This is a genomic window from Klebsiella sp. 10 (assembly GCF_018223925.1).
GTDB lineage: Bacteria > Pseudomonadota > Gammaproteobacteria > Enterobacterales > Enterobacteriaceae > Klebsiella > Klebsiella pneumoniae.
Genome location: NZ_JAGRRB010000001.1, coordinates 113,920 through 171,349, shown reverse-complemented (window position 1 = coordinate 171,349; position 57,430 = coordinate 113,920). Strand labels below are relative to the sequence as shown.

At 59.7% G+C, this 57,430-nt stretch carries 49 protein-coding genes, 2 tRNA genes and 4 other RNA genes (1 of these 55 cut by a window edge); 20 read left to right on the top strand and 35 right to left on the bottom strand.

Translation table 11 applies throughout. The annotated features are described in order from the left end of the window. Positions 1–464: the 5' portion of a patatin-like phospholipase RssA gene (gene rssA / locus KHQ26_RS00865; RefSeq protein WP_002910108.1), read on the bottom strand. 439 nt of this gene lie to the left of the window's left edge; only the first 464 of its 903 coding nucleotides appear in the window; it begins with the start codon at positions 462–464; the stop codon falls past the left edge of the window. A 112-nt stretch (positions 465–576) separates the two neighbouring features. Between rssA and KHQ26_RS00860 the strand changes: the two genes are divergently transcribed. The 8 genes from KHQ26_RS00860 (at position 577) to KHQ26_RS00825 (ending at position 3,013) form a co-directional block, all read left to right on the top strand. Continuing rightward, positions 577–1,035 carry a YchJ family protein gene (locus KHQ26_RS00860; protein WP_002910109.1) on the top strand — a complete coding sequence of 153 codons (459 nt, stop codon included), beginning with the start codon at positions 577–579 and terminating at the stop codon, positions 1,033–1,035. Between the two features lie 42 nt (positions 1,036–1,077). Then, positions 1,078–1,920: a formyltetrahydrofolate deformylase gene (purU, locus tag KHQ26_RS00855; RefSeq protein WP_004151854.1), complete on the top strand. Its 843-nt coding sequence runs from the start codon at positions 1,078–1,080 to the stop codon at positions 1,918–1,920. A gap of 159 nt (positions 1,921–2,079) precedes the next feature. Beyond that, positions 2,080–2,164 (top strand) — tRNA-Tyr (locus KHQ26_RS00850). A 43-nt stretch (positions 2,165–2,207) separates the two neighbouring features. Beyond that, positions 2,208–2,340, top strand: a non-coding RNA gene (locus tag KHQ26_RS00845) — RtT sRNA. A gap of 39 nt (positions 2,341–2,379) precedes the next feature. Beyond that, positions 2,380–2,464: transfer RNA gene (locus KHQ26_RS00840), tRNA-Tyr, on the top strand. Positions 2,465–2,508: 44 nt separating this feature from the next. After that, positions 2,509–2,641, top strand: a non-coding RNA gene (locus KHQ26_RS00835) — RtT sRNA. 43 nt (positions 2,642–2,684) lie between these two features. Continuing rightward, positions 2,685–2,838: non-coding RNA, RtT sRNA (locus KHQ26_RS00830), on the top strand. 43 nt (positions 2,839–2,881) lie between these two features. Continuing rightward, positions 2,882–3,013, top strand: a non-coding RNA gene (locus KHQ26_RS00825) — RtT sRNA. 114 nt (positions 3,014–3,127) lie between these two features. Here KHQ26_RS00825 and KHQ26_RS00820 read toward each other — a convergent pair. Beyond that, the gene (locus KHQ26_RS00820; RefSeq protein ID WP_004152249.1) at positions 3,128–3,571 is read right to left on the bottom strand and encodes an Lrp/AsnC family transcriptional regulator; all 444 of its coding nucleotides are present in this window, start codon (positions 3,569–3,571) and stop codon (positions 3,128–3,130) included. A 107-nt stretch (positions 3,572–3,678) separates the two neighbouring features. Here KHQ26_RS00820 and KHQ26_RS00815 point away from each other — a divergent pair, with 107 nt between their 5' ends. Then, the gene (locus KHQ26_RS00815) at positions 3,679–4,575 is read left to right on the top strand and encodes a DMT family transporter (protein WP_004211127.1); all 897 of its coding nucleotides are present in this window, start codon (positions 3,679–3,681) and stop codon (positions 4,573–4,575) included. Here KHQ26_RS00815 and narI read toward each other — a convergent pair. From narI to KHQ26_RS00785, 6 genes are all read right to left on the bottom strand, one after another. After that, on the bottom strand, positions 4,572–5,249 hold the full coding sequence (narI, locus tag KHQ26_RS00810) for a respiratory nitrate reductase subunit gamma (RefSeq protein WP_002910189.1): 678 nt from the start codon (positions 5,247–5,249) through the stop codon (positions 4,572–4,574). The two genes, KHQ26_RS00815 and narI, sit on opposite strands and share 4 nt — an antisense overlap. After that, positions 5,249–5,959 carry a nitrate reductase molybdenum cofactor assembly chaperone gene (narJ, locus tag KHQ26_RS00805; protein WP_002910191.1) on the bottom strand — a complete coding sequence of 237 codons (711 nt, stop codon included), beginning with the start codon at positions 5,957–5,959 and terminating at the stop codon, positions 5,249–5,251. Before narJ ends, narI begins: the two co-directional genes overlap by 1 nt. Next, the gene (narH, locus tag KHQ26_RS00800) at positions 5,956–7,491 is read right to left on the bottom strand and encodes a nitrate reductase subunit beta (RefSeq protein WP_002910193.1); all 1,536 of its coding nucleotides are present in this window, start codon (positions 7,489–7,491) and stop codon (positions 5,956–5,958) included. The genes narJ and narH overlap by 4 nt, the downstream gene beginning before the upstream one ends. Beyond that, positions 7,488–11,231 (bottom strand): nitrate reductase subunit alpha, encoded by a 3,744-nt coding sequence (locus KHQ26_RS00795; RefSeq protein WP_004189443.1) that lies wholly within the window; start codon positions 11,229–11,231, stop codon positions 7,488–7,490. The genes narH and KHQ26_RS00795 overlap by 4 nt, the downstream gene beginning before the upstream one ends. Positions 11,232–11,397: 166 nt before the next feature. Next, positions 11,398–11,511, bottom strand: a complete 114-nt coding sequence (locus KHQ26_RS00790) for a hypothetical protein (protein ID WP_032410842.1) — start codon at positions 11,509–11,511, stop codon at positions 11,398–11,400. A 125-nt stretch (positions 11,512–11,636) separates the two neighbouring features. Then, positions 11,637–13,025, bottom strand: a complete 1,389-nt coding sequence (locus KHQ26_RS00785; RefSeq protein WP_004175568.1) for a NarK family nitrate/nitrite MFS transporter — start codon at positions 13,023–13,025, stop codon at positions 11,637–11,639. A gap of 311 nt (positions 13,026–13,336) precedes the next feature. Between KHQ26_RS00785 and narX the strand changes: the two genes are divergently transcribed. Beyond that, positions 13,337–15,115 carry a nitrate/nitrite two-component system sensor histidine kinase NarX gene (gene narX / locus KHQ26_RS00780; RefSeq protein ID WP_004175566.1) on the top strand — a complete coding sequence of 593 codons (1,779 nt, stop codon included), beginning with the start codon at positions 13,337–13,339 and terminating at the stop codon, positions 15,113–15,115. A gap of 10 nt (positions 15,116–15,125) precedes the next feature. Beyond that, positions 15,126–15,776, top strand: a complete 651-nt coding sequence (gene narL, locus KHQ26_RS00775; RefSeq protein WP_002910198.1) for a two-component system response regulator NarL — start codon at positions 15,126–15,128, stop codon at positions 15,774–15,776. Here narL and KHQ26_RS00770 read toward each other — a convergent pair. The 7 genes from KHQ26_RS00770 to nasR all read right to left on the bottom strand — a co-directional run bounded on the left by KHQ26_RS00770 (position 15,773) and on the right by nasR (position 28,349). Beyond that, positions 15,773–17,155: a YchO/YchP family invasin gene (locus KHQ26_RS00770; RefSeq protein ID WP_020803639.1), complete on the bottom strand. Its 1,383-nt coding sequence runs from the start codon at positions 17,153–17,155 to the stop codon at positions 15,773–15,775. The genes narL and KHQ26_RS00770 overlap by 4 nt on opposite strands. Positions 17,156–17,306: 151 nt before the next feature. After that, positions 17,307–19,907 (bottom strand): nitrate reductase, encoded by a 2,601-nt coding sequence (locus KHQ26_RS00765; protein WP_004180384.1) that lies wholly within the window; start codon positions 19,905–19,907, stop codon positions 17,307–17,309. Then, positions 19,907–23,974, bottom strand: a complete 4,068-nt coding sequence (nirB, locus tag KHQ26_RS00760; RefSeq protein WP_020803637.1) for a nitrite reductase large subunit NirB — start codon at positions 23,972–23,974, stop codon at positions 19,907–19,909. The genes KHQ26_RS00765 and nirB overlap by 1 nt, the downstream gene beginning before the upstream one ends. Positions 23,975–23,984: 10 nt before the next feature. Then, the gene (locus tag KHQ26_RS00755; protein WP_211777832.1) at positions 23,985–24,773 is read right to left on the bottom strand and encodes an ABC transporter ATP-binding protein; all 789 of its coding nucleotides are present in this window, start codon (positions 24,771–24,773) and stop codon (positions 23,985–23,987) included. A gap of 9 nt (positions 24,774–24,782) precedes the next feature. Next, complete coding sequence (ntrB, locus tag KHQ26_RS00750) at positions 24,783–25,667, bottom strand: nitrate ABC transporter permease (RefSeq protein WP_004148772.1); 885 nt, start codon at positions 25,665–25,667, stop codon at positions 24,783–24,785. Between the two features lies 1 nt (position 25,668). After that, positions 25,669–26,925, bottom strand: a complete 1,257-nt coding sequence (locus KHQ26_RS00745) for a CmpA/NrtA family ABC transporter substrate-binding protein (RefSeq protein ID WP_020803638.1) — start codon at positions 26,923–26,925, stop codon at positions 25,669–25,671. A 242-nt stretch (positions 26,926–27,167) separates the two neighbouring features. Beyond that, the gene (nasR, locus tag KHQ26_RS00740) at positions 27,168–28,349 is read right to left on the bottom strand and encodes a nitrate regulatory protein NasR (RefSeq protein ID WP_020803636.1); all 1,182 of its coding nucleotides are present in this window, start codon (positions 28,347–28,349) and stop codon (positions 27,168–27,170) included. A 67-nt stretch (positions 28,350–28,416) separates the two neighbouring features. On the opposite strand from nasR, the gene KHQ26_RS00735 reads away from it, so the two are divergent. Both KHQ26_RS00735 and KHQ26_RS00730 read left to right on the top strand, forming a co-directional pair. Next, entirely contained in the window at positions 28,417–28,770 is a 354-nt protein-coding gene (locus tag KHQ26_RS00735) for a DsrE/DsrF/TusD sulfur relay family protein (RefSeq protein WP_002910380.1), read from the top strand. Positions 28,771–29,007: 237 nt separating this feature from the next. Further along, positions 29,008–29,250, top strand: a complete 243-nt coding sequence (locus KHQ26_RS00730; protein ID WP_002910387.1) for a DUF1883 domain-containing protein — start codon at positions 29,008–29,010, stop codon at positions 29,248–29,250. 217 nt (positions 29,251–29,467) lie between these two features. Here the strand turns inward: KHQ26_RS00730 and KHQ26_RS00725 are convergent, their stop codons facing one another. Together KHQ26_RS00725 and chaB are read right to left on the bottom strand one after the other, a co-directional pair. Further along, positions 29,468–30,148, bottom strand: a complete 681-nt coding sequence (locus KHQ26_RS00725; RefSeq protein WP_004152258.1) for a gamma-glutamylcyclotransferase — start codon at positions 30,146–30,148, stop codon at positions 29,468–29,470. A 136-nt stretch (positions 30,149–30,284) separates the two neighbouring features. Continuing rightward, complete coding sequence (gene chaB / locus KHQ26_RS00720; protein WP_002910389.1) at positions 30,285–30,515, bottom strand: putative cation transport regulator ChaB; 231 nt, start codon at positions 30,513–30,515, stop codon at positions 30,285–30,287. A 263-nt stretch (positions 30,516–30,778) separates the two neighbouring features. Between chaB and chaA the strand changes: the two genes are divergently transcribed. Further along, positions 30,779–31,879 carry a sodium-potassium/proton antiporter ChaA gene (gene chaA / locus KHQ26_RS00715; protein ID WP_002910392.1) on the top strand — a complete coding sequence of 367 codons (1,101 nt, stop codon included), beginning with the start codon at positions 30,779–30,781 and terminating at the stop codon, positions 31,877–31,879. Positions 31,880–31,965: 86 nt separating this feature from the next. Here the strand turns inward: chaA and kdsA are convergent, their stop codons facing one another. Genes kdsA through hemA form a run of 6 tightly spaced genes read right to left on the bottom strand, consistent with a single transcriptional unit; the run spans position 31,966 to position 37,297 of the window. Then, positions 31,966–32,820 carry a 3-deoxy-8-phosphooctulonate synthase gene (kdsA, locus tag KHQ26_RS00710; protein ID WP_002910393.1) on the bottom strand — a complete coding sequence of 285 codons (855 nt, stop codon included), beginning with the start codon at positions 32,818–32,820 and terminating at the stop codon, positions 31,966–31,968. Between the two features lie 39 nt (positions 32,821–32,859). After that, positions 32,860–33,672, bottom strand: coding sequence for an invasion regulator SirB1 (gene sirB1 / locus KHQ26_RS00705; RefSeq protein ID WP_002910395.1), 813 nt, complete (start codon positions 33,670–33,672; stop codon positions 32,860–32,862). A gap of 3 nt (positions 33,673–33,675) precedes the next feature. After that, positions 33,676–34,068: an invasion regulator SirB2 gene (gene sirB2 / locus KHQ26_RS00700; protein WP_020803635.1), complete on the bottom strand. Its 393-nt coding sequence runs from the start codon at positions 34,066–34,068 to the stop codon at positions 33,676–33,678. Further along, positions 34,068–34,916 carry a peptide chain release factor N(5)-glutamine methyltransferase gene (prmC, locus tag KHQ26_RS00695; protein WP_004184596.1) on the bottom strand — a complete coding sequence of 283 codons (849 nt, stop codon included), beginning with the start codon at positions 34,914–34,916 and terminating at the stop codon, positions 34,068–34,070. The genes sirB2 and prmC overlap by 1 nt, the downstream gene beginning before the upstream one ends. Continuing rightward, the gene (prfA, locus tag KHQ26_RS00690; RefSeq protein ID WP_002910403.1) at positions 34,916–35,998 is read right to left on the bottom strand and encodes a peptide chain release factor 1; all 1,083 of its coding nucleotides are present in this window, start codon (positions 35,996–35,998) and stop codon (positions 34,916–34,918) included. The genes prmC and prfA overlap by 1 nt, the downstream gene beginning before the upstream one ends. Before the next feature lie 42 nt (positions 35,999–36,040). Beyond that, the gene (gene hemA / locus KHQ26_RS00685) at positions 36,041–37,297 is read right to left on the bottom strand and encodes a glutamyl-tRNA reductase (protein ID WP_004891136.1); all 1,257 of its coding nucleotides are present in this window, start codon (positions 37,295–37,297) and stop codon (positions 36,041–36,043) included. 270 nt (positions 37,298–37,567) lie between these two features. Between hemA and lolB the strand changes: the two genes are divergently transcribed. The 4 genes from lolB (at position 37,568) to dauA (ending at position 41,962) form a co-directional block, all read left to right on the top strand. Beyond that, positions 37,568–38,179 (top strand): lipoprotein insertase outer membrane protein LolB, encoded by a 612-nt coding sequence (gene lolB / locus KHQ26_RS00680; RefSeq protein ID WP_002910405.1) that lies wholly within the window; start codon positions 37,568–37,570, stop codon positions 38,177–38,179. Further along, a complete protein-coding gene (gene ispE, locus KHQ26_RS00675) occupies positions 38,179–39,027 on the top strand; it encodes a 4-(cytidine 5'-diphospho)-2-C-methyl-D-erythritol kinase (RefSeq protein WP_014343188.1) in 849 nt (282 codons plus the stop codon). Before lolB ends, ispE begins: the two co-directional genes overlap by 1 nt. A 183-nt stretch (positions 39,028–39,210) precedes the next feature. Further along, entirely contained in the window at positions 39,211–40,158 is a 948-nt protein-coding gene (gene prs, locus KHQ26_RS00670; protein ID WP_002910407.1) for a ribose-phosphate diphosphokinase, read from the top strand. A gap of 124 nt (positions 40,159–40,282) precedes the next feature. Continuing rightward, positions 40,283–41,962, top strand: a complete 1,680-nt coding sequence (gene dauA, locus KHQ26_RS00665) for a C4-dicarboxylic acid transporter DauA (protein WP_004200291.1) — start codon at positions 40,283–40,285, stop codon at positions 41,960–41,962. Here dauA and KHQ26_RS00660 read toward each other — a convergent pair whose 3' ends face one another. Next, entirely contained in the window at positions 41,963–43,009 is a 1,047-nt protein-coding gene (locus KHQ26_RS00660) for a MerR family transcriptional regulator (protein ID WP_004175547.1), read from the bottom strand. 222 nt (positions 43,010–43,231) lie between these two features. Next, positions 43,232–43,507, bottom strand: coding sequence for a stress-induced protein YchH (gene ychH / locus KHQ26_RS00655; protein WP_002910437.1), 276 nt, complete (start codon positions 43,505–43,507; stop codon positions 43,232–43,234). Between the two features lie 272 nt (positions 43,508–43,779). On the opposite strand from ychH, the gene pth reads away from it, so the two are divergent. Next, positions 43,780–44,364 (top strand): aminoacyl-tRNA hydrolase, encoded by a 585-nt coding sequence (gene pth / locus KHQ26_RS00650; RefSeq protein WP_004180389.1) that lies wholly within the window; start codon positions 43,780–43,782, stop codon positions 44,362–44,364. A 117-nt stretch (positions 44,365–44,481) separates the two neighbouring features. Beyond that, the gene (ychF, locus tag KHQ26_RS00645; protein ID WP_016947194.1) at positions 44,482–45,573 is read left to right on the top strand and encodes a redox-regulated ATPase YchF; all 1,092 of its coding nucleotides are present in this window, start codon (positions 44,482–44,484) and stop codon (positions 45,571–45,573) included. A gap of 81 nt (positions 45,574–45,654) precedes the next feature. Here ychF and KHQ26_RS00640 read toward each other — a convergent pair whose 3' ends face one another. The 10 genes from KHQ26_RS00640 to KHQ26_RS00595 form a co-directional block, all read right to left on the bottom strand. Then, complete coding sequence (locus KHQ26_RS00640; RefSeq protein WP_004145442.1) at positions 45,655–45,984, bottom strand: DUF1869 domain-containing protein; 330 nt, start codon at positions 45,982–45,984, stop codon at positions 45,655–45,657. 83 nt (positions 45,985–46,067) lie between these two features. Then, positions 46,068–46,982: a sugar ABC transporter substrate-binding protein gene (locus KHQ26_RS00635; protein ID WP_002910453.1), complete on the bottom strand. Its 915-nt coding sequence runs from the start codon at positions 46,980–46,982 to the stop codon at positions 46,068–46,070. Between the two features lie 131 nt (positions 46,983–47,113). After that, entirely contained in the window at positions 47,114–48,565 is a 1,452-nt protein-coding gene (locus tag KHQ26_RS00630) for a VasL domain-containing protein (RefSeq protein WP_020805219.1), read from the bottom strand. Between the two features lie 19 nt (positions 48,566–48,584). Further along, positions 48,585–49,028 carry a type VI secretion system baseplate subunit TssE gene (tssE, locus tag KHQ26_RS00625; RefSeq protein WP_004152261.1) on the bottom strand — a complete coding sequence of 148 codons (444 nt, stop codon included), beginning with the start codon at positions 49,026–49,028 and terminating at the stop codon, positions 48,585–48,587. 2 nt (positions 49,029–49,030) lie between these two features. Beyond that, positions 49,031–49,567, bottom strand: coding sequence for a type VI secretion system lipoprotein TssJ (gene tssJ / locus KHQ26_RS00620; protein ID WP_029602816.1), 537 nt, complete (start codon positions 49,565–49,567; stop codon positions 49,031–49,033). Then, entirely contained in the window at positions 49,548–50,564 is a 1,017-nt protein-coding gene (tssG, locus tag KHQ26_RS00615; RefSeq protein WP_029497089.1) for a type VI secretion system baseplate subunit TssG, read from the bottom strand. The genes tssJ and tssG overlap by 20 nt, the downstream gene beginning before the upstream one ends. A 29-nt stretch (positions 50,565–50,593) precedes the next feature. Next, positions 50,594–52,357, bottom strand: coding sequence for a type VI secretion system baseplate subunit TssF (tssF, locus tag KHQ26_RS00610; protein ID WP_020805217.1), 1,764 nt, complete (start codon positions 52,355–52,357; stop codon positions 50,594–50,596). Positions 52,358–52,490: 133 nt separating this feature from the next. Continuing rightward, positions 52,491–55,901, bottom strand: coding sequence for an ImcF-related family protein (locus tag KHQ26_RS00605; protein WP_020805221.1), 3,411 nt, complete (start codon positions 55,899–55,901; stop codon positions 52,491–52,493). Further along, a complete protein-coding gene (locus KHQ26_RS00600) occupies positions 55,885–57,042 on the bottom strand; it encodes a hypothetical protein (RefSeq protein WP_020805218.1) in 1,158 nt (385 codons plus the stop codon). The genes KHQ26_RS00605 and KHQ26_RS00600 overlap by 17 nt, the downstream gene beginning before the upstream one ends. A 3-nt stretch (positions 57,043–57,045) precedes the next feature. Continuing rightward, entirely contained in the window at positions 57,046–57,312 is a 267-nt protein-coding gene (locus KHQ26_RS00595; RefSeq protein ID WP_004175522.1) for a PAAR domain-containing protein, read from the bottom strand. Between the last annotated feature and the right edge of the window lie 118 nt (positions 57,313–57,430).

The following is a 57,430-nucleotide window of genomic DNA, read 5'->3' as shown; positions in this document are numbered from 1 at the left end:
TCGACCAGCCAGTAACCATTATGCCTTACTGGCGACATTAACCCCGGCATACTGCAGGAGGCGCGAATGGCTAAATGTAGATCGCCTTCGGTAAACCACAGCTCCCTACCGGTGCTTAAATTGGTGGCAACAGCGGCAAACCGGCGCTCGCAGCGTTCAATCTCGGTGACGGGCATAATGCGGCGGTAATGATTGAATACCTTTTCCCCCCGCAGCAGTCCCCCCCGGCGCCAGGAGAGATCCATCAGCTTCAGGACATCCCAGTTGCTGAATGAGCAGACCCATGATTCGAGTGCCGGGAGTCGGTTACAAGCATACGCCGCCCCTACCAGCGAACCGATAGAACAACCGGCTACGATATCAATCTCAATACCGGCTCGCTGGAGGGCGTTGATGACGCCAATGTGCGACCATCCGCGGGCGGCTCCCGCACCTAGCGCCAGACCAATTTTAAGCTTTCTCATTAGTACTAATAACTATCCTTCGACTCTGAGCGTGGCAACATTGTCACGGCTCAGTTAACATAATGCCCTTTGGCGTAGAAGCGCCGTTACTCTTTCTTCCATGGAGGCAGTTTTGTCGCAATTATGCCCCTGTGGCAGCGCACTGGAGTATAGCTCATGTTGCCAGCGATATCTGTCCGGCGCTGAGCTTGCGCCGGGCCCGTCACAGCTTATGCGCTCCCGTTATAGCGCGTTCGTCATGAAAGACGCTGACTATCTAATCAAAACCTGGCACCCGTCCTGTCAGGCGCAGCAATTTCGCGCCGAACTGGAGAAAGGGTTTTCCCAGACCGAATGGCTGGGCTTAACCCTGTTCGCCAGTGATGAGGGGCGAGCTCCAAATGAAGGTTTTGTCAGCTTTGTCGCCCGCTTTAATGACAATAACCGCCCTGGCGCCATTATTGAACGTTCCAGATTCTTAAAAGAAAATGGACAGTGGTACTATATCGACGGGACACGACCGCTGATTGGCCGTAACGACCCCTGCCCCTGCGGCTCAGGTAAAAAATTTAAAAAATGCTGCGGCCAGTAACGCTGGCGCAGCGCTTGCAAACATTACAGGATTTTCCTCGCGATGCATTCATTACAACGTAAAGTACTACGCACTATTTGCCCTGATCAGAAAGGCCTCATCGCGCGTATCACCAATATCTGCTACAAGCATGAACTCAACATTGTGCAGAACAATGAGTTTGTTGACCACCGTACCGGTCGTTTCTTTATGCGCACCGAACTGGAAGGCATTTTTAACGACGCTACTCTGCTGGCCGATCTCGACAGCGCCCTGCCTGAAGGCTCCATCCGCGAACTGAATCCGGCAGGCCGTCGCCGGGTGGTGATTCTGGTGACGAAAGAGGCGCACTGTCTGGGCGATCTGCTGATGAAAGCCAACTACGGCGGGCTGGATGTCGATATTGCCGCGGTTATCGGCAACCATGACACCCTGCGCTCGTTGGTAGAGCGCTTTGGTATTCCGTTTGAGCTGGTCAGCCATGAAGGACTGAGCCGCGAAGAACATGATCAGCGAATGGGCGATGCTATCGCCGCCCACGAACCGGATTACGTGGTGCTGGCCAAGTATATGCGCGTCCTGACGCCAGAATTTGTCGCCCGCTTCCCGAACAAAATCATCAATATCCACCATTCGTTTTTGCCGGCGTTTATCGGCGCCCGTCCCTATCATCAGGCCTATGAGCGCGGCGTGAAAATCATTGGCGCTACCGCCCACTACGTGAATGACAATCTGGATGAAGGCCCGATCATCATGCAGGACGTGATTCACGTCGATCATACTTATACCGCAGAAGATATGATGCGCGCTGGGCGCGATGTTGAAAAAAACGTCTTGAGCCGGGCGCTGTATCAGGTACTGGCGCAGCGCGTCTTCGTTTACGGTAACCGGACGATTATTCTTTAATCGACTGAGAAATGAATTGGTTAGCTTTACGGCGTTACGTGTAAAAATCAGGCAACCAGTTTATTTTTGTCAAACGAATGCTTTACAGGGGCGCATCATTTGGTATGATGCGCCCCGCTTCCCGAGAAGGAAGCAGGCCAGTACCAAGCATTACCCCGTGGTGGGGTTCCCGAGCGGCCAAAGGGAGCAGACTGTAAATCTGCCGTCATCGACTTCGAAGGTTCGAATCCTTCCCCCACCACCATTATTCACTACAGTGATATGGTTTCCCCGACAAGCGTAAACGATGTTTGCACTTAGCGGGAAGGGTAAGAACCTTCGACTAAGGTTCGACTCGAGCGCCAGCGAGAGAACGTTGCCGCAGGCAACGGCCCGAAGGGCGAGGAGAGATAGCGACGAGTTATCCTTCCCCCACCACCATTCATTTTGCTGAATAACCTACAATGTGTTTTTACCCCTGGTGGGGTTCCCGAGCGGCCAAAGGGAGCAGACTGTAAATCTGCCGTCATCGACTTCGAAGGTTCGAATCCTTCCCCCACCACCATCTTCTTAAAAAACACCTCAATCCAATTATTCTACGATATTCTATATTCTGCCCCATGGGGAAGGATGAGAAGCTTCGACTAAGGTTCGACTCGAGCGCCAGCGAGAGAACGTTGCCGCAGGCAACGGCCCGAAGGGCGAGGCGCTTTAGCGCCGAGTAATCCTTCCCCCACCACCATCTCCCCATGTCATGCCCAGCATAATCTACCTACGGTATTCTATATTCTGCCCTACAGGGAAGGATGAGAAGCTTCGACTAAGGTTCGACTAAGGTTCGACTAAGGTTCGACTCGAGCGAAGCGAGAGAACGTTGCCGCAGGCAACGGCCCGAAGGGCGAGGAGCTTTAGCGCCGAGTAATCCTTCCCCCACCACCATCTCTTCATGTATTGCCCAGCTTATTCCACCTGCGATACGCTATATTCTGCCCCACGGGGAAGGATGAGAAGCTTCGACCAAGGTTCGACTCGAGCGAAGCGAGAGAACGTTGCCGCAGGCAACGGCCCGAAGGGCGAAGCGCTTTAGCGCCGAGTAATCCTTCCCCCACCACTGTTGCACTCTCAGCCACCTGTTCTGCTGTCTCATCGCTCGCGCTTCGCTTAGCGAGGCGACAGGTGGTGCCGTCTGGTAGCCCGGACAGGTGCGCAGCACCGCCTCCGGAAAAACTCACAGCGGTGGTAACCGCCTTTTTACCGGCGAGCTTTTCACCACCGAGGTGTTACACTGCGCATACTCCGCCAGACCGTCCAGCAGGGTATCCAGCTGGGCAATATCGCGCACCACGAGACGCATCACAAAACAATCTTCCCCGGTCACCTTGTCACTTTCAATACATTCCGGCATCGCCTGGATATATTTATCCACCTTCTGCAGCAGCCCAGGCAGCGGACGGACCCGCACCAGCGCCTGCAGGCTATAGCCCAGCGCGGCGAGATTTACCCGCGCCCCATAGCCCTGAATGACACCCCGCTCCTCCAGGCGCTTCACCCGCTCGGCGGTGCTCGGCGAGGTCAGCCCCACTCGCGCGCTCAGGACCTTGAGCGAAACTCTGGCATCCTGAGTCAGGCAGGTGAGGATCGCCCGATCAATTTCATCAAGTACGTCATTCATATATTTCACCTAATTATAAAAGGCATTTCCCCCCTTCTACCTTAATTCAGCCATATCACCCTGTCAGGGTTTTTCGCACAATAACTAAAAAATGGTGGAGGTGAAAAATGCAACTTACCCGCGGCGTCTGGCAGATGAGCCTGGCAATGATAATCTCCGGCTCGATCGGCGCGTTCGTGCTGCTCTCTGGTTTGCCGGTGACTGATGTGGTGTTCTGGCGCTGCCTGATTGGCGCGCTAACCCTGCTGGTGTTTATCGTGTTAAGCCGCCAGCCCTTCAGCCGGCTAACGCGTTTCACTCTCGCTCTGGCGGTGATTGGCGGCGCGGCGCTGGTCGTCAACTGGCTGCTGCTGTTTGCCGCCTATTCACGGATCTCAATCGGTATGGCCACCGTGGTCTATAACACCCAGCCGTTTATGCTGGTACTGATGGGGATGGTGCTGGGGGAACGGGTCAGCGCCGTGAAATGGGGATGGTTACTGCTGGCCTTTGGCGGCCTAGTGATCCTGCTGTCGAGCGAGCTGACGCCTGCACACGAAGAGGGGCTTACCACCGGCGTGTTGCTGGCGCTGGGCGCGGCATTCTTCTATGCCCTGACCGCCATCATCGCGCGCAAACTGCATCCGCTCCCCGCGCAACATATCGCCTTCATTCAGGTTCTCGTCGGCGTCGTGATGCTGCTGCCGCTGGTGCATGCCCCCGAATTGACGGCCAGCTTCCCCTGGCGCTATCTGCTGATCCTCGGCATCGTCCATACCGGGATCATGTATCAGCTTTTATATAGCGCGATACAGAAACTGCCGACGCCCGTTACCGGTTCGCTCTCCTTTATTTATCCGCTGGTGGCGATGGTGGTTGACTATCTGGTCTTCCACCATGCGTTATCCGCGGTGCAATTGCTCGGTGGGATGCTTATTCTGTTTGCCGCCGCAGGGAATAATCTCGGCTGGGGCGAAAAAAAACCCCGCCGCGGCGGGGTCAGTGAGCAGTCGCGGGCCAGTTAGCGACGGGCGCGGACAATCTGGTATTTGCGCGTCAGGTATTCGACCGGCGCGCTCCAGATATGAACCAGACGGGAGAACGGGAACAGCAGGAACAGGGTCATGCCCAGCACCAGGTGAACGCGGAAAATAAACGCCACGCCATCCAGATGCTGTGACGCGCCGCCGTGGAACGTCACCACCGACTGCGCCCAGCCGACCAGTTTCATCATTTCACTGCCGTCCATATGCTGAGCGGAGAACGGGATCGTCAGCAGGCCGAGCGCACACTGCACCATCAGCAACGAGAGGATCAGAATATCCGCTCCGGTGGTGGTGGCGCGAACGCGCGGGCTGAGCAGACGACGCTTGAGCAGCAGTAACCCGCCCACCAGGGTCATCACGCCGCAGGCGCCGCCGGCGATCATCGCCATCTTCTGCTTGACGTCGATCGGCAGGAAGGACTCATACATCCAGTGCGGGGTCAGCATGCCGAGGAAGTGGCCGGCGAAAATACCCAGGATGCCGATATGGAACAGGTTCGACGCCAGGTTCATCCCCTTACGGTCCAGCATCTGGCTGGAGGCGGCGCGCCAGGTGTACTGGCCATAGTCATAGCGCAACCAGCTGCCAATCAGGAACACCGAACCCGCAATGTACGGATAAATGTCAAAGAAGAACATATTCAGGAAGTGCATTATTGCTGTCCTCCGTTAGAGATATTCAGATATTGCGGGGCCACGGCTCCGGCAAAACGACGCTGGTGAGCGGAAATTTCCGACTCGCCGCAGCCCTGGTCGGCAAAGAATTTGACCTGTTCTTCTTCCCAGACGGCGTCCAGCGCCTGCGGCGTATCGTCGCGCGCTTCGTCGGCAATCTTCTCCGCCACCTTCTGGCTGTCGACCTGAGTATTGGCCAGCTTCAGCAATAGCTCGAACAGCACCGCATAGCGACTTTCGCGCTGCTGCAGGCGCGCGCTGAGCAGACCGAGGATCGGCGCGACGTCCCGCAGGCCGCCAAGCGCTTCCTCTTCCGGCAGCTGCGCCAGATACTCCAGATATAGCGGCAGATGATCCGGCAGCTCATGGCTATCCAGCAGCAGACCGTGGCGCTCGTACTGCGCCATCAGGTCGACCATCGCCTGCCCGCGATCGCGGGATTCGCCGTGGACATGTTCAAACAGCAGCAGCGAGGTGGCCCGGCCGCGGTCAAACAGTTCGCTATAGGCCGCCTGGGCGTCCAGCGGATCCTGAGCCACTAAATCGCGCAGGAAAACGCCCAGCGCGTGGGCATCCTCTTTGCTGAGTTTCTCTGATGACGCGAGCGCCTCGAACATCTCCTGCTGATGCTGCCATAAGGCAGCGTCAGGATATTCGAGCAGACGCGATACAATCACGAGTTCAATCATGCGTGCGGCTCCGTTTTGCTGGTCACGTCGATGGCGTCGATGCGACGGCTGTTGAACAGGTTGAACTGACTGTCAGAGCCGTGGCAGCCATCGCCAAAGCTAAAGCCGCAGCCGTTTTTCTCCGGAAACGCTTCTCGCGCCTGTTCACGATGGCTGCTCGGCACCACGAAACGATCTTCGTAGTTGGCGATCGCCAGATAGCGATACATTTCCTGAGCCTGCGCTTCGCTCAGCCCCACCTCTTCCAGCGCGCGGGTATCGACGACGCCGTCAACGGTTTCCGCACGCTTATAGTGGCGCATCGCCAGCATTCGTTTCAGCGCCAGCAGTACCGGCTGGGTATCGCCCGCGGTCAGCAGGTTCGCCAGATATTGCACCGGAATACGCAGGCTTTCCACGTCCGGCAGGATCCCGTTGCTACCCAGTTCACCCGCATCGGCGGCGGACTGAATCGGCGACAGCGGCGGCACGTACCAGACCATTGGCAAGGTGCGATATTCCGGGTGCAGCGGCAGGGCCAGCTTCCAGTCCATCGCCATTTTGTAAACCGGCGACTGCTGCGCAGCTTCAATGACCCCCTGCGGTACGCCATCTTTCAGCGCCTGCTCGATCACTTTCGGATCGTTGGGATCGAGGAACACGTCCAGCTGACGCTGATACAGATCTTTCTCGTTCTCGGTGCTGGCGGCGTTTTCAATCGCGTCCGCGTCGTATAGCAGGACGCCGAGATAACGGATACGGCCCACGCAGGTTTCGGAGCACACCGTCGGCATCCCGGATTCAATACGCGGGTAGCAGAAGATGCATTTCTCGGATTTCCCGCTCTTCCAGTTGAAATAGATCTTCTTGTACGGACAGCCGGTGATACACATCCGCCAGCCGCGGCACTTGTCCTGGTCGATCAGTACGATGCCGTCTTCTTCACGCTTATAGATGGCGCCGCTCGGGCAGGTCGCGACGCAGGCCGGGTTCAGGCAGTGCTCGCACAGGCGCGGCAGATACATCATGAAGGTGTTTTCGAACTGGCCGTACATCGCCTTCTGCATGTTGTCGAAGTTCTGATCTTTGGCGCGTTTTTCAAACTCGCCGCCGAGGATCTCTTCCCAGTTCGGACCGCTGGTGATCTTGTCCATCCGCTGGCCGGTGATCAGCGAGCGCGGACGGGCGATCGGCTGATGTTTGCTCTCCGGCGCGTTATGCAGATTCTGGTAGTCATAATCAAACGGCTCGTAGTAATCATCGATGCCCGGCAGATGCGGGTTGGCGAAGATTTTACCCAACAGCATCGCGCGATTGCCCATGCGCGGCTGCAGTTTACCGTTGATTTTGCGGATCCAGCCGCCCTTCCATTTTTCCTGGTTTTCCCAGTCGTTCGGGAAACCGACGCCCGGCTTACTTTCCACGTTGTTGAACCAGGCGTATTCCATCCCTTCCCGGCTGGTCCAGACGTTTTTACAGGTCACCGAGCAGGTGTGGCAGCCGATGCACTTATCGAGATTCAGCACCATGCCGACTTGTGAACGAATTTTCATTTTACGCTCTCCTGTACCTGGTCGTTGCCTTCGCCGTCTAACCAGTTAATGTTCTTCATCTTACGTACCACCACAAACTCATCGCGGTTGGAGCCGACGGTGCCGTAGTAGTTAAAGCCATAGGCCAGGTGGCCGTAGCCGCCGATCATGTGGGTCGGTTTCGGCGTAATACGGGTGACGGAGTTATGGATCCCCCCGCGCTGACCGGTGATTTCAGAGCCCGGCAGGTTCACGATACGTTCCTGCGCGTGATACATCATGGTCATCCCGGCTGGAACGCGCTGACTCACCACCGCACGCGCCGTCAGGGCGCCGTTGGCGTTGAAGACTTCGATCCAGTCGTTATCTTCGATACCCAGATCTTTCGCATCCGCTTCGCTCATCCAGACAATCGGCCCACCGCGCGACAGGGTCAGCATCAGCAGGTTATCGCTGTAGGTCGAGTGGATACCCCATTTCTGGTGCGGGGTCAGGAAGTTCAGCGCCTTCTCCGGGTTGCCGTTGGACTTCTCGCCCATCACCGCTTTCACCGAACGGGTGTCAATCGGCGGCCGATAGACCAGCAGGCTTTCGCCGAAGTCGCGCATCCACTGGTGATCCTGATACAGCGACTGACGGCCGGACAGCGTGCGCCACGGGATCAGCTCGTGAACGTTGGTGTAACCGGCGTTGTAGGAGACATGCTCATCTTCCAGGCCAGACCAGGTCGGGCTGGAGATAATCTTCCGCGGCTGCGCCTGAATGTCGCGGAAACGGATCTTCTCGTCTTCTTTGTTCAGCGCGAGGTGCGTATGCTCGCGACCGGTGATCTCGCTCAGCGCTTGCCACGCTTTCACCGCCACCTGACCGTTGGTTTCCGGGGCCAGGGTGAGGATCATTTCCGCGGCGTCGATGGCCGTTTCCAGCTTCGGCTGGCCTTTCGCCGGGCCTTCCGCCTTGGTGTAGTTGAGCTTACGCAGCAGATCCATCTCGCTCTGGGTGTTCCAGGCGATGCCTTTCCCGCCGTTGCCGATGGTTTCCAGCAGCGGGCCGATCGAGGTGAAACGCTCGTAGGTCGCCGGGTAATCACGCTCAACCGGAATAATATGCGGCGCGGTTTTCCCGGGGATGAGATCGCATTCGCCTTTTTTCCAGTCTTTGACATCCAGCGGCTGCGCCATTTCCGCGGCGGAGTCGTGCTGGATCGGCAGGGTCACCACGTCGGTTTCTTTACCGAGGTGGCCCACGCACACTTCAGAGAATTTCTTCGCGATACCTTTATAGATCTCCCAGTCGCTCTTCGATTCCCAGGCTGGATCAACGGCGGCCGACAGCGGGTGAATAAACGGATGCATATCCGAGGTATTCATGTCGTCTTTTTCGTACCAGGTGGCGGTCGGCAGCACGATGTCGGAGTAGAGACAGGTGCTCGACAGACGGAAATCGAGGGTCACCACCAGATCCAGTTTGCCGTCGAGGCCGTTATCCCGCCATTCGACTTCTTCCGGCTTCACGCCGCCCTGCTTGCCCAGGTCTTTGCCCTGAATGCCGTTCTCGGTACCCAGCAGGTACTTGAGCATGTATTCATGGCCTTTACCGGAGGAGCCCAGCAGGTTGGAACGCCAGATAAACAGGTTACGCGGGTGGTTTTTGCCATTTTCCGGCTGCTCGGCCGCAAAGCGAATCGAGCCCTCTTTCAGCGACTTCACGGTGTAATCCACCGGGGTCATGCCGGCTTTTTTCGCTTCGTCAGCGATACGCAGCGGGTTGACGCCAAGCTGCGGCGCCGACGGCAGCCAGCCCATCCGCTCTGCGCGCACGTTAAAGTCGATCAGGTGGCCGCTGTAACGGGATTTATCCGCCATCGGCGACAGCAGTTCCTGCGCGGTCACCGTTTCATAGCGCCACTGGCTGGAGTGGTTATAGAAGTACGAGGTACTATTCATGTGACGTGCCGGACGCTGCCAGTCAAGGGCGAACGCCAGCGGCTGCCAGCCGGTCTGCGGACGCAGTTTTTCCTGGCCCACATAGTGCGCCCAACCGCCGCCGCTCTGACCGACGCAGCCGCAGAAGATCAGCATATTGATCAGGCCGCGGTAGTTCATGTCGAGGTGGAACCAGTGGTTGAGGCCCGCCCCGACGATAATCATCGAACGACCGTGAGTTTTATCGGCGTTATCGGCAAATTCACGGGCGGTACGGATGATATGCGCGCGGGAGACGCCGGTGATCTTCTCCGCCCACGCCGGGGTGTAGGCTTTCACTTCATCGTAGCCGGCGGCGCAGTTGTCATCGTTCAGACCGCGCTCCAGGCCGTAGTTAGCCATGGTCAGGTCATACACGGTGGTGACCAGGGCGGTAGAGCCGTCGGCCAGCTGCAGGCGTTTGGCCGGCAGTTTGTGCAGCAGAATGTTTTCCAGATCGACTTTGTTGAAGTGCTCAGAACCTTCGCCGCCGAAGTACGGGAAGCCGACGTTCGCCACTTCATCATGGCTGCCCAGCAGGCTCAGACGTAGCTCAATCTCTTCGCCAGTTTTACCGTCGCGCTGTTCGAGGTTCCATTTGCCTTTGTCGCCCCAGCGGAATCCGAGGGAACCGTTCGGTACGGTCATGTCGCCCTTCTCGTCAAAGGCGACGGTTTTCCATTCCGGATTGTTCTCCTGACCAAGGGAATCCACGAGGTCGGATGCGCGCAGCGTACGGCCGGCGGCATAATAACCGTCGCGCTCCTCGAGCATCACCAGCATCGGCATGTCGGTATAGCGGCGCACATAGTCGGTGAAATACTGGCTCGGCTTATCGAGGTGGAATTCACGCAGCATCACATGGCCCATCGCCAGCGCCATCGCGGCATCGGTACCCTGCTTCGGCGCCAGCCACAGATCGCAGAGTTTGGCGATTTCGGCGTAGTCCGGAGTGATGGCTACGGTTTTGGTCCCTTTATAGCGGACTTCGGTAAAGAAGTGCGCATCCGGGGTGCGGGTCTGCGGCACGTTGGAGCCCCAGGCGATGATATAGCTGGAGTTATACCAGTCGGCGGATTCCGGCACATCGGTCTGCTCGCCCCAGGTCATCGGCGAAGCCGGCGGCAGGTCGCAGTACCAGTCGTAGAAGCTCAGGCAGGTGCCGCCGATCAGCGACAGATAACGGGCGCCGGACGCGTAGGAGACCATCGACATCGCCGGGATCGGCGAGAAGCCAGCCACGCGGTCCGGACCGTAGGTTTTGACGGTATAGACGTTGGAGGCGGCAATCAGCTCATTCACTTCCTGCCAGGAGGAACGTACAAAACCGCCGCGACCGCGGGCCTGTTTGAAGCTTTTAGCTTTGTCGGCGTCTTCGATAATCGACGCCCATGCCTCAACCGGATCGCTATGCTGAACTTTCGCTTCCCGCCACATCTTCATCAGGCGTTTACGCATCAGCGGGTATTTCAGGCGGTTAGCGCTGTACAGGTACCAGGAGTAGCTGGCGCCGCGCGGGCAACCGCGTGGTTCGTGGTTCGGCAGGTCCGGGCGGGTGCGCGGGTAGTCAGTCTGCTGCGTTTCCCAGGTTACCAGACCGTTTTTGACATAAATCTTCCAGCTGCATGAGCCGGTGCAGTTGACACCGTGAGTGGAACGCACAATTTTGTCATGCTGCCAACGTTGACGGTATCCATCCTCCCAGTCCCGGTTGGTGTTTAGAAGCTGGCCGTGCCCATCGGCAAAGGTTTCACCCTTCTGTTTGAAGTAGCGAAACCGGTCCAGGAATTTACTCATCGGGTTTCTCCTGATATGGAGCCTGACGGCTCTCTGATAAATCGACATTGCTGGATTTGCAGCGAAGGTAACGCTATGAAAGAGGGCGAGAATTGATAGCGATCAATCCGAACTGGCTTGTTACTGCGCAGCAAAACCTCGATTACCACCAAGGTGGTACAAGATGTTATTTTTTAACTTCTTGTATTTTAATGATTTTCACCTCAAAAAGCGGCGCCTCACCGGGATTTGTTAACAACGGAGGTATTAAGGGGTAGAGCCATTTCACTGGCAAGCCCACCTGTTCTGGCTCAACGGTCGATGCGGACAATATTATCCCATAGTATGTTGTAACTAATTAAGCGGTGAAAAAAGGCGCCTCCGTGGGGAGCGCGCCTTTTTATACGCCAACGTTACCGCGGCCGATTACTGACGCTTACGACCGTATACCGCCCAGGTGATCACCACGCAGGCAATATAGAACACGAGGAACACTTTCATCGCCCCGGCCGGCGAGCCGGTCAGATCCAGCGAGATACCGAACGCTTTCGGAATAAAGAAGCCGCCGATAGCGCCAATGGCGGAGATAAAGCCCAGCGCCGCCGCGGTATCGGTCGCCGCCTCGCGCATCGCCTGCGCTTCGCTGCCGCCCTGGGCCTTCACGCGGTCCATAGTCAGCTTACGGAAGATCACGGAGATCATCTGGAAGGTGGAGGCGCTCCCCAGCCCGGCGGTCAGGAACAGCACCATAAACACCGCGAAGAAGGCGATAAAGTTACCGCCCTGGCCGTTGGTCGGCAGGGTCAGGAACAGCAGCGCGCAGAAGACAGCCATCACCACAAAGTTGACCAGCGTTACGCGGGTCCCACCGAGGCGGTCGGAGATCGCCCCGCCCATCGAACGCGCCAGCGCGCCAATGAACGGGCCGAAGAAGGCGTAATGCAGGATCTGCACATCCGGGAACTGAGTTTTTGACAGCATCGCGAACCCGGCGGAAAAGCCGATAAAGGAGCCGAAGGTCGCGAGATAGAGCAGCGCCATAATCCACAGATGCAGGCGCTTAAGTACCGGCAACTGCTCGCTCAGCGACGCTTTCGAAGCCGACAGGTCGTTCATAAAGAACCACGCCGCCAGAGTGAAAATAATCAGGAAAGGCACCCAGATCCACGCGGCGTTTTCCAGATACAGCATCGAGCCGTCCGGTTGCTCGCTACCGTTACCGCCAAAAACGGCAAAGATAGAGATCGAGACCACCAGCGGCGCGACCAGCTGCATCACGCTGACGCCCATATTGCCAAGTCCGCCGTTAACGCCGAGCGCCCCGCCCTGCTTCGCTTTCGGGAAGAAGAAGCTGATGTTGGCCATACTGGAGGCAAAGTTGGCTCCGGCGAAGCCGCACAGCAGAGAGATAATCACGAAGATGCTAAACGGCGTAGAGGTATCCTGGACCGCGAAGCCCAGCCAGACGCATGGCACAATCATGATCCCGGTGCTGAACGCCGTCCAGCGACGGCCGCCGAACAGCGGCACCATAAAGGCGTAAGGCACGCGTAATAAGGCGCCTGACAGCGCCGGCAGCGCGGTCAGCATAAACAGCTGATCGGTTGTAAACTGAAAGCCTACTTTGTTGAGGTTAACGGCAACCGCGCTGAACAACATCCAAACGCAGAACGCCAGTAACAGACAGGGAACGGAGATCCATAAATTGCGGCTTGCCACACGATGGCCGCGCTGTTGCCAGAATTCAGGATCTTCAGGCCGCCAGTCGGTTATGACCGAGCGGTTAGCCTTCTCCGGGAGGGAAGATTGACTCATAGATACCTCTGATTATTCATATTTCCTGCCGCTACCTTAGGGGTTACCCGGGGCGGTAAGTTGATATAAATCAAAGGAAAAGCGCGAGCTAATTTGTGCAAAAATAAACCATGCCTCCAAGTGAGTAGAGAATGGTGAGGAAAAAAGTGTGGTTTTTCACGCTGCTGCCGGGTTGCGTATAATCCCCCCCCTAACATCGCCTACCACCGACAATTAAGGAGTAACTCTTTGGGGGTATGGGTATACTCCAGGGGATAGTCGAGAATAAGCGCCACTCCCGGAGACATGACCGGTCAGGAGCCACGCATTCCATGTTAAAACGTCTTTTTACCCCGCTGACGCTGGTCAATCAACTGGCGTTAATCGTGCTGCTCGCCACGATTATTGGCGTCGCCGGCATGGCGATCTCCGCGCGCCTGGTGAACGGCGTGCAGGGCAGCGCGCACGCCATTAACAAGGCCGGTTCATTGCGTATGCAAAGCTACCGGCTGCTGGCGGCGATCCCGCTGAATGAAAACGATCAAAAACTGGTGGCGGACATGACCGCCACCGTCTTCAGCCCGGAGCTGCAAAATTCCGCCCGCCGCGACGGCCAGGAAATCCAGCTTAAAGCCCTGCAGCAGTACTGGCAGCTGGCGCTGGCCCCCGGCATGCAGCGCGCAGTCAATCAGGCGGAAGTGGCCCAGGATGTCGCCGACTTTGTCGATCGTATCGACCAGTTGGTCACCGCATTCGACCACACCACCGAGCAGCGTATCGAACGGGTGGTCTGGATCCATCGCATCCTCGCCATTGGTATGGCGCTGCTGCTGATCTTCACTATCATCTGGCTACGCGCCCGCCTGCTGCGGCCGTGGAAACAGCTGCTGAGCATGGCGCGCGCGGTGAGCCAGCGTGATTTCACCCAGCGGGCGCACATCAGCGGCCGCAACGAAATGGCGACCCTGGGCATGGCGCTGAATAACATGTCGGAAGAGCTGGCGGAAAGCTACGCCGTGCTCGAGCGGCGGGTGCAGGAGAAGACTGCCGGACTGGAGCAGAAGAACGAGATCCTCGCTTTCTTATGGCAGGCCAACCGCCGGCTGCACTCCAGCGCCCCGCTCTGCGAACGCATTTCGCCGGTACTGAATGGCCTGCAGGGGCTGACGCTGCTGCGCGATATCGAGGTACGGGTTTACGACCTGGAAGACGAAGATAATCACCAGGAGTTTACCTGCCACTCGGATGATGACTGTGATGATAAAGGCTGCTACCTCTGTCCACGCAATCTGCCGCCGCTGCCGGATGGCGGAACAACGCTGAAGTGGCGGCTGTCGGATGCGCATAGTCAGTACGGCATCCTGTTGGCGACGCTGCCGGTTGGCCGCCATCTCAGCCACGATCAGCAGCAGCTGGTGGATACCCTGGTGGAACAGCTGACCAGCACCCTGGCGCTGGACCGCCATCAGGAGAAGCAGCAGCAGCTGATCGTCATGGAAGAACGGGCCACTATCGCCCGCGAACTGCACGACTCCATCGCCCAGTCGCTATCCTGTATGAAGATGCAGGTTAGCTGTCTGCAGATGCAAGGCGACGCCTTGCCGACGGAGAGCCGCCAGCTGCTGGGGCAGATCCGTAACGAACTGAATACCTCGTGGGCCCAGCTGCGGGAGCTGTTAACCACCTTCCGCCTGCAGTTGACCGAGCCGGGGCTTCGGCCGGCGCTGGAGGCCAGTTGTCAGGAGTACAGCGCCCACTTCGGCTTTACGGTGCAGCTTGATTACCAGCTCCCGCCGCGCTTTGTGCCCTCGCATCAGGCGATCCACCTGCTGCAGATCGCTCGCGAAGCGTTGAGCAACGCTCTGAAGCATGCCAGCGCAACCGAAGTAACCGTGACGGTGTCACAACGCGATAATCAGGTTCGTCTGGTGGTAGCGGATAACGGCCGCGGCGTACCGGACCACGCCGAACGGAGTAACCATTACGGTTTAATTATTATGCGGGATCGCGCCCAGAGCTTGCGCGGTGACTGTCAGGTACGACGCCGGGAAACCGGTGGAACCGAAGTGATCGTCACGTTTATCCCGGAAAAAACGTTTTCCATCCAATAAGGAGACCCTCATGAGTCAACAGGAACGGGCAACTATCCTTCTCATTGACGACCATCCGATGCTGCGCACCGGCGTGAAACAGTTGATCAGCATGGCGCCGGACATCCAGGTGATTGGCGAGGCCAGCAATGGCGCGCAAGGTATCGAGCTGGCCGAGTCGCTGGATCCTGACCTGATCCTGCTGGACCTTAATATGCCGGGCATGAACGGTCTGGAGACGCTGGATAAGCTGCGTGAGAAATCCCTTTCTGGCCGGGTAGTGGTCTTCAGCGTCTCCAACCATGAAGAGGACGTTGTCACCGCCCTGAAGCGCGGCGCCGATGGCTATTTGTTGAAGGACATGGAACCGGAAGATCTGCTGAAAGCGCTGCAGCAGGCGGCCGCCGGAGAGATGGTATTAAGCGAAGCATTAACGCCGGTGCTGGCCGCCAGCCTGCGCGCCAACCGCGCCACCTCCGATCGGGACATCAGCCAGCTGACCCCGCGCGAGCGCGACATTCTCAAGCTGATAGCCCAGGGACTGCCGAACAAAATGATCGCCCGTCGCCTGGATATCACCGAAAGCACCGTCAAAGTACACGTAAAGCACATGCTGAAGAAAATGAAGCTCAAATCCCGCGTGGAAGCGGCGGTATGGGTCCACCAGGAGCGAATCTTCTAAGGCGAGTCCGTCCAGGAGACGCCTGGCGTGGTAAACTTGACCAGCGGCTCGGTCAGCGCCAGGGCGATCTCATTGGAGGAGACGCGCTGCCCCTGTTTATCCTCCACCACCACCGACAGGCGCCAGCGGTTCGCGGCGCCCGGTTCACTGTTCCACACCGGCATAATGATGCTCCAGCCATCGGGGCTGCTGGCATCTACCGGCGGCGTCAGGCTGAGGGCCTGGGTGTCTCCCTGCCAGTGCAGCGCCTTGATGCCATGCAGACTATGGATCTGCAGCTTCAACTGCACCGTCTCCCCGGACTGCAGATCCCAGGGCGGCGTGGCCAGATAGACCGTCAGATTTTTGCGCTGACGATACTCCACCACCGGCAGATTATCCCGCTCCGGACTATCGAAGCGGCTCCCGCGCAGCGAGTTGCTGATCGCCACCTCGTCTGCCGCAAGCTGCTGCTTAAGGGGTACGCCAAAGCGGTAGTTTAGCTTCAGGCCCACATTGTTCTGGCTGACGCCATTTTCCCCCTGCTTATGCTTAGCGGTCACCGTGACCAGCGGGACCGGGGTGTAATTGAGCCCAACGGAGACGGCCACCGGATTATGGTAGCCGGTGCCGGAGTGAAACAGATCGACGCTATCGCCGAAATACTGTTCGACGCTGACGCTGGTGTTGATGTGCTGGTAGAACGGCAGCCGCGCCTGGGCGGTGACGTCATACCCTGCGGCCATCCGCTGCTCCTGAGTCTGATTATCGCGTAGCTGCCAGTCGCCCAGCGGATGGTAATAGTTTGCCGACAGGCGGAGATATTCTCCCCACGCTTCGGCGCCAACGCTGCCGCGCGCCAGGCTTTCGCTCAGCACTTTATCGTAAAACGAGTTATAGCCCAGCAGCCAACCGCCGACCCGCCAACGCTGGCCAAGCCCGATGTTGCCCACCAGATCGTGCTCGCGCCGGGTCACCGAGTACTGGTTCCACGTCAGATAACGGTCGTTATCCTGCAACGGCACGAACCAGCTCCCTTTACTGCCGGTGAATTTCCCCTCTTTATTGACCAGCAGGTCGACATTGGCGTTGCCCCACGGCGAGAGCCAACTCTCCAGCTGATGACTCACTTCATTGCCGATTTTACTGATGGCAAACAGCTGCGCCTGTTCACCCGCCGTCAGACCATTGTCGCTCATGCTGGCCTCGCCAAACTTCTTCGCCACTTCGGCAAAGTGCCGGGCGTCGTCATCAACCTGGGGAGCAATCCCCATATCGGGCAGCGGATCTTGCGCTTGCGCAGGGCGGGTGGTGTCGCTGGCGGTCAGCGCCCAGACGGGAACGCCCGGCAACAGCAGGAGAAAGGTCAACGTTGGCAACAAACGGAACGACACAGGCATTAACAGAGTTTGCGCAAGCTCACAAAAATGGATAGAAGTGTTAGTTTATCGTTTTTTCCCTGCTCCCGCAGCCCTGTGGGCAATTCCAGGAATAAGCTGAAACCGGTTGGGTAAGGTGCCGCCCAACCGGAGGCGTCGCTGCGCGCCACCGTTACGCCCGGGTTCGTTGCGCCGCCAGCAGCGCGTTGAGCTCCGGCACGCAAGAGCCGCAGTTGGTCCCGCATTTCAGCTTCCCACCCAGCGCCCCGACGCTGGCGCAGCCGCTGGCGATGGCCTCGTTAATTGACCATTCCCCCACCCCAAAGCAGCTGCAGACGATCCGCCCCCGCGGCGCGACGGCGGCGCCCGGTCGGCCGCTAAGCAAGGCATGTCGTTGGACAGCATCGGACGGCGGCGCGGCAAAGGCAGCGCTTATCCATGCGCAATCCACCGCCGGCTCGCGCGCATCGCTCCACCAGCCGAGCATCAGCCTTCCCTGATGCCAGGCCAGCAGGTTCCACACCGCGCCGCCGTCAGCCACCTGTAACTGCCAGCCGCGCCGGGCGCACCACGCGCTGAGCCACTGTCGGGCAGATGCCTCCCCGGCCAGCGAGTAGTGCAGCACGCCTGGCGCCGCCCGCCGCCGCCAATGCCAGGCCGCAGGAAATGGTAGCGGTTCGCGGCAAAAAAGCTCGCTGTGCCAGGCCGGTTGCCAGGCGGCGATCGCCACCGCCGCCTGTTTACTTTCCGGCTGGCCGGAATACGGGTCCGTGACGGCGGCCAGCAGGTTATTCACCCGCCCCTGACGGGCAAACTGGTTGTTCCAGTGCATCGGAACAAACAGCGAGCCGGGGCGCTGCCCTTCGCTGATCGCCACTTTCGCCACCATCACCCCATGCCGCGACCAGATCCGCGCCAGCCCGTCAGCGGGAAGCTGATAGCGAACGGCATCCTGCGGCGCCACCTCCACCATTGGCTCCGCGATATGCTGCATCAGCCGCGGCACTGCGCCGGTACGGGTCATGGTGTGCCACTGATCGCGGATCCGCCCGCTGTTGAGGATCAGCGGATAAAAGGCATCGGTTGTCGCCCGGGTCGGTTGAGGCGTCACCGGCACCATCCGCAGCCTGCCATCGCCATGCCAGCCGCGCGTGATATCCCAGGCGACCTCGCTGCGGCTGACCGGCCAGCGCACCGGCGGCATGGCGTCCCACGCCTCACGGCTGAGATCCGCCAGCGCGCCGATATCAAACGCCCGCTGGCCGTCGTTTTCGAAACCGGACAGCGCCGCATGCTCGCGGAAGACGTCATGCGGATGCTGCCAGGCAAACGCCTCGCGATACCCCAGCGCCTGGCCCACTCTGGCGATGATCCACCAGTCCGCTTTCGCCTCCCCCGGCGGCGGCAGAAAGCTGCGCTGACGGGAGATCCGCCGCTCCGAGTTGGTGACCGTGCCATTCTTCTCGCCCCAGGCCAGCGCCGGAAAGCGGATGTGGGCGAAACGTCCGGTATCGGTCTGGGCGGCGACATCCGAGACGATCACCAGCGGACAGGCGGCCAGCGCCTGGCTCACCGCGTGGCTGTCAGGGAGCGACACCACCGGGTTGGTACCCATGATCCAGACCGCTTTGACCTCGCCGCGGCCAATGGCGGCAAACAGCTCCACGGCGGTCAGCCCGGGGGTCTGCGCCAGCCGTTCCGTCCCCCAGAAGCGGGCCAGCCGCTGCAGATCGTCTGGCACAAAATCCATGTGCGCCGCCAGCATCGTCGCCAGCCCGCCGACTTCTCGGCCGCCCATGGCGTTGGGTTGACCGGTCAGCGAAAAGGGGCCGCAGCCGCGGCGGCCATACTTCCCGCTGGCCAGATGGACGTTGATGATGGCGTTACATTTGTCGCTGCCGCTGGCGGATTGATTGATTCCCATGGTGTAGAGGGTGATCGCCCGCGGGGCGGCGATGAACTCGCGATAGAATCCCGCCACCTCATCGGCAGGCAGACCGCAAAAGGCCGCCACCCTCGCCACGTCCCAGCCGCGGGCGGCGGCCAGCGCCTGCGGGCCGTCGCGAAAGCCATCGACGCAGGCTCCTGCCTCAGCCAGGGCGTTAAGCAGCCCCGCAAACAACCCGCCGTCGCTTCCCGGGGCCAGCGCCAGATGGCGGTCGGCGATCTCGCAGGTAGCGGTGCGTCGGGGGTCGATCGCCACGATCCGCAATCGGGGATTATCCCGCTTCGCCTGCGCCAGCCGCTGGAACAGCACCGGATGCGCCCAGGCGGCGTTCGAGCCGACCAGCACCACCAGATCGCTGTTTTCCACATCATCGTAGCTGCAGGGCACCACGTCGGCGCCAAAGGCCCGCTTGTAGCCAGTGACCGCTGACGACATGCACAGCCGTGAATTGGTATCGATGTTCGCCGCGCCGATAAACCCTTTCATCAGCTTATTGGCGGCATAGTAATCCTCCGTTAACAGCTGGCCGGAGGCGTAAAAGGCCACCGCTTGCGGTCCGTGCTGGTCGATGATCTGTCTCAGGCGCGCAGCGGTTTCCGCCAGCGCCTGAGGCCAGGCTACCTGCTGGCCGTCGACCTCCGGCGTCAGCAGCCGCCCCGCCAGGCCCGTGGTCTCCCCTAAGGCGGCCCCTTTGACGCACAGACGGCCGAGGTTCGCCGGGTGCTGATCGTCGCCGCGCACGCTCACCTGCCCCGCGTCGTCCACGCTCGCCAGCACCCCGCAGCCTACGCCGCAGTAGGGGCAGGTCGTTCGGATGGTCTTCATCAGGAGGCCTCCGCGCGGGCCAGCAGCTGCTGGTTGCCCACCCACACTTTGCCGTTTTCTACTTTCACCGGCCAGGCGCGTACCGCCTGTTCGTCGCCGTCGCACGGCCAGCCGTCGCGCAGGCGTATCCGCTGTTTGTACAGCGGGGAGATCACCACCGGCTCGCCGCCGACGTCCCCTAACAGCCCACGCGACAGCACGTTGGCCGCGCTGCCCGGCTCGCGGTTGTCGAGGGCGTAGACCCGCTCGCCGAAGCGGAACAGGGCAATCTGCCGCTCCCCTAAGCGGGCGCCGATCCCCGCCTGCGCCGGAATGGCGTCAAGGTCGCATACCGCCTGCCACGGTCGGGATGGGAGTTCGCCTTCGGGCAACGTCTCAGTCAGCAGCGGCTGCGGCTGACCGCGCAGATCGCGGCGCTGCACAGCCTCGTCGGGCTGGTCGCTATTAACGAAGGAGCGGAACAGCGCCAGACGCTGCGGATCGTTGAGGGTGGTCTGCCACTCGCACTGGTAGCTGTCGACGATCCGGGCCATCTCCTGCTCCAGCTCCTCGCCAATGCCAAGACTATCCTCCAGCACCACCTGCCGCAGATAGGCGACGCCGCCCTCCAGGTTATCCATCCAGGTGCTGGTTCGCTGCAGGCGATCGGCGGTACGGATATAGAACATCAGCAGACGATCGATGCTGCGGATCAGCGTCGCTTCGTCGAGATCGCTGGCAAACAGGTCGGCGTGACGCGGTTTCATCCCGCCGTTGCCGCAGACGTACAGATTCCAGCCTTTGTCGGTGGCAATCACCCCGATATCTTTCCCCTGGGCTTCAGCGCATTCGCGGGTGCAGCCGGAGACCGCCATCTTGATTTTGTGCGGGGCGCGTAGCCCTTTATAGCGATGCTCGAGCCGTACCGCGAGCCCGGTGGAGTCTTGCACGCCGTAGCGACACCAGGTTGAGCCGACGCAGGATTTCACCGTGCGCAGCGACTTGCCGTAGGCGTGGCCGGTTTCAAACCCGGCGTCGGCCAGCTCGCGCCAGATAGCCGGCAGCTGTTCCAGCCGCGCGCCAAACAGGTCGATGCGCTGGCCGCCGGTCACTTTGCTGTAGAGCTGGTAACGTTTGGCGATCTGCCCGATGGCGATCAGTCCGTCCGGCGTCACTTCCCCTGCCGCCATCCGCGGCACCACCGAATAGCTCCCGTCCTTCTGGATATTGGCGAAATAGCGGTCGTTGGTATCCTGCAGCGGCAGGTGCGCCGGCTTCAGCAGGTACTCGTTCCAGCAGGAGGCCAGCACCGAGGCCACCAGCGGTTTGCAGACATCGCAGCCGTGCCCCTGGCCGTAGCGGCTAATCAACTGCTCGAAGGTATGGATATGGTTAACCCGCACCAGGTGGTAGATCTCCTGGCGCGACCACGGGAAATGTTCGCAGACGTCTTTTTTCACTTCGACGCCCTGCTCCGCCAGCTGATACTCCATCACCTGTTTCACCAGCGCGCTGCAGCCGCCGCAGCCGGTAGCCGCTCTGGTGCAGCTTTTTATCGCCGACATATCCCCCGCCCCATTGTTCACCGCCTGACAGATATCGCCTTTGCTGACGTTATGGCAGGAGCAGATCGGCGCGCTGTCCGGCAGCGCCGCGACGCCGAGCGCCTTCGGCGCGGCTCCCTCCAGCGCGGGCAGGATCAGACTCTCCGGACGCGGCGGCAGCGCCATGCCGTTCAGCATCATCTGCAGCAGCGTGGCATAGTCGCTGGCATCCCCCACCAGCACGCCGCCAAGCAAGGCTTTGCCGTCCTGACTGACGACGATTTTTTTGTAAATCTGCTGCGGACCGTCGGTCCATTGATAGCTCTGACAGCCCGGCGTGCGCCCCTGCGCATCGCCAAACGAGGCCACGTCGACTCCCAGCAGCTTCAGTTTGGTGCTCATGTCGGCGCCGCTAAAGCAGGCGTCCTCTCCTGCGAGAGTGGCCGCGGCGATGCGCGCCATCTGATAGCCCGGCGCCACCAGACCGTAAATTTTATTGTCCCACAGGGCGCATTCGCCTATCGCCAGCACGTCCGGGTCAGAGGTACGGCACTGGCCGTCGATGTGAATTCCCCCGCGTTCGCCCACCTGCAGCGCGCAGCCGCGGGCCAGCGCGTCCTGCGGGCGGATCCCCGCCGAGAAGACCACCATGTCGGTCCGCAACGCGCCGCCGTCGGCAAAGTTCAGCCGCAGGCCGTCGGCCTCGCGCACGATGGCGGTGGTCGCTTTGCTGGTATGCACCCCCACGCCGAGGGCGACGATCTTCTCCCGGAGCATCGCCGCCCCGCCGTTATCCAGCTGGACGGCCATCAGGTTCGGGGCAAACTCCACCACCTGCGTCTCCAGCCCCAGCTGTTTCAGGGCGTTGGCCGCCTCCAGCCCGAGCAGCCCGCCGCCGATAACCACCCCGCTCTTCGCCGCGGCGGCATGGGCGGCGATACGGTCGAGATCGTCAAGAGTGCGGTAGACAAAGCACCCCGCGAGATCGTTACCGGGGATTGGCGGAACAAAGGGATACGAGCCGGTCGCCAGCACCAGTTTATCCCAGTGGATTTCATGCCCCTCGGCGTCCCGTACCAGCCGTGCGTCGCGGTCGATGGTCGCCACCGCCTCGCCGAGGCGGAGTTCAATACCGTGTTCAATAAAGTAATCCCCGGCCGCCAGCGACAGCGACTCGGCGCTGCGTCCGGCAAAATACTCGGAGAGATGTACCCGGTCGTAGGCGGGGTAACGCTCTTCGCCAAACACCACGATTCGATATTGCTGATGCAGATTGCGGCTCACGCATTGTTCGAGAAAATGGTGGCCGACCATGCCATGTCCCACCAGCACTAATACAGGTTTCGTCATCGTCATTATTCCTGCAGCCTGCGGCTGCGTTGAAGAGGGATCAAAAAGCCAGTCCACGGTGACAGGCTCATCGCTTTCCAGGCGCGCGGTGAGCGCGGCGGCGGCGGTGCAGTCGCCCATCAGCAGCACGCCGCGCAGGCGGCCATCGCGCAGCAGCAGGCGGCGATAGTGGCGGTCGATGGGGTCCCAGCTGGTATAAATGTCATCCTGTTCGCCGGCCTGCTGCTCGCCAGCGCTAAAGAGTTCAATGCCGGTGACCTTCAGGCGGGTCCCGGCGTCCTGCCAGACAAAGCCCTCGCCGGGGGCGCCGCACAGGCGATCCGCCAGCACCTCGGCCTGACGCAGGCAGGGAGCCACCAGCCCCCAGGTCTGGCCGTCAATTTCGCAACATTCGCCGATGGCGCTGATCCCCGGCAGCGAGGAGGCCATCTGACGGTCGACCACGATCCCCCGCTGGCACAGCACGCCGGACTGCGCCGCCAGACGGCTGTCGGGCTGCACGCCGGTAGCCAGCACCACTCTGGCGGCGCGGAATACGCGCCCGTCCGCCAGCCGCACGCCATCGGCGTCGATGGCGGCGATGCGGCACGCCAGCACGCAGCGAATGCCGCGCGCTTCAAGCTGCTGCCTGAGCTCATCGGCGGCAAAAGCGTCGGTCAGCGGCGCCATTAATCCGCTGCCGCGATGCAGAAGAGTGACCTCTCCGCCGTGACGACGCAGCGCCGCCGCCGCTTCCACCCCCAGCACGCCACCGCCAATCACCACCGCCGGGCCGGGTATCGCCAGAATACGTTCCACGTCCGCCAGGGTGCGGAAGGGCATAACCTGCGGACGATCAATGCCCGGAAGCGGCGGGATAAAGGGCCGCGAACCGGTGGCGAACACCAGCTCATCCCACGGCAGCCAGGTTTCCGCGATGCGCAGCCGCCGTTGCTGAATATCGACTTCATCGACCGCCTCGCCAGACCGCAGGCACACCCCGTGCCGGGTGTACCACTCCGCCGGCAGCAACGGGATCTGCGCCGCCGTTTTTTCACCTGCCAGCAGCGGCGAGAGCTGAATGCGGTTATAGGCCGGGTGCGGCTCGTCGCCGACGACGGTAATGGCAAACCGCGCGGGGTCGCGCTCAACCAGCCGCTGCACCAGCCGGGTGGCCGCCATGCCGTTACCGATCACCACCAGTCGCCGCGTCATGACCGCCTCCTTACGCCGCTTTCGGCTGTTTTTCATACAGGAAATGGAGGATCTGCTGGCGCAGATGGTGATACCGGCTGTCGTCCGCCAGCTGAACGCGGTGGCGTGGACGCGGCAGATCGACCGAGAGGATCTCGCCGACCGTCGCCGCCGGACCGTTGGTCATCATCATCACCCGATCCGAGAGCAGCACCGCTTCATCAACGTCGTGGGTGATCATGACGATGGTGGTATTGAGCTCCTGCTGGATATGCATCACCGTGTCCTGGAGGTGGGCGCGGGTCAGCGCGTCCAGGGCGCCGAAGGGCTCATCAAGCAGCAGCACTTTCGGCTTCATCGCCAGCGCCCGGGCGATACCCACCCGCTGCTTCATGCCGCCGGAGATCTCCCCGGGACGTTTGTGCAGCGCATGACCCATCTGTACGCGCGCCAGGTTGTGTTCGATCCACTCCCGGCGCTCACTCTTGCTCATGGTGCGACGGAACACCTGATCCACCGCCAGCGCCACATTGTCGAAACAGCTCAGCCACGGCAGCAGCGAGTGGTTCTGGAAAACCACCGCCCGCTCCGGCCCGGGACCGGCGATTTCCCGGTTATCACACAGTAGTCCGCCCTCGGTAGGGGTGGTGATCCCGGCGATCAGGTTCAGCAGGGTCGATTTTCCGCAACCCGAGTGGCCGATCAGGCTAATGGTCTCCCCTTCGACGATATCGAAGGAGACATTCTGCAGCGCCAGGAACTCGCCGCTGGCGGTGTTGAAGCGTTGGCTGACGGCCTGCACCTGAATTAATGGTTTCATGTTGGCTCCTTATTTTTCCTGCCAGCTAAAGCGGCGAGCGAGCAGCATCAGGCCCTGCTCCAGCAGCAGGCCGACGACGCCGATAATGACGATGGCGATGATGATGTTTTCCACATTGAGGTTGTTCCACTCGTTCCAGATCCAGAAGCCGATCCCCAGCCCGCCGGTAAGCATTTCCGCCGCCACGATCACCAGCCAGGCGATGCCGATGGAGAGGCGCACGCCGGTAAGCACCGCCGGCAGCACCGCCGGAAAGAGGATTTTGCGCATCACCGTCCACTCCGAGAGCTGGAGGACGCGGGCGACGTTGAGATAGTCCTGCGGGATCCGCCGCACACCCTCCGCGGTGTTGATCACCATCGGCCAGATGGAGCAGATAAAAATGGTCCAGCTGGAAGCCGGCTCCGCCTTCTGGAACAGCAGCAGGCCAATTGGCAGCCAGGCCAGCGGGCTGACCGGGCGCAGCAGAGCAATCAGCGGATTAAACATGCGGGCGAAGAACAGCGAACGGCCGATCAAAAACCCCAGCGGAATGCCCGCCAGCGCCGCCAGGCCGAAGCCCACCGCCACGCGCTGAAGGGAGGCCAGCACGTTCCAGCCGATGCCCATGTCATTGGGCCCGTCCTGATAGAACGGATCGGCAAACAGGGTCAGCGCCGAGTCCAGCGTGCTCAGCGGCGTGGGAAAGCCTTTGCTATGCATCGCCGCCAGCTGCCAGGCCAGCAGCAGCACTCCCAGCCCCAACAGCGGGGGCAGCAGGCGCTGGGTGAGCTCACGCAGCCAGCGCGTGACGGCCGGCGTGGTGCGCCGGACCTGCACCGGCGGCAGGATAATCACTTCGCCAGGCGCGTTGTCCACGCTGACGACCGGTTGCTTACGTTGTGCCTGCTTCATCTCATGCCCCCTTACGTTGAATAGAGAAATGGCGGGCGTAGCCTTCCGGGTCGGACCCGTTCCAGACCGTCCCGTCCATTAGTGTGCTGCTGCGCATCCTGACTGCCGGCGCGCTGATCCCTCCTACCGCCTGGGCGGCAGCCTGCCAGACATCGATGCGGTTAATGCGCGACGCCACCGCGAGGTAATCCGGTGCCTGCTTCAGCAACCCCCAGCGGCGGAACTGGGTGAGGAACCACATCCCGTCCGACAGCCACGGGAAACTCACCTCGCCCCCGGCCCAGAAGCGCATCGGATGGGCATCCTGCCAGCGGCGGCCAAGGCCGTTGTCATACTCTCCCAGCATCCGGCCGGTGAGGTATTGCTCCTTGGTATTGAGCCAGCCGCGTCTGGCGAGCAGGCGGGCCGTCTCCCGGGTGTTCTCCGGCGAGGCGGCGATCCAGCGCTGCGCCTCCATCAGGGCCGCCACCAGCGCGCGGGCGGTGTTCGGGTTGCGTTCCACCCAGTCGCGACGGGTGCCCAGCACCTTTTCCGGATGCTCGGGCCAGATATCCTGGGAAGTGGCCGCGGTGAAGCCGATACGGTCGTTAATGGCGCGGGCGTTCCACGGCTCGCCGACGCAAAAGCCGCTCATATTGCCGATGCGCATGTTCATCACCATCTGCGGCGGCGGCACCACGACGGTGCGCACATCGTTGAAGGGATCGATGCCGGCGCTCGCCAGCCAGTAGTAAAGCCACATGGCATGGGTGCCGGTAGGAAAGGTATGGGCGAAGGTGTAACTGCCCGGCGCGCTGCGGTCGATCAGCCGCTTCAGCCCGCCGAGGTCGGTCACCCCTTTCTCCTGCAGCTCGCTGGAGAGGGTAATCGCCTGGCCATTGCGGTTGAGGGTCATCAAATTGGCCATCGCCTGCGGCTTGCTGGCGATCCCCAGTTCGAGGCCGTACAGCAGGCCATAGAGAATATGCGCCGCGTCGAGCTCGCCGGCCACCAGCTTGTCGCGCACCGCCGCCCAGCTGGCTTCCTTACTCGCCACCAGGGTGATGCCATATTTTTGGTCAAACCCCTTCGCCGCGGCGATGGCCAGCGGCGCGCAATCGGTCAGCGGAATAAATCCGACCCGCACGCGGGTTTGCTCCGGTTTGTCCGAGCCGCCGGCCCAGGCGGCCTGCATCACGCCCGGCAGCAGCATCGCGCCGCCCAGCGCGGCCCCTGCCTGCAGCAAGCGCCGCCGGGAAATTGAAAATTTGTCGCCCATATCCGCTCCACCATGCGCAAAAAAAAAGCGCCCGACAGTGCATACGCACTGCAGGACGCCTTTATCCACGGGCCCCCGAACCGCCATTGGTTCGTTGCCCGGACTTTTATTCACTTAATAAGTAATGCAAACGGGATGCCAGCTTTGGCAATAGCGCGCTGGCGGGCTTTTTCCCAACGCTGGCCGGTTTTTCACCTAAAAGTGCACCGCCGGCAGGCAAAGAATGCCCATCGATTGTGCATCTACTCCTTTGGTGTTAGCGGCCAAATCGCCTTCACCATCAGCAGCGCGCGGGCTATCTCAACCATGCGCTGGTTTTTGTCCATGGCCATCTTGCGGAGCGTCTGCCAGGCCTGCTCCTCCTGCATTCCCTGGTGCGTCATCAGCAGACTTTTCGCTTTTTCGATCAGCTTGCGCTCTTCGAGCGCGTCTTTCAGCGAGGCCAGCTGGCTGGAGAGCTGCTGCAGCTCATAGGCCTGCTGGCGCACCAGCGGCAGTAGCAGTTTATCGAGCCGTGGCGTCACGCTATCGTCTTCCTCTCCGGCCTGCCAGCCAGGCGCGTCGTCTGCTAACAGCGCGTCGGTGGCATCCAGCAGGTCGTCGATCAGTTGCTCTTCCACTTCGCGCAGTTGCTCAAGCCGTTGGGTTTGCAGACCAAACCAGCGCAGCGCCGTTTCCCCGCCGTCGGCAGCCGGCTGGCGGGTACAGGCGATCCGCCGCAGCTGTTCAATATCCAGACCGGCGTGGCACTGGGTTCTGAACAACTGGACGGTCGCCGGGCTGCCCAGCGCCTGAAAGCTGTCGAAGCAGGGCTGCTGACCGTCAATACGGTCCACCAGCTGCTGGCGCAGGCTGTCGCTGAACTCGCCGCGGGTAAAGCCCAATGCTCCCAGCGCGCGCTCCTGGCCCACCAGCTCTTTTCCCTGCATAAAGCTGTACAGGGCGACCATCCGACCAGCCACCGGCGGATCGTCAATGCTGTCATTGAGCTGCGGGGCGATGTTCAGCAGATGGCGGATGACGCGGCTGAACTGCTCCGTCGCGGCTTCAGCGGCAATTTGCCGGCGGCCGATCTGCGCGCGTAGCGCCGGGAGCTGCGCCAGCTCGTCAACCGCTCTGGCGATACGCCAGCACAGCGCGCTGCCGGCTACCGCGCGCGCCCGTTCGAGGCTGGCATAAAACAGGGCTAGCCGCTCGTCAACCAGCGCCCCTCCCGCCCGACACTCCGCTGTATACAGCAAGCCGCCCGAGCAAAGATAGATATTCGACGCCCCGCGCTCACACTGCAGCATATGCACCAGCGCGCTGAGCTGGCTGGCCAGTTCCCCCAGTTGGCTAAGCTGCTGAAGCTGTTGTTTTTGCAGGCGACGCGCCAGCTGCAGCCAGGCCGTCGCATCATGCGCATGACCAGTCGTATTATTCATACCCCTCCTCCGGGTTAACGCTTTATACTGCCTAAAGCAATAACCGTGCCTTTAAGAAGGAGTTTGTATGCAACGTATTGTGATCATCGCCAACGGCGCCGCCTACGGCAGCGAATCCCTGTTCAACAGCCTGCGCCTGGCCATTGCCCTGCGCGAGCAGCAGTCCGACCTCGATCTCAAGCTGTTTCTGATGTCCGACGCCGTCACCGCCGGGCTGCGGGGGCAGAAGCCGGCAGAAGGGTATAATGTGCAGCAGATGCTGGAGATCCTCACCGCCCAGCAGGTTCCCGTGAAGCTGTGTAAAACCTGCGCGGACGGCCGCGGGGTCAGCGCACTGCCGCTGGTTGACGGCGTGGAGGTTGGCACTCTCGTTGAGCTGGCCCAGTGGACCCTGGCGGCAGATAAAGTGCTGACCTTCTGAATCTGGGGCGCCAAACGGCAGGAAATATCAGGTTTCGCCGCCTGCAGAGGTAAAAAAAACGTTAGCTGAATGCTTTCAGGAACAACGTCATTTTTGTTTAATCTTTATCCCTTTTTTTGATCAAAATCAGCATCCCGACCCGCGCCGTTTGGTGTGATGCACAGAGCAAAGTGTGAACAATATCACGCGAGGACTGGGTGGGCAGGATGCTGTAGCGGGACAGAAACGGGGTATAAAATGGCGATGGTTAAAGCAAGTTTGACGTTATTTGGTGGTGACACGCTGGTGGTGCGGTGCTCAGAGCGCTGCCATATTCATCTGATGAGCGCGAAGGTCCCGGGCGACAGTCATGCGGATATTCTGAGCGTGCAGGATCGGGACAGCGCCTATCTGACGGTGCCCTACAGCGGCACCTGGAACGTGCTTATCGACAGTCACAGCCAGTCGCTGGAGCACTCCATCAGCTACGTGCCGGCCTGACCGTCACTGCCAGAACACACGCCCGGTCATGCCGGGCGTGGGATTCATGACAAACCTCATGCAATCATTGTACTTGCAGATTGCACCAGAAAAATAACAAGGAAAATCAATTTATTGATTTTCGGCTGATAACCACCAGTAAGGAAAAACCACGCTTTTTCCTTACTGGTCAGCAATCGGACGCCCGGTCATGCCGGGCGTTTTCTTTTGCGCGCGCTCAGGCCAGGCCCGGCGTCGGACTCTCGCCCAACAGCGCGCGGACGCTGGCCACCAGGTCATCGAGACTGGCATCGTGCATGCCCAGCTTGCGCAGCGCCTGCTCAAGCGAAAACAGATACTGGGCGTTGGTGCCGAGCGGCCCGCTGGCCCGGGCGATCAGCGGGGCGATAACCTGGGCACTGGTATCCGGTTCAAACAGTGGATGGCGCGGATCCATAATAAACACCAGGGCATTCACCGTCCGTCCGTCGTCCAGCTCCAGCTTGCACCAGGTGGGCAGATAGCAGCCGGTGATCATCTCCCGCTTCCACAGCAGGGTCAGCTCCTCCTCCAGCGTGTCGTCAGGCAGACGATAGGCGACGCCGGTGGTTCGGCCGCCCTCTTTGAGAGCCAGCATGCGTCCCGGCTGGCAGGCACTACCGCGCCCGGCGGTCAACCGCAGGCAAAACGCGCGGTGCCAGCCCGGCAGCGTGCCGGTGCAGGACTCGCGATAATTGAGCGCCGGGTTCCAGATAAGCGAACCGTAGCCAAAGATCCATACTGAGCCATCATCCGGGCGGCAGGCCAGCGTCGCCGCCAGCGAGGCTGCACGTTGTTCTGCCGACCAGAGTAGCGATTCCTCAATAGCGCCAAACGCTGTCTTACAATCCGCATTCATTAAGAAATCACGAGTTAACACTGTTTACTACCTCCGCCACTGCCCGCTTCCCGGCGTTCGTCTCATGCATCCGTCAATATTGCTGAAATATTATCCAGCTTTATCTTTCAATAAGCAATCAGCGGGGCGCTGGCAAGCGAAAAAGCGGCGTCAGCGATTATTTTTTCTTATGCCACTTATCATCATCGCCTTTCTCATAGCTGTTCTTCACCGCCGCCCAGGCGACTTTGTGCGCCGTCTCTTCGCGGCTGGCGTCATCGCGCCGCTCGTCTTTATCTTTATATTGATCCCAGGCGCTGTTAAACGCTTCTTTATAAATTTCCTGCGCATGGGCAGGCAGTACATGCTGAACGCTGTCGGGGAGTTCTTGTTTACTGCGATAGGGCATACTGACCTCCTGTTTGAGCATTAAGTTTAAGTCTGGTACGCAGTCGGCTGGCTATCAAGGTCAAAATGAGTAGAAAAATTATTTTAGTAATTATCTGAATAATAAGAACTAAATATAAGTAAACATAAATTATAATAAACTAATCAAGATATCCCTCGATACCCGTAAATTTAAGTAAAAAACCAGCGGTAATTTAGCAAGATCTGTTACTTTACCGCCCTACGTTTTTATAATTATAACACCTGCATAAATGGAGATGGTTCATGACCCATGCACATGAGGCGGTAAAAACCCGCCATAAGGAGTCTTCCCTCGTCTTTCCGGTGCTGGCGCTGGCGGTGCTGTTTTTCTGGGGCAGCAGCCAGTCACTGCCAGTGGTTATCGCGATCAATATCCTCGCGCTGGTCGGCATTTTGAGCAGCGCCTTCAGCGTGGTCCGCCACGCCGACGTCCTCGCCCACCGCCTGGGCGAACCCTATGGCTCCCTGATTTTAAGCCTGTCGGTGGTTATCCTTGAGGTCAGTTTGATCTCTGCCTTAATGGCCACCGGCGACGCCGCGCCGACCTTGATGCGGGATACTCTCTACTCCATTATTATGATCGTCACCGGCGGTCTGGTCGGTTTCTCTCTGCTGCTGGGCGGGCGTAAATTCGCCACCCAATATATGAATCTGTTCGGCATTAAGCAGTATCTTATCGCCCTGTTTCCGCTAGCGATTATCGTGCTGGTCTTTCCGATGGCGCTGCCGGGCGCGAACTTCAGCACCGGGCAATCGCTGCTGGTGGCGGTAATTTCGGCGGCCATGTACGGCGTTTTCCTGCTTATTCAGACCAAAACCCATCAGAGCCTGTTTGTTTATGAGCATGAAGACGACAGCGACGATGACGACCCGCACCACGGTAAACCGTCCGCCCATAGCAGCGGGTGGCATACCGCCTGGCTGCTGGTGCACCTGGTGGCAGTGATCGCGGTTACCAAAATGAACGCTAACCCGCTGGAAACGCTGTTGACCAGCATGAATGCCCCGGTGGCCTTTACCGGCTTCCTGGTGGCTCTGCTGATCCTGTCGCCGGAAGGCCTTGGCGCCCTGAAAGCGGTGCTCAACAATCAGGTTCAGCGGGCGATGAATCTGTTTTTCGGCTCTGTGCTGGCCACCATCTCGCTGACGGTCCCGGTGGTCACCCTCATCGCCTTCCTGACCGGCAATGAGCTGCGCTTTGGCCTTGGCGCCCCGGAGATGGTGGTGATGGTCGCCTCGCTGGTGCTGTGCCATATCTCCTTCTCCACCGGACGCACCAATGTGCTGAACGGCGCGGCCCACATGGCGCTGTTCGCCGCCTATCTGATGACCATTTTCGCCTGACCCCGTTTTCCCACCCGGCGGAGTCCGGGCGAAAAAAAGCCTGCCGGTTTTGACGCCGGCAGGCTTTTTTACTGATGCAGTCAGGCTTACTTGCTGGTATCCAGCTCGTCGAAGCTTTTCACCAGATCGTCAATCGCTTTCATCTGTTTCAGGAACGGCTCCAGTTTATCCAGCGGCAGCGCGGACGGGCCGTCGCATTTCGCGTGGTCCGGATCCGGATGCGCTTCAATAAACAGACCGGCGATACCTACCGCCATACCGGCGCGGGCCAGCTCGCTCACCTGCGCACGACGACCGCCGGAGGCTGCGCCAAACGGGTCGCGGCACTGCAGCGCGTGGGTGACGTCGAAAATGACCGGCGAGTTGTTGGAGGCTTTCTTCATCACGCCGAAGCCGAGCATATCCACGACCAGGTTGTCGTAACCGAAGTTAGCGCCGCGGTCGCAGAGGATTACTTTGTCGTTACCCCCTTCGATAAACTTATCGACGATGTTGCCCATCTGACCCGGGCTGACGAACTGCGGCTTCTTGACGTTGATCACCGCCCCGGTCTTCGCCATCGCTTCCACCAGGTCAGTCTGGCGCGCGAGGAAAGCCGGAAGCTGGATCACGTCCACCACGTCAGCTACCGGCTGCGCCTGGCTGGCTTCATGAACGTCGGTGATGATTTTCACGCCAAAGGTCTGCTTCAGCTCCTGGAAAATCTTCATCCCTTCTTCCAGACCCGGCCCACGATAGGAGTGGATGGAGGAACGGTTGGCTTTATCAAAGGAGGCTTTGAAGACGTAGGGAATACCAAGCTTCTGCGTAACGGTGACATAATGTTCGCAGATACGCATCGCCAGGTCGCGCGACTCCAGCACGTTCATCCCGCCGAACAGCACGAACGGCAGGTCGTTCGCTACGTTGATATCACCAATGCTAACCACTTTTTGTTTCATAAGTTCGCCTTATCAGGGTGTAACCGGAATGGTTCCAGACTAATGCAATGTAATTTGTTTATGCGAAATCGTGTTGATCTGCGCGCGGATCATCTCGCTGATCGGATCCTCCGGGCACTGCTCAACGAAATAGCTCAGATCCAACAGCGCCACGTGATCGCAGTCCAGCTGGGCGTATATCAGCCCGCGGTCGCGGATCTCATACGGATCTTCCGGATTAAACTGCAGCAGCGCTTCGCTGGCGCGCAGGGCCAGCTCCATCTGCCGCTCTTCCATCAGCGCCGACTTCAGGGTGTCCAGCAGCTTGCGGATCACCTCGGCGTTATCCGCTTCGTCGAGATCTTCATTAAACAGTTCCGCCACCGGCCCGATGTTGCCCTTCAGCCATACCTCCAGGGTATGCTCGTCGAGGGTCTCGCCGTTAAACGGATTAATCAGCCACATCTCTTCGCTGGTTTCCGGGTCCGCACGCAGCAGCATCTGGGTCGGGAAGATCACCGGCACCACCGGCAGCGCCAGGCGCTGGGCGATCCACAGCAGGATCGCGCCTAACGACACCGCACTCCCCTGGCGGTTAACCAGCACTTTATCCAGCCATAGCGCGTCGGAAAGACGATACACGCCCTGCGAGGCGCCAAAGCCCCACTCGTCGTAAAACAGCTCCAGCAATCGTTCTATCTGGCGCTCCTGGTCCCACGACGGCGCAATCTCCTCCTGCGCGAGGCGCAGCAATCGCTGCAGCTCTTCCTCGACAAAACGCGACGGAAAATCGTCGCGGACCTGTTCAGAAATGAGGACCATGCCATCACACAATGGCGCTTTGTTAAATTCGAAATCCGCTAATGACCCCATGACCTACCCCAGTATCGGTATTCTTGTGATGGCGAGTTGAATGATGATAAACAACACCACCAGCGCCAGCAGGAACGCGATAAAACGGCTCTGCTGGCTGCGCGGACGACGACGGCCCAACGCGATAAAACCTAATGCGATGTAAATGATAACGCCAAACAGCTTTTCAGTCAGCCATGCGCCGTCTTCTGTGAACGGCAGGTAGTGCGTTATCGCCATTAACCCTGCGCCGCTGAGAAACAGCAGCGTATCGCTGCAGTGCGGCGCAATTCGCACCCACCGCTGGTTCAGCAGCGGGCTCTGGTGATATATCCACCAGTAACGTAAAACGAACAATCCTACCGACACCGCCACTGTGGCAATGTGCAGGTAGAGGACAGCCGTGAATAAGTTCATCAGCCAACATTCTCCATGTCGGGTAAACGTCCGAGGGTCAGACGCTCATTGTCGCCATAGTCGCGACAGGTCGCGACGTCCAGATAGCCCGCTTCGCGGAACAGCGCGCGAACCGCCTCGCCCTGAGTCCAGCCATGCTCCAGCAGCATCCAACCGCCGGGCTGCAGATACTGCCGTCCCTCGCGGATGATATGCGCCAGATCGGCCAGCCCCTGGTCGCCTGCGACCAGCGCCGTCAACGGCTCAAAGCGCACATCGCCTTCGGCGAGATGCGGGTCGGCGGCGTCGATATAGGGGGGATTGCTGACGATCGTGGCGAAGCGCTGCCCGGCCAGCGCGCTAAACCAGTCGCTTTGACTTATCGTCACGTTAGCGATGCCCAGATGTTCGGCATTGCGCAACGCCAGCGCCACGGCGTCCGGCATCACGTCCACCGCGGTGACCTCACAGTCCGGACGTTCGCTGGCCAGCGCCAGGGCAATGGCGCCGGTCCCGGTGCCGAGGTCGAGAATACGGCACGGCGCGGTTGGCAGACGCGCCAGCGCCTGCTCTACCAGACATTCGGTATCCGGGCGGGGGATCAGCGTCGCCGGGGAGACGAACAGCGGCAGCGACCAAAACTCGCGCTGCCCGACCAGATGAGCAATAGGTTCCCCGCGCTGGCGTCGCACCAGGAGCGCCTCCAGCTTCGCCGCCTCGTCAGCAGAGAGCGTCGTTTCACCGAAGGCCAAAATCCAGGTTCGCGCCCGGCCGGTAACGTGTCCCAGCAAGATCTCGGCGTCGCGTCGCGGGCTGTCGCTCTCCGCCAGGCGGGCGATCGCCTGCTGCAGCCAGGCCTGAAAGGTCATCATTCCTGCTCGGACAGCGCCGCCAGCTGATCGGCCTGATGTTCCTGGACAATCGGCTCAATCAGCATGTCGAGTTTGCCCTCCATCGCCTCATCCAGACGGTAGAGCGTCAGGTTGATGCGGTGGTCGGTCACGCGGCCCTGCGGGAAGTTATAGGTGCGATTGCGGTCGCTGCGGTCGCCGCTGCCCAGCAGGTTGCGGCGCGTGGAGGCTTCCGCCTGCTGACGTTTGGCCACTTCGGCGGCGCGGATGCGCGCGCCCAGCACCGACAGCGCCTTGGCTTTGTTTTTATGCTGAGAACGCTCGTCCTGGCACTCCACCACGATGCCGGTTGGCAGGTGGGTAATGCGGATAGCCGAGTCGGTGGTGTTAACGTGCTGACCGCCTGCCCCGGAGGAACGGAAGGTATCGATGCGCAGATCTGCCGGGTTAATGTCCGGCATTTCGGCTTCCGGCAGCTCCGGCATCACCGCCACCGTACAGGCGGAGGTGTGGATCCGCCCCTGCGATTCGGTGGCCGGCACGCGCTGCACGCGATGGCCGCCGGATTCAAATTTCAGCCGACCGTAAACGCCGTCGCCGCTGATCTTGGCGATCACCTCTTTAAAGCCGCCGTGCTCACCTTCGTTGGCGCTGAGGATCTCTACCTGCCAGCGGCGCGATTCTGCGTAACGGGTGTACATGCGGAATAGATCGCCGGCAAACAGCGCTGCTTCGTCGCCGCCGGTCCCGGCGCGCACTTCCACGAAGGCGTTACGCTCGTCATCAGGATCTTTCGGCAGGAGGAGAACCTGCAGCTGTTGCTCCAGCTGGTCGCCTTTTTCTTTGGCGTCACGCAGCTCTTCCTGCGCCATTTCGCGCATTTCCGGATCGTCGAGCATCATCTGCGCGGTTTCAATATCCTCCTGCACCTGACGCCAGTCGGTATAGCAGCGCGCCACATCGCTCAGTTGAGCATACTCCCGCGACAGCGCGCGGAATTTATCCTGATCGGCAATCGTCGCGGCATCGCCGAGCAGCGCCTGCACTTCTTCATGGCGCTCGTACAACGCTTCCAGTTTGGCAACAATAGAAGACTTCATAGGCGTGAATTCACCCTGTCCTGAAAATAAGAGAAAGGTGCGCTATTCCAGCCCGAGGCTGTTGCGCAGAATATGCAGACGTTCGTCGTCCCCGTCACGGGCGGCCTGCTGAAGAGATTTGGTTGGCGCGTGGATCAGGCGGTTAGTGAGCTTGCGCGCCAGATCCTGCATAATTTCCTGGGCATCACCGCCCTGCTCCAGCGCGGCCAGCGCTTTCGCCGTCAGCTCCTCACGGACCTGCTCAGACTGAGAACGGTATTCGCGAATGGTCTCGCTGGCGCTCTGCGCGCGCAGCCAGGCCATAAATTCGCTGGTTTCCTGCTCGACGATCGATTCCGCCTGCACCGCGGCAGCCTTACGCTGCGCCAGGTTATGCTGAATAATGTTTTGCAAATCGTCGACGCTGTAGAGGTAGGCGTTAGCCAGTTTGCCGACCTCTGGTTCAACGTCGCGCGGGACGGCGATATCCACCAGCAGCATCGGCTGGTTACGCCGCGCCTTAAGCGCACGCTCCACCATGCCTTTGCCGATGATCGGCAGCGGGCTGGCGGTGGAGCTGATAATGATGTCGGCCTCTTTCAGCCGTTCGTCGATATCGCTGAGGGCTATCACCTCGGCGCCCACTTCCTCCGCCAGCGCCTGGGCGCGTTCACGGGTGCGGTTGGCGATCACCATTTTGCGCACGTGATGTTCGCGAAGATGGCGCGCTACCAGCTCAATGGTTTCACCGGCGCCGACCAGTAACACGGTGACGCTGGAGAGCGATTCAAAGATTTGCCGCGCCAGGGTACAGGCGGCGAAAGCCACAGAGACCGCGCTGGCGCCGATATCGGTTTCGGTACGCACGCGCTTAGCCACTGAAAAGGATTTCTGGAACATCCGCTCCAGCTCGCTGACGTTAAGATGGCCGCGGCTGGAGTCGGCGAAGGCTTTTTTCACCTGGCCGAGGATCTGCGGCTCGCCCAGCACCAGCGAATCGAGGCCGCTGGCGACGCGCATCAGATGGCTGACGGCGTCATTACCCTGATGCCAGTAAAGGCTTTTTCGCAGGTCTTCTTCGTTGAGGCCGTGGTAGTTGCACAGCCAGCGGATCAGCGCTTCCTGCAGGTTATCCTGCTCTTCGACGCTGAGATAGAGTTCCGTGCGGTTGCAGGTCGACAGCACCACCCCACCCTGCACCATCGGCTGAGCCAGCAAGCTCTCCAGCGCCTTATCGAGCGTTTCCGGCGAAAACGTGACGCGTTCTCGCAGGGCGACCGGAGCTGTTTTGTGATTGATGCCAAGAGCTAAAAGGGTCATTGTGAGGGAGTAGTACCAGCGTTGCTAAGGTTAGTCTGAGTGCATCATACAGGATGCGCGTAATCAATAAAAGAGAGGCTCCCCTTTTGGAGTAATAGTTAAAGCAAGACCGCCATTAAGGTTAATTTTTTGATTTCAGACAACTTGAACGTAGACGCTATCGCCCGGCGACGCTAGCATTAAGGGTTATAAATGTAACCTGCTACACAAATCGGCCCGCTGTTCCCTGTCGCCGTTTTTCCCTGTAGACATCAAGGATTTGTCATCATTATGAATCGACTGTTCCGCCTGCTGCCGCTGGCCAGCCTCGTCCTCACCGCCTGTTCTCTTCATACGCCGCAAGGGCCTGGCAAAAGCCCGGATTCGCCGCAGTGGCGTCAGCACCAGCAGGCTGTCCGCAGCCTCAATCAGTTCCAGACCCGCGGGGCGTTTGCCTATCTTTCCGATGAGCAAAAAGTCTATGCCCGCTTCTTCTGGCAGCAAACCGGCCAGGACCGCTATCGCCTGCTGCTGACCAACCCGCTGGGCAGCACCGAGCTGTCGCTGACCGCGCAGCCGGGCAGCGTGCAGCTGATCGATAACAAAGGCCAGACCTATACCGCCACTGATGCCGAAGAGATGATTGGCCGTCTGACCGGGATGCCGATCCCGTTGAACAGCCTGCGCCAGTGGATCATCGGCCTGCCGGGCGACGCCACCGACTATTCGCTGGACGATCGGTACCGTCTGCGTGAACTGAACTATACGCAAAACGGCAAAACCTGGCACGTGACCTACGGCGGCTACACCAGCGATACCCAGCCAGCCCTACCGTCCAATGTCGAGCTGAACAATGGCGCTCAGCGCATCAAGCTGAAGATGGATAACTGGATCGTGAAATGATGACCCGCTGGCCCTCTCCTGCAAAACTGAATCTGTTTTTATATATCACCGGCCAGCGGGCCGATGGTTACCATACCCTGCAAACGCTGTTTCAGTTTCTCGATTACGGCGATACGTTGACCATCGAACCGCGTAGTGACGGCCAACTGCGCCTGCTGACGCCGGTGGCCGGCGTGCCGGACGAGGAGAATCTGATCGTTCGCGCCGCGCGTCTGCTGATGCATGCCGCCAGCGAAAGCGATCGCCTGCCGGCGGGCAGCGGCGCCGATATCAGTATCGATAAGCGCCTGCCGATGGGCGGCGGCCTGGGCGGTGGCTCCTCCAATGCTGCCACCGTGCTGGTGGCGCTCAACCATCTGTGGGGCTGCGGTCTCTCGGAAGATGAGCTGGCGACTCTTGGCCTTCAGCTGGGGGCCGATGTGCCGGTTTTCGTGCGCGGCCATGCCGCCTTCGCCGAGGGGGTGGGTGAAATACTGACGCCGGTAGAACCCGAGGAAAAATGGTACCTGGTGGCCCACCCGGGGGTCAGTATTCCGACGCCGATCATTTTTCGCGATCCGGAGCTACCACGAAATACCCCGCGCCGGTCAATTAATACGTTATTAAATTGTGAATTCAGCAACGATTGCGAGCTTATCGCAAGAAAACGTTTTCGCGAGGTTGATGCCGCGCTTTCCTGGCTGTTAGAATATGCGCCGTCACGCCTGACCGGCACAGGAGCCTGTGTGTTTGCTGAATTTAACACCGAATCCGCTGCCCGTCAGGTGCTGGACACTGCCCCGGCATGGCTAAATGGCTTTGTGGCGCGCGGAGTTAACCTTTCGCCGCTCAAGCAGGCCCTGCTCTGAATCCTGCGCCGTGATGGCACATTGATAATGAGTCAGCCGGGGAAATTGAGTTACGGTGACAACGTCACCCTGTTCCAGACGTTGCATCGTGCTCTTTAAATACACCGACTGGATCGAATGGCGCCATCCCGCACATTATTGGCCCATTCATCCACCACTGGACGCATGCCTGAGGTTCTTCTCGTGCCTGATATGAAGCTTTTTGCTGGTAACGCCACCCCGGAACTAGCACAACGTATTGCCAACCGCCTGTACACTTCTCTTGGCGACGCCGCTGTAGGTCGTTTTAGCGACGGCGAAGTCAGCGTACAAATCAATGAAAACGTACGCGGTGGTGATATTTTCATCATCCAGTCCACTTGTGCTCCCACCAATGACAACCTGATGGAACTGGTTGTTATGGTTGATGCTCTGCGTCGTGCTTCGGCAGGTCGTATCACCGCCGTTATCCCTTACTTCGGTTATGCTCGTCAGGACCGTCGTGTTCGTTCTGCTCGTGTGCCAATCACCGCGAAAGTGGTGGCGGATTTTCTGTCCAGCGTCGGCGTTGACCGCGTGCTGACCGTTGACCTGCACGCAGAACAGATCCAAGGCTTCTTCGATGTGCCAGTCGATAACGTGTTCGGCAGCCCAATCCTGCTGGAAGATATGCTGCAGCTGAACCTGGACAACCCGATTGTGGTTTCTCCGGACATCGGCGGCGTCGTGCGTGCCCGCGCTATCGCTAAACTGCTGAATGATACCGATATGGCTATCATCGACAAGCGCCGTCCGCGCGCCAACGTCTCCCAGGTGATGCACATCATCGGCGACGTTGCCGGTCGTGACTGCGTGATGGTCGACGATATGATCGACACCGGCGGCACCCTGTGTAAAGCGGCAGAAGCGCTGAAAGAGCGTGGCGCGAAACGCGTATTCGCTTACGCGACGCACCCAATCTTCTCCGGCAACGCTATCCAGAACATCAAAAACTCTGTCATTGATGAATTTGTCGTCTGCGATACCATTCCGCTGGCACCAGAAATTAAAGCGCTGGATAAAGTGCGTACTCTGACGCTCTCCGGTATGCTGGCTGAAGCTATTCGCCGTATCAGCAATGAAGAATCTATCTCTGCTATGTTCGAACATTAATCGAGCCCAGCACAAAAACCCGCTGCGGCGGGTTTTTTTGTCTCCGCACCTTATTTGTATGATCAATGCCTCCTTCACCTGCCATTTAGTTGACAGATGATGCGCTCATGGATGAAACATTATTGTGAACAGATTATTTTCCTCACATGTGATGCCTTTCCGCGCCCTCATCGACGCTTGTTGGAAAGAAAAGTACACCACCGCCCGCTTCACGCGTGACCTGATCGCCGGGATCACCGTCGGGATCATTGCGATTCCGCTGGCGATGGCGCTGGCGATTGGCAGCGGTGTGCCGCCGCAGTACGGCCTCTATACCTCAGCGGTGGCAGGGATTGTGATCGCCTTGACCGGCGGGTCACGCTTTAGCGTTTCCGGTCCGACTGCCGCCTTTGTGGTGATCCTCTATCCGGTTTCCCAGCAGTTTGGTCTGGCGGGACTGCTGGTGGCGACGCTGATGTCGGGGATCTTTTTAATCCTCTTCGGCCTGGCGCGCTTTGGCCGCCTGATCGAATATATCCCGCTGTCAGTCACCCTCGGCTTCACCTCGGGGATCGGTATCACCATCGGCACCATGCAGATTAAAGATTTCCTCGGCCTGCAGATGCCCCATGTGCCGGAGCATTATCTGCAGAAAGTGGCGGCGCTGGCGATGGCCCTACCGACCATTAACGTTGGCGATGCCGCCATCGGCGTCGTTACTCTTGGCATTCTGATCCTCTGGCCGCGGCTGGGTATCCGCCTGCCGGGCCACCTCCCGGCGCTGCTGGGCGGCTGCGCGGTCATGCTGGTGGTCAACTTGCTCGGCGGCGATGTCGCGACGATCGGCTCGCAGTTCCATTATCAGCTGGCGGACGGCACTCAGGGCAATGGCATTCCGCAGCTGCTGCCGCAGCTGGTATTGCCCTGGGATATGCCGGGCTCAAACTTTACCCTGAGCTGGGCCTCGCTGCAGGCTCTGCTGCCTGCCGCCTTCTCAATGGCGATGCTCGGCGCCATTGAATCTCTGCTGTGCGCGGTGGTGCTTGATGGCATGACCGGCACCAAGCACAAAGCCAATAGCGAGCTGATTGGCCAGGGGCTGGGCAACATTGTCGCGCCGTTCTTCGGCGGGATCACTGCCACCGCGGCGATTGCCCGCTCGGCGGCGAACGTCCGCGCCGGCGCCACATCGCCGGTTGCCGCCGTGATCCACGCCCTGCTGGTGATCCTGGCGCTGCTGATCCTCGCCCCACTGCTCTCCTGGCTGCCGCTGTCGGCGATGGCCGCCCTGCTGCTGATGGTGGCATGGAATATGAGCGAGGCGCATAAAGTCATCAATCTGCTGCGCCACGCGCCGAAGGACGACATCGTGGTGATGCTGATGTGCATGTCGCTAACGGTGCTGTTTGACATGGTGATCGCTATCAGCGTCGGGATCGTGCTGGCTTCGCTGTTGTTTATGCGCCGTATCGCACGCATGACTCATCTGGCGCCGGTCAACGTCGAGGTGCCAGACGATGTGCTGGTGCTGCGGGTAATTGGGCCGCTGTTCTTTGCCGCCGCCGAAGGCTTGTTCAACGATCTGGAGACCCGGATCGCCGGCAAGCGCATCGTGGTGCTGAAATGGGACGCGGTGCCGGTTCTCGACGCCGGTGGCCTGGATGCCTTCCAGCGCTTTGTGAACAAGCTGCCGGAAGGCTGTGAATTGCGCGTATCTAACCTCGAGTTTCAGCCGCTACGCACGCTAGCGCGCGCCGGCGTCAAGCCGCTGCCCGGACGCCTGAGCTTCTACCCCGATCGTCAGGCCGCGCTGGCTGACCTGTGATCACCCGGCGGCAGGTCCCTGCGCCTGCCGCATCAAGGATCCGGTCGCCTGCTGCAGCCAGCTCAGCACCGCCGGCGTCATCCAGGTGCCCTTCATCAAATGCGGCTCCTGCTCCATTGCCCGACGAAACTTCTGCAACGTCTGCGGCCGGGTACCGGCGTAGGACTGAAACAGTTCAAGCCACGCCCGGGCCAGCGCCTGACCCGACGCCGAGTCCGGCGCTACGCCCTCCCGGCACGCCTGATGCAGCTTCGCCACCAGCGCAGGCCACTCCTGTAGCCGGTCAAAATAGTGCTGGCGGGTGAACGCCATCTCTTCTTCGTCAAGGTACCGCGCCCAGATCGCCAGTTTGCTTTCGGCAAAGGCCTCGGTGATATAGGCGATGATTGCCGGCGTGACGCCGGTCTGTTCAACCATCTGCGGCTCGGCGGCATGCATCTCGTTCAGGCGGGTCAGAAACTCCGGACGCCCGGCCGTATCCTGCTCCAGGCGCTCCATCCAGCGCGTCGCCAGACGCATCGCCTGCGGACTGTCCGTCGGGCAGCCGCTCGCCATCAGCGTCTGCACCTCCTCCGTTAGCTCGCGCCACGCCTGCGCCCGCTGTTCATCCTGTGCCGCAAACGGCAGCGCGGCTAACTCCTGTTGACTAAACCAACGATCGTACATTTTCATTAACTCCAGCGTCTGTAGCCAGGACTCCAGATCGGGTTCATTGCCGCTCGCCAGCGCCTCGCGCAGCACCAATAGTCGGTCGCGCAGCCTGCCAACATCGCGTAGCTGGGCGTTGAGCATATCTATCTGCTGCGTCAGCAGCTCGGGCAGCGACAGCGTTTGCCGATCGAGATAGTCCTTGATTGTGGCGAGCGTTAGCCCGGCCTGCGCCAGCGCCTTTATCATATGCAGGCGCTGAACCGCGGACAGGTTATAGAGCCGATAGCCCGCCTCGCTTCTGGCCGAAGGCGTTAACAGCCCCGTCTGTTCATAATGATGCAGCGTACGTACCGTCAGTCCGGCACGCTTCGCCAGCTCTCCCACCTGAATTAACATGACTGCTCCTCTCTGTGGCCAGGTCCGCTACTCTGCAGCCTGACGTAACGTCAGGGTCAAGCAAAAACCGCGCTTGCTATTCATTTTATGCTGGCAACCATAGCAGCACGAAGGCCAGGACGGAATGGGGGCGTAATATGGCGGGAAAAAGAGGAAGAGATAAAGTGAGACACAGAAAAGCGCATCGGCCTTCAGTGGCCGATGCGGGAAATCATGCTACGGTTAGCTGTGACGATGCTGGTTACGACGGCAGCGTTTATCGTAGTGGCGCACCCACCAGTAGCGGTCGCTGACCTGCTCGTGGCCGCCAATACGGGCACCGGCCAGCCAGAGCACTGCGCCAACGAAGATGCTTAGGATTGCGCCATGCGCAAAGAACTGTGGCAGGTTAAGCTGCGGAAGCTGGTTCAGAATGGAGTAACCTACCCCCACAACCATCACCACCAACCCTAACCCCATGAGTACGTTACCGAGTAACGAAGCGTTTTTGCGTTTCATGTGTCACCTCCGGACTTTGGGTTGCCAGGGAATGTCCCCAAATCTTATAGGTGTAGTATAGACAAGGTCTCTTCTGCGGAGTGCGTCCACGATCACATTAGTGAACAGCGAATAGACAAAAATTTACAAATAAGTCTATGAACCATATCAAATTCTAATGATTTAGTGAGTAAATCATCAATGCGGGTATTGTCTAATAGCCAGAATTTTGTCAAGCGCGCCCGCAGACAGTACACTACGCGGCAGAGAATGCCCCATGCAGGATAGAAAACGTGACCATTAAACTGATTGTCGGCCTGGCCAACCCCGGTGCGGAATATGCCGCTACCCGGCACAACGCTGGCGCCTGGTATGTGGATTTACTGGCGGATCGCCATCGTGCGCCGCTGCGCGAAGAGAGCAAATTCTTCGGCTACACCTCGCGCATCAACCTGGCGGGCGAGGACGTCCGCCTGCTGGTCCCCACTACCTTTATGAACCTCAGCGGTAAAGCCGTGGCCGCGATGGCGACCTTTTATCGCATCAACCCGGATGAAATTCTGGTCGCCCATGACGAGCTGGATTTACCGCCGGGCGTGGCGAAATTTAAGCTTGGCGGTGGCCATGGCGGCCACAATGGCCTGAAGGATATCATCAGTAAGCTCGGCAATAACCCGAACTTTCACCGTTTACGCGTCGGAATCGGCCATCCGGGCGACAAAAACAAGGTTGTCGGCTTTGTGCTTGGCAAACCACCGGCCAGCGAGCAGAAACTGATCGATGACGCTGTCGACGAAGCGGCGCGCTGTACCGAAATCTGGTTAAAGGACGGGCTGACCAAAGCGACCAACCGTTTGCACGCCTTTAAGGCGCAATAAGCCGTTGGCGTGCGGCATTTTTGCCGCGCACCGTGTATAATAGGCAAAGCTATTCAATTTTCTGCAATCTGTTCCTTGTAACAGATTGATTATCCAAAGATTAAGGTGATTTAAATCATGGGATTCAAATGCGGTATCGTCGGTTTGCCCAACGTCGGCAAATCCACCCTGTTCAATGCGCTCACCAAAGCGGGTATTGAAGCGGCCAACTTCCCCTTCTGTACCATTGAGCCGAACACCGGTGTCGTACCGATGCCCGATCCGCGTCTGGACAAGCTGGCTGAAATCGTCAAACCGCAGCGCATCCTGCCGACCACCATGGAGTTCGTGGATATCGCGGGCCTGGTGAAAGGCGCGTCCAAAGGTGAAGGTCTTGGCAACCAGTTTCTGACCAACATCCGTGAAACCGAAGCCATCGGCCATGTGGTTCGCTGCTTTGAAAACGATAATATTATTCACGTCGCGGGGAAAGTGAACCCGGCGGAAGATATCGACGTTATCAACACCGAACTGGCGCTGTCTGACCTTGATACCTGCGAACGCGCGATTCACCGCGTCTCCAAAAAAGCCAAAGGCGGCGATAAAGACGCGAAGATTGAACTGGCCGCGCTGGAAAAATGCCTGCCGCAGCTGGAAAACGCCGGTATGCTGCGCGCGCTGGATCTGACCAAAGAAGAGAAAGAGGCCATCCGCTATCTGAGCTTCCTGACCCTGAAGCCGACCATGTACATCGCGAACGTCAATGAAGACGGTTTCGAGAACAACCCGTACCTCGATCAGGTTCGCGCCATCGCCGAGCAGGAAGGGTCTGTGGTGGTGCCGGTGTGCGCCGCCGTTGAAGCGGACATCGCCGAGCTGGACGATGAAGAGCGTGACGAGTTCATGGCTGAGCTGGGCCTCGAAGAGCCGGGCCTGAACCGCGTGATCCGCGCCGGTTACGCTCTACTGAACCTGCAGACCTACTTCACCGCGGGCGTGAAAGAAGTTCGCGCATGGACCATCCCGGTGGGAGCGACCGCGCCGCAGGCAGCCGGTAAGATCCACACCGACTTCGAAAAAGGCTTTATCCGCGCGCAGACCATCGCTTATGAAGACTTCATTGCCTACAAAGGCGAACAGGGCGCGAAAGAAGCCGGTAAAATGCGTGCTGAAGGTAAAGACTACATCGTGAAAGATGGCGATGTGATGAACTTCCTGTTCAACGTCTAATCCCGCTGGCTGGCGTTTTCGCCGCCACCGCGCAAAAAAATCCACGCAGCGGCGTGGATTTTTTTTTACCCAGGCGACACGCTACTCCACAATATGGGTATCTTCTGCCGCCTCGTAGCCATCAACGATCTGCACAATTTTCTTTAACTCAGCCTCAATAAAAGCCGGGGTGGCGCTTTCCCCTGAGGCCGGGTGATGAAGCTCCACCGAGATACCGCTGGCGGCATTGGTCAGCGACAGGCTGATCTCCTGCTGGCCCCGCGAGGACGAAGAACGCCCGATATGCTGCATGATAGCCGCCGCCGCCGCGCGCGTATCAACGTCTGCGAGATGCCCCCATCTCATTTCAACATGCCCCTGCTGCCCTGCCTTTATCACCTGCAGCGTATAGCCGCTTCTTGCCGTTGCCATGCCTTTTCCTCCGATTTAGTTGCCCGGGCGTCACATTATCAGCCCGGTTTTATCAGCCAGGTTCGCGCACCTGCGCCTTGCCGTTAATGACTCTTTTCCACATAGGTCTGCATGTTTTCTTTGGTCACTAACTCAAACGGGATCCAGACATGAGACTCGACCTTTTCTCCTTTAATCAGCTTCAGCGCTACCGCTAAGGCCGTTTTGCCCTGACCGACGGCGTCCTGGAAAACCGTCACCTGAATCTTATCGCTGGCCAGGGCTTTCAGCCCGTCCGGGGTGGCGTCGATCCCGCCGATCAGCAGCTTCTTCTGGCTTTTCTCCAGCGCCATCGCCGCGCCAATCGCCATCTCATCGTTGTTCGCCGCCACAATATCAATCGCTTCTCCGTTGCCCGTCCAGTTCTGCATCAGATCCATGCCCTCGCTGCGGGAATAGTTGGCCGGCTGTTTCTGCACCACTTTCATTGCCGGATACTTGGCCACCACCTGCTCCACATCTTTGGTACGCTGCAGCGCGCCGGCGTCGGTGAGATTGCCGATCATGATGGCGACGTTGCCTTTGTAGTTCGCCAGCTTCGCCAGCGCCTCCATCTGCAATGTGCCAGACTCCCGCTCGTCCGAACCGACAAACACCACGCCGGGCGGTAACGTTTTATCCCCCGGCGTCCGGTTCACATACACCAGCGGCATTTTGGCCTGCTGCGCCATCTTCGTCAGCTGCGGGGTGCTGGCGGAGTCCACCGGGTCGACGATGATCGCGTCCACGCCGGAGGCGATGAAGCTCTGCACCTGATCGGCCTGGCGTCCGGTGTCGCCGCGGGCGTCTTCAAACTGTACGTCGACGTGGCGGGCTTGAGCTTCTTTCTCAATGGACTGGCGGATAATAGTGAGAAAGTTTTGATCGAAGTAGGCCATTGAGACGCCGATCTTCTCCGCTAATGCCGAAGCGGAACTGGCCAGAAGGCCTACTAACAGGATGATTTTACAGTGCTTCATAGTATGCCCTCAGAGATCGAAATAAAATTTTCAATACAACTACAAACGGTATATTTAAATCATTTTCAGACTACGAAGGGCGTTCGGTTCTTGCAATATTGATGTAAAGAAAATGTTGCCATGCGCACACTTTATTTCACCGCCTCACTCACCGAGGGCTCACCGGTTGCGGGGAGCGCAGCGGTCGGCGACGCCGGCTGTTTTCGCTTCAGCAGGGCATACTCCACTATCAGCTGTTGCAGATGCAGCTCCGCGAGGCTTCCCCGCGCGGCTGGCCAGGGTTGATCAACGGGAAGCGCGGCCAGCTGGCGCAGCTGCTCCTCCAGCGGAACAGCGCGGTTAAACGACTGCGTGATGGCAAATACTGCGGTTTTCAGTTCGCTCACCGTCAGGTACTTCCCCTTCTGCTCGTCGAGGGCATTGAGCTGGTCGGCGAGCCGCTGCAGCTGCTGCATGCCCTCCGACCAGCCGGTAAGGTTTTCCGCGGGCAATGCGGCAGCACTCAGCTGCTGCCGCCACTGCTGCGCCAGCGGTTGCGCCTGATCCGGCCAGCGGATCAGGGCCTGGTGGACCAGCTGGTCGCCGTAGCTGACCGCCCAGTCCGGCGCCAGGCGGGCAAGCTCGCCAAGCTGGCGCTGCGTCTGTGGCAGATCAACCGGCCCCGGGGGCGTTGTCGCCGGCAGGCCCGGTATCGGTCCGGCATTTTGGGTGACCGAAATGGGCGGCAAGTCGGACTGACGCAGCGCCAGCCATCCGCCGACGGCGATACCCGTTACCGCCAGCATGGTAACCATTCCGGCGATAAACGGCTTCCAGCGCGGCGCGGCTGCCGGAGTAGACGCCGCCACCGGCGCGGGCCGCTTTGCAGGTGAAGGCGGAGCCAGCGGCTCAGCCTTTGGTCTACGTTTTAGGTCTGGCACTGGCTCAGCCTTTGCTCTACGTTTTAGGTCTGGCACTGGCTCAGCCTTCGCCGCATCCTCTTCGCTGACCAGAGTGCCGGGAAGTTCCGCGTCAGACACCGCCACCGGCGGCGCGGTGGGAAGCGCTGGCGCAGGGTCGAGGCTCTCGAAGCGAGTTGCCGTGCTGTGCAGTAGCGCCCGCAGGTCGCTCAGCTGGTTTTCAGGAGCGATCTCAAGGCGCTGGAGCACTGCGTCGAAGCTTTGCAGCGAACGTTCAGCCTGCTCAAGCGAATCAACATCCTCTGGGGTAAGATTCAGGGTACGGATCACCTGCCGCAGCCGCTTGCTCAGGGTGCGGAAGATCTCTGTCCGGGCCGGGAGCGCCTGTGGCCACAGGTTTTTCCCCTGACGAACCAGCAGCGACTCCATCAGCGTCAGCCCCTCATTGATCCCTGCCACCCCGCCCAGCCGGGCGCGGGCCAGGGTATACCAGGCGACAGTCTGCAGGTCCGCGCCGTGATGCTCCAACAGCCCGCGGGCAAGCTGCTCGGCATACGGCCAGTTAATATCCGGCCGCGCCGGGTGGCTGAGCTTGTTCATTTCCGCACGCAGGGCCATAAAATCAGCCAGCGTGCGCGGGTCGCCACCGGCTTTATAGTGACGGTCGTGGTGTGTTGTCATCATGATGTCTTTCAGCGAGAGATTAGAGGGCGGAGCGGGCGTCAAGGTACTGCTGACGTTTGAGGTGGCGGATCAACACCCTGCCCTCGGGCATAAACTCCGTGCCGTAACGCACCAGGCCAATATCCTTCAGCTCCGCATCAATGGCATAGCGCAGTTCGCCGGGCGCATGCTGATCGAGCATCACCACCGCGATCCGCTGCAGGCGCGGTTCGTATTTCAGCAACACCGCCGACAACGTGCTCATCAGCTGGTGCGCCGACGCTGGCATCCCCTGGAGGATAGCGGTCATATCCGGCAGGCCGTAGTCCGGCAGATGCGCCAGCGTTCCGGCCCGACAGTTGAGGATGCGCTGCATGTTATCGAGCACCGACAGGATGACCTGATCCGTTTCGCTGACAGTATTCAGGTCAAGCCCGCCGGCGAAATTGCCGTACAGGATGTCATACAGGGAGGGACGAGGCATTTTCACTTCTCCTTAAACGGGTGCAGCGTCAGTTGATTTTGGCTGGCTTCGATAATGCGCGGCCTCGCCGGATCAAGTTCGTCCCGGGTGAGTACCAGCCGCCAGCTGTTTTGCGTCAGGTCTGGATCGATAAACATGGCCGCCACCGCCACAAACTGCGCGCTGGTTTCCATGGGCATATCGACGGTCACCGATTCGCCCGGACGCAGGCGAACATCTTTTTCCGCCACCCGGTCCGCATGCAGCGCCTGGCCATCGCCGGCAAACAGCGACGGGTAGTCAGTATTGTCGAACGCTTGCCGGTCCTTCAGCTGATAAATACGCACCACCGTCGCCAGGGAGGCGCCTTTGGCGTTGTTATTCACGCCTTCCCGGGCGCGAAGATCCAGATGCAGGGTTTTCACCTGGGGGTAAAAAATGGACTGGGTCACGGAAACGGCGCCGTCTTTCACGGTCTGCGTCAGGCCGCAGCCGGTTAAGACGGTAACCATGAGGAATGCCAGCAACCTGGCGGAGGGTTTAACTGCGGTAATCGCCATCTTCATCGCTCTCCCTGCGGTGGATATTTTCCCGGACGCGCTGATAGCGCCCCAGATAAATCGTGACTCTGTCGTCAGCCTGCTTCTGCGCATCCAGCGGACGCAGCACAGCGGTACGGCCGAGCTGGACGGCATGCTCCTGCTGGCAGCAAAGTTGCGCATCCGGCAGTAAATGGCGGGCGACGCAAAGCTGCAGCCGCACGTCAAGATGAGATCCGAGCCAGACGTGCAGAAGCGCCATCAGGTCGCTGAACAGTTCGCCGCCGGGCAGCCAGCCGCGAACCTCATCAGGCTTTTCCGTGGCCAGCTGCAGCAATACCTGACCGTTCACATCCGTGGCGTGGGTTCCCATCACTGGCCTATGTTGCAGGCTAACCGGCTGACGGACGCTCATCGTTAACGGCTGCGACAAGGGGATCCGGCAGGGATCGTGGTGGTGCACCGTCGCCCGGGTCCCCGGGGCCAGGAGCGCCACCAGCGCCTCCATGCCTTCCCCGGATCTCCCCGGCAGCATCATCACCGGCAGCAGCGCCAGAAATCGCGACAGCGGCGCTGCGGCAACAGCGGCACATCCCGGTATACCCAGCCCCGCCAGGCCGAGCAGATACTGCGAGATGTTGTCCGTGCCGCCCGCCCGAAAGGTTGCCGGGTAGGAATATTTGCGCCATATACGGTAATACTGGGCGATCAGCCGATGGTTAAAGATATCGAGGAAATCCTCGGTGGCCTCGACGCCTTCCCGCCGTTGCGCAATGTCATCGCTATAGTGGGTCGGCAGCGGGGATTCCACGCCGTAGAGTCCCATAAAAGTCACGCGAACCGCCGGCGGACGGGGCGGTTCAGGATCGTCCATTCCACGGATTTCGCCAGCCGGAAAGCCCATCCCCGGATGCGGGCGAAAGCGTATGGGTTCATCACCTAATAGCCAGCCGCTGCCGATGATCGGCGCCTTCGGATGGTTCTTCTCCAGCAACTGGCAGAAGCGGTAAAAATTCATGTACGGCAACTGAGGCCGGAGCTGCGCTATCAGCCGGGCAGGCGCAGACTGTGATTCTCTTTCCACCGGATACATTTCCCTTCAGGTTGAACAATGAGCGTCAGCTGGTTGAACTGATTCATATCGGCATACAGTGCGAAAAAGCGGTTGAGCATGTCGCCAAACAGGTGGACATCGCCCGCACCGGTAAATCCGCTACCGTCGAGCGTCACTTCGATATCCAGCCCGCGCAGCAGGAAGCCCTGCTCGAAACGCTGAATTCGGTGATGGCTGACCGCCAGAATGGCGTCCAGACGGCGATTATTGAGCTCATCCTCCCGCCAGTTGTAGAGCGACAGCGTGCCGCGCAGCACCTCGGCGCTGCTCATCATGTTGAGAAAACGGGTGCCCAGATGGCTCATGACCCGCCAGTGGTAGCGGTCTTCCGCCGGGGGATAGGCCGGCAGCGTGGGCCTACAGAGATTGCGGACGGTAAGCGGCGTGGCTGATATCGACTCACAGCGATCCAGCAGCGTGCTCTGTAGCGCCCGGCGCGGCAGCTGGCCGTTAGTGCCGGTGATGCGCAAGGAGACCGTTTCCCGCGCCAGCTCCCGGTCAGCCTCCCATTGCTGTCCGCCGAGGATAAGCCAGGTATCGTGCATGCCGGTTACGCCCCGTTTTACGCGGGTGTGGTAGTAGCGCTCAGGAGCATGGCGACGCATCATCCCGCCCTGGTGACGAAAGCGGGTGAAAGGCACATAGCGCGCCTCCCCGGTGCGCCCGGAGCCGGTCACGCTGTCGACAGAATAGATTTCGGTATGCCCGTCCTGCAGGCGCTTCGGACGCAGGAGGTATTCGCTCTCCAGCCCGCTGATGGTCAACGGATCGGCCTCAAGGGTAAACAGGTTAATCACCGGCACACAGTGCAGGCGCAGGCTGCTTGCGCTGACGGGTAAATCACTTTGCCAGACCTCGCTGAACACCACCTCAAGCGTGAAATGCGATATCCCCGCCGGCAGGGTGATGTTTTCCAGGCCATTTAGCTGCACGAACATAAATTTTTCGCGAAAGGTGAAATACTCGAGCAGCAGCTGATAGCCGCTGAAAGCGCTCTCCCCCTTCGGCCATAAACGATCCTCATCGCTGAATCCCCCCGGGGAAAAATAGCCGTCGAGGCTTACCCGCTCTGTCTGACCCGGCAGACGCAGGTACAGCGCGGCCTGGCGTCGGGTCAGCCACAGATGGAGGGCGCTGCCGGTAACAGCGTCTTCCCCCAGGTACAGCGCCAGGTGGCGGAGATCGGTCTGCGACCAGTCAGCCAGCTCGCTACAGGCGAATCGTAGTCGCAGGGCCGAACGTCCGTCCGGCTCCGCCGTCATCACCGCCTCCTCTATCGCCAGCGGGTTAAGCGTCAGAGCGCGGGTGGTTCGGTACCGGCACACGGTATTTTTCGGCCCCAGTGGGCGGGAGCTAATCTCAAACCCGGCGGGCACCGTTTCCGCCATCTTCATCGCCGGCAGCGTTGGGGTCAGCGCTACGATCGATAACGACGGAATGGTGCGCAAATAGTGCGGCCACAGCATGCTGACCAGCCCCTCGGTCAGCTCCGGCAGATCATCATCAATTTTTTCGCGCAAGCGACCTACGGAAAAGGCAAAGCCTTCAAACAGGCGCTCTACATAAGGGTCCGGCGTACCGGCTTTATCGAGATCCAGCATCGCCGCCCGATCGGGGTGAGCCTGCGCGAACGCTTTTGCCGCCTCGCGCAGGTAGCGCATTTCAGCGTCAAAATATCGCAGGGTTAAATCGTCCATTATGAATATTCCCTTATTCGTCTACAGGGAGACACGCAGCATGGCTGCGCGGTCAGATTAGTTGGCCGTCGGGCGGCCATGAGCGAAGGAGGCCTGGCGTTGCAGGTCAACGCCAATCAGTGAGGGAGAAGGTTCAGTATCCCTCTTCGCCGGGTATATCGTCGGTCAGCGGAACACGTTCCGCAGACGCGCGCACGCTGAATATCGTCTCCGGTAGCGTAAAGTTTCGCAGCGCCAGCAGCGCCAGCGGTCCTTCCCCCGCCTCGGTACGCAGCGTGTAGTTCAGCAACAGACCATCCGGCGCTTTCCAGCTCAGGCTCCAGCTGCTGCTCGTTCCGGGATAAGCGCTGACCACCGCCTTATCCAGCAGACGGATCCACCCCCAGGCGCCCGGGAAATCGCCATACTGGCGGGTGCCCGCCCGGGTACTGATCCAGCTCAGACTGGCGCCCGGCGCTTCGGTGTCAGCGGGCCAGCTGAACCGCCGCCAGACCGGCATCTGGTTCATATAGACAAGTTTCTGACTGTCGATGACCAGCTCCGTCTGCATCACGCCGTCCGCCGTGCCGGGGCGAAGCGCAAAATGCAATCCCGCTTCGCCGTTGGCGAACGCGACGTCGGAGAGATGGCTCAGGGTATTCATCGCCTGCAGAAAGGCCGGGTTAAACGTCAGCCCCTGAGCATTGATACTGTCCGCCATCCAGCGGCTCCCCTCTTTATGCAGCACGCCGTTCAGCCGGGTCTGCAGAAAGCGGGCGATGCGCCCGGTCTCGCTGTTGAGGTATTTTGCCAGCAGCGGCAGAGAGACTTCACTGCTGGTATTTTTAAAGGGGTAGCGACCGCCAAAAGCGCTATTCCAGTCCTCCACCACTGCGCTGCGCCACTGGGCGTTGAGGCTTTCCGCCGCCGGGGTCAGCACCTGCTGCCAGGCCTGTTCCATCGGGCGAACAAACAGCGTCTGCCCAAATCCACTCCACTGCTGGCCCAGCCCCGCCGCCACCAGGCTGCCGTAGTCGCGCGTTTCGGTTAAATCCACGGCCTTGCCCTGGAATACCGTCTGCGCAAGCAACCGGGTCATCGCCTGCGGATCGGTGGCGTTGGTGACCTGCTGCAGGCGCAGACGCACCTGGGTGACGCGGGTCAGGAAGGTCTGCAGGCTAAGACGGCTGGTGGGTGTCCCGCCGTCGCGATTGTCCAGCAGCGCCAGTACGGGCCCGAAGGTGGCATCCAGAGGACCGCGCGCGCCGGACCGTTGATCGATGACGGGCGAGTTATCACGGTTGAACAGCTGCCTGGCCGATTTGACCAGCGAATCGGCGATGGCTTCCCCGGTCTGGCCGGTTCGCCCCTGCACGCTCAGGGTGTTCATCAGCGCCACCAGCGGCGACTGGCGCACATCGGCCATCAGGGTCAGCTGGTCGATAGCATCGGAGAGGGTCGCCGCGCGCTGCCAGCGCAGACTGTTGAGGAAATCCAGCCAGGCGCCGCTGAAATCAGCGAAATAACGCTCCGCCAGCCTGGCTCGCAGAGCTTCCGGCGACGTCGACTGCGCGGCAGTCTGCTTCGTATCGCTCAGCACCCAGTCCATTTCATCGCGGCGTTCCGCGACCACTTTCTCAATGGCCGGCTGCACGGCCTGCTCCCAGGCCTGACGGGTAAACATTCCCGGCACCACCTCATCAGTGCTGAACAGACGCGAAGCATCGGTGTCGGCAGTCATATCCGCCAGGCGCATATCGGCATACTGATTCGCCACCTGCGCGAGCATCTTCTGGTAAAGCGTGGACTCACTGTTGCGCTGGCCCAGTTGGCGAATTAACCGTGTGCGCACCTGGCTGACCAGACCGTCATCGACAGGCAGACGCCACTGCGGATGCGATGCCAGGCTGGCGGCATAAAATGCCAGCAGCGAAGGGCCGCTGCCCTGCCAGACGGCGTCGGCGATGCCTGAGCGCTGCGGCCAGTCCTGCATTAGCGTAGTGGCGAACCACGCGGCGTCCATTTTTTCCGGGCGGGTCAACATCAGATATTGTTTCAGTTGTCCGTAAGCGGTCTTCGTCATCTTCTCACGCAGTGGGCTGTCCGGCGGCAGCTGCACGAAGGCGGTGAGCTGCTCTTCCAGATGATGCGCCGCCGCATCGCGCAGCAGCGGTTGCGCCATCTCCCCGTAGCGCGGGAACAGCGCCGCCAGCAGGTCATCGTTCTGACTGAGGCCAGCGCGGAGGTACCACGGCGCGCCGTGCTGCGAGCGGTATTCCAGTTGAGAAAGCGTTTTCTGTAACGCGGAGAGCGCATGCAGGCGTACGGCCAGCGGCTGTTTTCCCGCCGAGGCCTGCTGCACCTGCTGCTGTGCGATCGCCACCAGGTGGCGGTTGGCGATAAAAGAGACTGTCATTGAGGCGGCCCAGAGTAACATCAGGGCGGCGGCGGCCACGCTCATCCCACGCATCCAGTTGACTCCCTGTTTGCGCGGACGTAGACCGGCTGGCAACCACAGCACTGAGTCTGGTATCGTTTCCCAGCGGTTATCCCGTCCCCAGTGATGACGGACACTGCGACCAGCCTCTACTGACGCCTCACTAAATACCACCCCGGCCAGCGGCTGCGGGCGGTAAGGATTAAGCAATACCGATAACGGCTCCGTCACCGTTTCCGGTTTACGGGTCAACTGATCGGCCAGCGCGAGTAAAAAATTGTGCTGTGGTTGCCCGCATATCTGCTGGATGCCCTGCTCTATCAGTAACGACGCCAGGGCAGTGAACTGTTCGGCAACTATTTGCGGCGTACAACCTGCAGGTAACAGGCAGCCTACAGGCTGAGTGATACGTCCATTTTTTTCGTTGCCCCCCTCATACAGCGACCAGACGTATAGGGGTAGTTTCCAGCCAAGAGCTTCGAAGCGTAGCTTTAGAGAGTGAGACACACTGTCCATTTCATCTGGCGTGAGCCTGGGCTTCGTTCTGTTCATCGTTGTCAAAACGCCGTCAAAGCCCGATGTTACCCACACCATACCATCAGCCGGGCGATAACGCAGTTTACTCAGCGCTGTGAACCAGGCGTTATCTACCGCTGCCCCAGGGTCTCCACCCCACAGCAATAATGTACCCTGATCTTCCTGCCAGAGTTCCTGCGTGAGCTTTGGGGTCAGTTGTTCTACGTCTCTGACTGAGCCAATTATCAGCAGAATACGGACTTTGCAGGACCAGGCGCGTCCATACTGATAGCGTAGAGTCTGGCGAATTTCCCCCACCGTAATATAATGGGGAGGTGTCAGCGCCACGCGCCCTTCTTCGCCGGGTAAGACGCTGGCCTGCTGCGACTGCCGGCGATATAAACTCTCCTTCACACGGCGGGACATTGCAGGAAGGTAAAAAACAAATACCAACGCCAGACAGACCAGGACAAACACCAGTACCTGCTCGCCCCGCGTATTGATATTCAGCATGCCGCCATAGCGGGTGATCCCCCACCATATTGCAGCCATCCCGGCCAACGTAAGCCCGGCCAGGCCAAACCGGCCCAGGCCATTACCCGGTATATTCATCTTCACTCCCTGGGGTGATGGTACTGATAAAATGTTCCTGTTCGCTGGAAAATAACGCCAGCAGGGGCTGTTTACGGAGGCTGACCAGATCGGCTGCCAGCGCGGTCAGGAGCCAGGGCGCTGCGGGTCCCGGAATACCGCACCATTTTTCCAGCAGCGCGATATCTTCAGCTTTCCATGGGGTATGCATTTTGCCGCCCTGCGTGATAAGCGCGGCGCTTCTTTCCGTCCATTTTTTTGCGTCCCCGATAACGGAGGGCGTATGGCAGGCGACAGTCTGGGTTTCCAGAAACAGGGTGATATCGTCTTCAAAGTTCGTCATATCTAAGGGCATAGGACGTAACAGCCGTGATGAGTGCGGCAGATGGTATTTTTGCGCCACATCATCGCTGGTCAGCAGCAGCACGGCCAGCCCGTCGGAGTATGCTGTACCACCGTTGAGCTGGATGACCAGGAGTAAATTGACCGTCAGTACAGGCTGCTTCAGGCGCTCCTCCACTTCCGACAGTGAGAATGAGCCGGTAACGGTAATATCATCAGGCACGGCGCGGCCAGGAATGTGTTCTTTCCAGAGATTACTGAAACTGCTGGTCAGCTCAGGCGAGGGATTATCCGTGATCAGGGTGACATACAGCGGTAGCTCTTCCGGCAGGCACTGCACGCGCTCTTCTATACTGGTCAGCAGCGCATGCATCGCACTCAACTGCACGGGCTCTTCTGCCGGAAGGTAATTAATCCTGCGGGTAAGTCCGTATTGCTGAGGCCGCTCATCCCCCCAACGTGCCGCAGAAATATGATCCGGCAACAGCACTGCACTGCCCAGTACCGCCAGATAACGACCGGCCCAGGCTTCCCACTTTAATTGCCCGCGTTCCGCCTCTTTCTGTAAGAACTGATACTCTTTCAGCTCTCTGTCCCACTGCCAGCACCGCAGACAAAAGGCCAACAGCCAGCATCCTGCTGGAGCGAGAGATACCCACCAGATATTCATCGCTGAAAGTGTTTCTATGGTGCCGGAAGCATGGAGGATAAAGAGCAGGACACCGATAATCGCCATCAGTACACCGGCAAACAGCCATCGGGTCAGTGAAGGAGCCGATGGCTGCTCCATGGTCAATGCTTTTGTTCGTACCCAGCCCATTTTTTATCCTATCGCGCATTCCGGCGCGCCGGAAATCACCTGGCAACCGCACTGACATTTGCAGCCATCGACCACGATGGCTTTACCATCGGAAGACCATTCCGGCGCTCCCTCAATAATGGCATTAGTGCCATGTCCCGGAATCGGGCAGCTGACTTTATCCCCCACCAGCGCTACGGGCTTTCCATTTACAATCATGGTGGAGGATGCGGAAATAACAGCACCGCCGTGCGTGGTTTTATCGCCGAGTAATACAAAACCTTTGGACATTGAATTTCCTTTTATATATCAGCGATACAGTAATTATTAATTAGAATACTCAATCGCATCTATTTCAACCTAAAGAGTGAGGCAATAACATTTAATAACAGACAAAAAACGGCCACTC

What these genes read in the sequence shown, in the direction of transcription:
- ispE (WP_014343188.1), top strand. Translation starts at nt 38,179, where the DNA reads ATGACCCGCTGGCCCTCTCCTGCAAAACTGAATCTGTTTTTATATATC.
- KHQ26_RS00595 (WP_004175522.1), bottom strand. Translation starts at nt 57,312, where the DNA reads ATGTCCAAAGGTTTTGTATTACTCGGCGATAAAACCACGCACGGCGGT.
- KHQ26_RS00735 (WP_002910380.1), top strand. Translation starts at nt 28,417, where the DNA reads ATGCAACGTATTGTGATCATCGCCAACGGCGCCGCCTACGGCAGCGAA.
- KHQ26_RS00605 (WP_020805221.1), bottom strand. Translation starts at nt 55,901, where the DNA reads ATGAATATACCGGGTAATGGCCTGGGCCGGTTTGGCCTGGCCGGGCTT.
- hemA (WP_004891136.1), bottom strand. Translation starts at nt 37,297, where the DNA reads ATGACCCTTTTAGCTCTTGGCATCAATCACAAAACAGCTCCGGTCGCC.
- KHQ26_RS00660 (WP_004175547.1), bottom strand. Translation starts at nt 43,009, where the DNA reads ATGTTAATTCAGGTGGGAGAGCTGGCGAAGCGTGCCGGACTGACGGTA.
- prmC (WP_004184596.1), bottom strand. Translation starts at nt 34,916, where the DNA reads ATGACCTTTCAGGCCTGGCTGCAGCAGGCGATCGCCCGCCTGGCGGAG.
- KHQ26_RS00795 (WP_004189443.1), bottom strand. Translation starts at nt 11,231, where the DNA reads ATGAGTAAATTCCTGGACCGGTTTCGCTACTTCAAACAGAAGGGTGAA.
- ychH (WP_002910437.1), bottom strand. Translation starts at nt 43,507, where the DNA reads ATGAAACGCAAAAACGCTTCGTTACTCGGTAACGTACTCATGGGGTTA.
- KHQ26_RS00815 (WP_004211127.1), top strand. Translation starts at nt 3,679, where the DNA reads ATGCAACTTACCCGCGGCGTCTGGCAGATGAGCCTGGCAATGATAATC.
- chaA (WP_002910392.1), top strand. Translation starts at nt 30,779, where the DNA reads ATGACCCATGCACATGAGGCGGTAAAAACCCGCCATAAGGAGTCTTCC.
- KHQ26_RS00755 (WP_211777832.1), bottom strand. Translation starts at nt 24,773, where the DNA reads ATGAAACCATTAATTCAGGTGCAGGCCGTCAGCCAACGCTTCAACACC.
- narX (WP_004175566.1), top strand. Translation starts at nt 13,337, where the DNA reads ATGTTAAAACGTCTTTTTACCCCGCTGACGCTGGTCAATCAACTGGCG.
- kdsA (WP_002910393.1), bottom strand. Translation starts at nt 32,820, where the DNA reads ATGAAACAAAAAGTGGTTAGCATTGGTGATATCAACGTAGCGAACGAC.
- tssE (WP_004152261.1), bottom strand. Translation starts at nt 49,028, where the DNA reads ATGCCTCGTCCCTCCCTGTATGACATCCTGTACGGCAATTTCGCCGGC.
- ntrB (WP_004148772.1), bottom strand. Translation starts at nt 25,667, where the DNA reads ATGAAGCAGGCACAACGTAAGCAACCGGTCGTCAGCGTGGACAACGCG.
- KHQ26_RS00600 (WP_020805218.1), bottom strand. Translation starts at nt 57,042, where the DNA reads ATGGGCTGGGTACGAACAAAAGCATTGACCATGGAGCAGCCATCGGCT.
- KHQ26_RS00745 (WP_020803638.1), bottom strand. Translation starts at nt 26,925, where the DNA reads ATGGGCGACAAATTTTCAATTTCCCGGCGGCGCTTGCTGCAGGCAGGG.
- nasR (WP_020803636.1), bottom strand. Translation starts at nt 28,349, where the DNA reads ATGAATAATACGACTGGTCATGCGCATGATGCGACGGCCTGGCTGCAG.
- KHQ26_RS00820 (WP_004152249.1), bottom strand. Translation starts at nt 3,571, where the DNA reads ATGAATGACGTACTTGATGAAATTGATCGGGCGATCCTCACCTGCCTG.
- prfA (WP_002910403.1), bottom strand. Translation starts at nt 35,998, where the DNA reads ATGAAGTCTTCTATTGTTGCCAAACTGGAAGCGTTGTACGAGCGCCAT.
- KHQ26_RS00770 (WP_020803639.1), bottom strand. Translation starts at nt 17,155, where the DNA reads ATGCCTGTGTCGTTCCGTTTGTTGCCAACGTTGACCTTTCTCCTGCTG.
- lolB (WP_002910405.1), top strand. Translation starts at nt 37,568, where the DNA reads ATGAATCGACTGTTCCGCCTGCTGCCGCTGGCCAGCCTCGTCCTCACC.
- narL (WP_002910198.1), top strand. Translation starts at nt 15,126, where the DNA reads ATGAGTCAACAGGAACGGGCAACTATCCTTCTCATTGACGACCATCCG.
- narI (WP_002910189.1), bottom strand. Translation starts at nt 5,249, where the DNA reads ATGCACTTCCTGAATATGTTCTTCTTTGACATTTATCCGTACATTGCG.
- nirB (WP_020803637.1), bottom strand. Translation starts at nt 23,974, where the DNA reads ATGACGCGGCGACTGGTGGTGATCGGTAACGGCATGGCGGCCACCCGG.
- tssJ (WP_029602816.1), bottom strand. Translation starts at nt 49,567, where the DNA reads ATGGCGATTACCGCAGTTAAACCCTCCGCCAGGTTGCTGGCATTCCTC.
- sirB2 (WP_020803635.1), bottom strand. Translation starts at nt 34,068, where the DNA reads ATGAACTTATTCACGGCTGTCCTCTACCTGCACATTGCCACAGTGGCG.
- purU (WP_004151854.1), top strand. Translation starts at nt 1,078, where the DNA reads ATGCATTCATTACAACGTAAAGTACTACGCACTATTTGCCCTGATCAG.
- KHQ26_RS00635 (WP_002910453.1), bottom strand. Translation starts at nt 46,982, where the DNA reads ATGAAGCACTGTAAAATCATCCTGTTAGTAGGCCTTCTGGCCAGTTCC.
- sirB1 (WP_002910395.1), bottom strand. Translation starts at nt 33,672, where the DNA reads ATGGGGTCATTAGCGGATTTCGAATTTAACAAAGCGCCATTGTGTGAT.
- ychF (WP_016947194.1), top strand. Translation starts at nt 44,482, where the DNA reads ATGGGATTCAAATGCGGTATCGTCGGTTTGCCCAACGTCGGCAAATCC.
- narH (WP_002910193.1), bottom strand. Translation starts at nt 7,491, where the DNA reads ATGAAAATTCGTTCACAAGTCGGCATGGTGCTGAATCTCGATAAGTGC.
- tssF (WP_020805217.1), bottom strand. Translation starts at nt 52,357, where the DNA reads ATGGACGATTTAACCCTGCGATATTTTGACGCTGAAATGCGCTACCTG.
- tssG (WP_029497089.1), bottom strand. Translation starts at nt 50,564, where the DNA reads ATGAATTTTTACCGCTTCTGCCAGTTGCTGGAGAAGAACCATCCGAAG.
- KHQ26_RS00765 (WP_004180384.1), bottom strand. Translation starts at nt 19,907, where the DNA reads ATGAAGACCATCCGAACGACCTGCCCCTACTGCGGCGTAGGCTGCGGG.
- KHQ26_RS00630 (WP_020805219.1), bottom strand. Translation starts at nt 48,565, where the DNA reads ATGATGACAACACACCACGACCGTCACTATAAAGCCGGTGGCGACCCG.
- KHQ26_RS00640 (WP_004145442.1), bottom strand. Translation starts at nt 45,984, where the DNA reads ATGGCAACGGCAAGAAGCGGCTATACGCTGCAGGTGATAAAGGCAGGG.
- KHQ26_RS00785 (WP_004175568.1), bottom strand. Translation starts at nt 13,025, where the DNA reads ATGAGTCAATCTTCCCTCCCGGAGAAGGCTAACCGCTCGGTCATAACC.
- narJ (WP_002910191.1), bottom strand. Translation starts at nt 5,959, where the DNA reads ATGATTGAACTCGTGATTGTATCGCGTCTGCTCGAATATCCTGACGCT.
- KHQ26_RS00730 (WP_002910387.1), top strand. Translation starts at nt 29,008, where the DNA reads ATGGCGATGGTTAAAGCAAGTTTGACGTTATTTGGTGGTGACACGCTG.
- chaB (WP_002910389.1), bottom strand. Translation starts at nt 30,515, where the DNA reads ATGCCCTATCGCAGTAAACAAGAACTCCCCGACAGCGTTCAGCATGTA.